59 protein-coding genes and 1 tRNA gene (1 of these 60 running past the window's edge) are annotated in these 54245 nt (G+C 73.7%); 27 read left to right on the top strand and 33 right to left on the bottom strand.

What is annotated here, in order from left to right:
- Window positions 1-38: 38 nt before the first annotated feature.
- From thpR to EDC57_RS12485, 5 genes are read right to left on the bottom strand one after another with little or no spacing between them, the layout of a single operon-like run.
- Entirely contained in the window at window positions 39-608 is a 570-nt protein-coding gene (thpR, locus tag EDC57_RS12505) for an RNA 2',3'-cyclic phosphodiesterase (RefSeq protein WP_123402221.1), read from the bottom strand.
- Window positions 586-1068 carry a CinA family protein gene (locus tag EDC57_RS12500; protein ID WP_123402220.1) on the bottom strand — a complete coding sequence of 161 codons (483 nt, stop codon included), beginning with the start codon at window positions 1066-1068 and terminating at the stop codon, window positions 586-588. Before EDC57_RS12500 ends, thpR begins: the two co-directional genes overlap by 23 nt.
- A 42-nt stretch (window positions 1069-1110) precedes the next feature.
- Window positions 1111-2538 carry a SpoVR family protein gene (locus EDC57_RS12495; RefSeq protein ID WP_123402219.1) on the bottom strand — a complete coding sequence of 476 codons (1428 nt, stop codon included), beginning with the start codon at window positions 2536-2538 and terminating at the stop codon, window positions 1111-1113.
- A 1-nt stretch (window position 2539) separates the two neighbouring features.
- Window positions 2540-3709, bottom strand: coding sequence for a sporulation protein YhbH (gene yhbH, locus EDC57_RS12490; protein WP_123402218.1), 1170 nt, complete (start codon window positions 3707-3709; stop codon window positions 2540-2542).
- A gap of 16 nt (window positions 3710-3725) precedes the next feature.
- Window positions 3726-5654: a PrkA family serine protein kinase gene (locus EDC57_RS12485; RefSeq protein ID WP_123402217.1), complete on the bottom strand. Its 1929-nt coding sequence runs from the start codon at window positions 5652-5654 to the stop codon at window positions 3726-3728.
- Window positions 5655-5914: 260 nt separating this feature from the next.
- Here EDC57_RS12485 and mutS point away from each other — a divergent pair, with 260 nt between their 5' ends.
- The 3 genes from mutS (at window position 5915) to EDC57_RS12470 (ending at window position 10170) form a co-directional block, all read left to right on the top strand.
- Window positions 5915-8497, top strand: coding sequence for a DNA mismatch repair protein MutS (gene mutS / locus EDC57_RS12480; RefSeq protein WP_245995296.1), 2583 nt, complete (start codon window positions 5915-5917; stop codon window positions 8495-8497).
- Between the two features lie 84 nt (window positions 8498-8581).
- Window positions 8582-9439, top strand: a complete 858-nt coding sequence (locus EDC57_RS12475; RefSeq protein ID WP_123402216.1) for a tetratricopeptide repeat protein — start codon at window positions 8582-8584, stop codon at window positions 9437-9439.
- Window positions 9440-9489: 50 nt separating this feature from the next.
- Window positions 9490-10170, top strand: a complete 681-nt coding sequence (locus tag EDC57_RS12470) for a flagellar brake protein (RefSeq protein ID WP_123402215.1) — start codon at window positions 9490-9492, stop codon at window positions 10168-10170.
- A 9-nt stretch (window positions 10171-10179) separates the two neighbouring features.
- On the opposite strand, the gene EDC57_RS12465 is transcribed toward EDC57_RS12470, so the two are convergent.
- The 11 genes from EDC57_RS12465 to dapA all read right to left on the bottom strand — a co-directional run bounded on the left by EDC57_RS12465 (window position 10180) and on the right by dapA (window position 18805).
- Window positions 10180-10905 carry a DsbC family protein gene (locus EDC57_RS12465; protein WP_123402214.1) on the bottom strand — a complete coding sequence of 242 codons (726 nt, stop codon included), beginning with the start codon at window positions 10903-10905 and terminating at the stop codon, window positions 10180-10182.
- An 83-nt stretch (window positions 10906-10988) separates the two neighbouring features.
- Window positions 10989-11882 (bottom strand): site-specific tyrosine recombinase XerD, encoded by an 894-nt coding sequence (gene xerD / locus EDC57_RS12460; protein WP_123402213.1) that lies wholly within the window; start codon window positions 11880-11882, stop codon window positions 10989-10991.
- On the bottom strand, window positions 11872-12357 hold the full coding sequence (locus tag EDC57_RS12455) for a methylated-DNA--[protein]-cysteine S-methyltransferase (protein ID WP_123402212.1): 486 nt from the start codon (window positions 12355-12357) through the stop codon (window positions 11872-11874). The genes xerD and EDC57_RS12455 overlap by 11 nt, the downstream gene beginning before the upstream one ends.
- 9 nt (window positions 12358-12366) lie before the next feature.
- Complete coding sequence (locus EDC57_RS13345; protein ID WP_123402211.1) at window positions 12367-14082, bottom strand: hypothetical protein; 1716 nt, start codon at window positions 14080-14082, stop codon at window positions 12367-12369.
- Window positions 14079-14423 (bottom strand): 50S ribosomal protein L19, encoded by a 345-nt coding sequence (gene rplS / locus EDC57_RS12445; protein WP_123402210.1) that lies wholly within the window; start codon window positions 14421-14423, stop codon window positions 14079-14081. Before rplS ends, EDC57_RS13345 begins: the two co-directional genes overlap by 4 nt.
- 43 nt (window positions 14424-14466) lie before the next feature.
- Window positions 14467-15219 carry a tRNA (guanosine(37)-N1)-methyltransferase TrmD gene (gene trmD, locus EDC57_RS12440; protein WP_123402209.1) on the bottom strand — a complete coding sequence of 251 codons (753 nt, stop codon included), beginning with the start codon at window positions 15217-15219 and terminating at the stop codon, window positions 14467-14469.
- A gap of 13 nt (window positions 15220-15232) precedes the next feature.
- Window positions 15233-15757 carry a ribosome maturation factor RimM gene (rimM, locus tag EDC57_RS12435; RefSeq protein WP_123402208.1) on the bottom strand — a complete coding sequence of 175 codons (525 nt, stop codon included), beginning with the start codon at window positions 15755-15757 and terminating at the stop codon, window positions 15233-15235.
- A gap of 15 nt (window positions 15758-15772) precedes the next feature.
- Window positions 15773-16033 (bottom strand): 30S ribosomal protein S16, encoded by a 261-nt coding sequence (gene rpsP / locus EDC57_RS12430; protein WP_123402207.1) that lies wholly within the window; start codon window positions 16031-16033, stop codon window positions 15773-15775.
- A gap of 101 nt (window positions 16034-16134) precedes the next feature.
- Window positions 16135-16896: an MBL fold metallo-hydrolase gene (locus EDC57_RS12425; protein ID WP_123402206.1), complete on the bottom strand. Its 762-nt coding sequence runs from the start codon at window positions 16894-16896 to the stop codon at window positions 16135-16137.
- Window positions 16897-16898: 2 nt separating this feature from the next.
- Complete coding sequence (gene bamC, locus EDC57_RS12420) at window positions 16899-17924, bottom strand: outer membrane protein assembly factor BamC (protein ID WP_148051463.1); 1026 nt, start codon at window positions 17922-17924, stop codon at window positions 16899-16901.
- A 5-nt stretch (window positions 17925-17929) separates the two neighbouring features.
- A complete protein-coding gene (gene dapA / locus EDC57_RS12415) occupies window positions 17930-18805 on the bottom strand; it encodes a 4-hydroxy-tetrahydrodipicolinate synthase (protein ID WP_123402204.1) in 876 nt (291 codons plus the stop codon).
- A 110-nt stretch (window positions 18806-18915) separates the two neighbouring features.
- Between dapA and EDC57_RS12410 the strand changes: the two genes are divergently transcribed.
- From EDC57_RS12410 to EDC57_RS12400, 3 genes are read left to right on the top strand one after another with little or no spacing between them, the layout of a single operon-like run.
- On the top strand, window positions 18916-19446 hold the full coding sequence (locus EDC57_RS12410) for a glycine cleavage system transcriptional repressor (protein WP_123402203.1): 531 nt from the start codon (window positions 18916-18918) through the stop codon (window positions 19444-19446).
- Window positions 19447-19458: 12 nt separating this feature from the next.
- Window positions 19459-19926, top strand: a complete 468-nt coding sequence (locus EDC57_RS12960) for a peroxiredoxin (RefSeq protein WP_123402202.1) — start codon at window positions 19459-19461, stop codon at window positions 19924-19926.
- Window positions 19927-19973: 47 nt separating this feature from the next.
- Window positions 19974-21326: a PhoH family protein gene (locus EDC57_RS12400; protein ID WP_123402272.1), complete on the top strand. Its 1353-nt coding sequence runs from the start codon at window positions 19974-19976 to the stop codon at window positions 21324-21326.
- 6 nt (window positions 21327-21332) lie between these two features.
- On the opposite strand, the gene EDC57_RS12395 is transcribed toward EDC57_RS12400, so the two are convergent.
- From EDC57_RS12395 to EDC57_RS12365, 7 genes are all read right to left on the bottom strand, one after another.
- A complete protein-coding gene (locus tag EDC57_RS12395; protein WP_123402271.1) occupies window positions 21333-22403 on the bottom strand; it encodes an AI-2E family transporter in 1071 nt (356 codons plus the stop codon).
- The gene (locus tag EDC57_RS12390; protein ID WP_123402201.1) at window positions 22403-22753 is read right to left on the bottom strand and encodes a Crp/Fnr family transcriptional regulator; all 351 of its coding nucleotides are present in this window, start codon (window positions 22751-22753) and stop codon (window positions 22403-22405) included. The genes EDC57_RS12395 and EDC57_RS12390 overlap by 1 nt, the downstream gene beginning before the upstream one ends.
- A complete protein-coding gene (locus EDC57_RS12385; protein ID WP_123402200.1) occupies window positions 22750-23652 on the bottom strand; it encodes a selenium metabolism-associated LysR family transcriptional regulator in 903 nt (300 codons plus the stop codon). Before EDC57_RS12385 ends, EDC57_RS12390 begins: the two co-directional genes overlap by 4 nt.
- Before the next feature lie 80 nt (window positions 23653-23732).
- A complete protein-coding gene (locus tag EDC57_RS12380; RefSeq protein ID WP_123402199.1) occupies window positions 23733-26966 on the bottom strand; it encodes an efflux RND transporter permease subunit in 3234 nt (1077 codons plus the stop codon).
- Window positions 26963-28000, bottom strand: coding sequence for an efflux RND transporter periplasmic adaptor subunit (locus EDC57_RS12375; protein ID WP_123402198.1), 1038 nt, complete (start codon window positions 27998-28000; stop codon window positions 26963-26965). Before EDC57_RS12375 ends, EDC57_RS12380 begins: the two co-directional genes overlap by 4 nt.
- Window positions 28001-28078: 78 nt before the next feature.
- On the bottom strand, window positions 28079-28585 hold the full coding sequence (locus tag EDC57_RS12370; RefSeq protein ID WP_123402197.1) for a TIGR00645 family protein: 507 nt from the start codon (window positions 28583-28585) through the stop codon (window positions 28079-28081).
- Entirely contained in the window at window positions 28582-30393 is a 1812-nt protein-coding gene (locus EDC57_RS12365) for an ABCB family ABC transporter ATP-binding protein/permease (RefSeq protein ID WP_123402196.1), read from the bottom strand. The genes EDC57_RS12370 and EDC57_RS12365 overlap by 4 nt, the downstream gene beginning before the upstream one ends.
- 136 nt (window positions 30394-30529) lie before the next feature.
- Here EDC57_RS12365 and EDC57_RS12360 point away from each other — a divergent pair, with 136 nt between their 5' ends.
- The 4 genes from EDC57_RS12360 (at window position 30530) to EDC57_RS13340 (ending at window position 33793) form a co-directional block, all read left to right on the top strand.
- Entirely contained in the window at window positions 30530-30814 is a 285-nt protein-coding gene (locus EDC57_RS12360) for an FmdB family zinc ribbon protein (RefSeq protein ID WP_123402195.1), read from the top strand.
- Window positions 30815-30922: 108 nt separating this feature from the next.
- The gene (gene aspS / locus EDC57_RS12355; protein WP_123402194.1) at window positions 30923-32695 is read left to right on the top strand and encodes an aspartate--tRNA ligase; all 1773 of its coding nucleotides are present in this window, start codon (window positions 30923-30925) and stop codon (window positions 32693-32695) included.
- A gap of 4 nt (window positions 32696-32699) precedes the next feature.
- Complete coding sequence (nudB, locus tag EDC57_RS12350; protein WP_123402193.1) at window positions 32700-33140, top strand: dihydroneopterin triphosphate diphosphatase; 441 nt, start codon at window positions 32700-32702, stop codon at window positions 33138-33140.
- A 5-nt stretch (window positions 33141-33145) separates the two neighbouring features.
- The gene (locus EDC57_RS13340; RefSeq protein ID WP_123402192.1) at window positions 33146-33793 is read left to right on the top strand and encodes an SHOCT domain-containing protein; all 648 of its coding nucleotides are present in this window, start codon (window positions 33146-33148) and stop codon (window positions 33791-33793) included.
- Window positions 33794-33800: 7 nt separating this feature from the next.
- Here EDC57_RS13340 and nadA read toward each other — a convergent pair whose 3' ends face one another.
- Together nadA and EDC57_RS12335 are read right to left on the bottom strand one after the other, a co-directional pair.
- Window positions 33801-34883: a quinolinate synthase NadA gene (gene nadA / locus EDC57_RS12340; RefSeq protein WP_123402191.1), complete on the bottom strand. Its 1083-nt coding sequence runs from the start codon at window positions 34881-34883 to the stop codon at window positions 33801-33803.
- 23 nt (window positions 34884-34906) lie between these two features.
- Window positions 34907-35557, bottom strand: a complete 651-nt coding sequence (locus tag EDC57_RS12335; RefSeq protein WP_123402190.1) for an NUDIX hydrolase — start codon at window positions 35555-35557, stop codon at window positions 34907-34909.
- A gap of 126 nt (window positions 35558-35683) precedes the next feature.
- On the opposite strand from EDC57_RS12335, the gene EDC57_RS12330 reads away from it, so the two are divergent.
- From EDC57_RS12330 to EDC57_RS12255, 16 genes are all read left to right on the top strand, one after another.
- Complete coding sequence (locus tag EDC57_RS12330) at window positions 35684-35974, top strand: hypothetical protein (protein WP_123402189.1); 291 nt, start codon at window positions 35684-35686, stop codon at window positions 35972-35974.
- A gap of 31 nt (window positions 35975-36005) precedes the next feature.
- Entirely contained in the window at window positions 36006-36752 is a 747-nt protein-coding gene (locus EDC57_RS12325; protein ID WP_123402188.1) for a YebC/PmpR family DNA-binding transcriptional regulator, read from the top strand.
- A gap of 4 nt (window positions 36753-36756) precedes the next feature.
- Entirely contained in the window at window positions 36757-37233 is a 477-nt protein-coding gene (ruvC, locus tag EDC57_RS12320) for a crossover junction endodeoxyribonuclease RuvC (RefSeq protein WP_123402187.1), read from the top strand.
- Window positions 37230-37817: a Holliday junction branch migration protein RuvA gene (gene ruvA / locus EDC57_RS12315; protein ID WP_123402186.1), complete on the top strand. Its 588-nt coding sequence runs from the start codon at window positions 37230-37232 to the stop codon at window positions 37815-37817. Before ruvC ends, ruvA begins: the two co-directional genes overlap by 4 nt.
- Before the next feature lie 63 nt (window positions 37818-37880).
- Window positions 37881-38927 carry a Holliday junction branch migration DNA helicase RuvB gene (gene ruvB / locus EDC57_RS12310; protein ID WP_123402185.1) on the top strand — a complete coding sequence of 349 codons (1047 nt, stop codon included), beginning with the start codon at window positions 37881-37883 and terminating at the stop codon, window positions 38925-38927.
- Between the two features lie 16 nt (window positions 38928-38943).
- Window positions 38944-39348, top strand: a complete 405-nt coding sequence (gene ybgC, locus EDC57_RS12305) for a tol-pal system-associated acyl-CoA thioesterase (protein WP_245995295.1) — start codon at window positions 38944-38946, stop codon at window positions 39346-39348.
- Complete coding sequence (gene tolQ, locus EDC57_RS12300; protein ID WP_123402183.1) at window positions 39345-40019, top strand: protein TolQ; 675 nt, start codon at window positions 39345-39347, stop codon at window positions 40017-40019. The genes ybgC and tolQ overlap by 4 nt, the downstream gene beginning before the upstream one ends.
- Window positions 40016-40453 (top strand): protein TolR, encoded by a 438-nt coding sequence (tolR, locus tag EDC57_RS12295; RefSeq protein WP_123402182.1) that lies wholly within the window; start codon window positions 40016-40018, stop codon window positions 40451-40453. Before tolQ ends, tolR begins: the two co-directional genes overlap by 4 nt.
- 1 nt (window position 40454) lies before the next feature.
- Window positions 40455-41360, top strand: coding sequence for a cell envelope integrity protein TolA (gene tolA, locus EDC57_RS12290; protein WP_123402181.1), 906 nt, complete (start codon window positions 40455-40457; stop codon window positions 41358-41360).
- 2 nt (window positions 41361-41362) lie between these two features.
- On the top strand, window positions 41363-42670 hold the full coding sequence (tolB, locus tag EDC57_RS12285; RefSeq protein WP_245995294.1) for a Tol-Pal system beta propeller repeat protein TolB: 1308 nt from the start codon (window positions 41363-41365) through the stop codon (window positions 42668-42670).
- Between the two features lie 4 nt (window positions 42671-42674).
- Window positions 42675-43244: a peptidoglycan-associated lipoprotein Pal gene (gene pal, locus EDC57_RS12280; RefSeq protein WP_123402180.1), complete on the top strand. Its 570-nt coding sequence runs from the start codon at window positions 42675-42677 to the stop codon at window positions 43242-43244.
- Window positions 43241-44128: a tol-pal system protein YbgF gene (ybgF, locus tag EDC57_RS12275; RefSeq protein ID WP_123402179.1), complete on the top strand. Its 888-nt coding sequence runs from the start codon at window positions 43241-43243 to the stop codon at window positions 44126-44128. The genes pal and ybgF overlap by 4 nt, the downstream gene beginning before the upstream one ends.
- Window positions 44129-44135: 7 nt before the next feature.
- Complete coding sequence (queE, locus tag EDC57_RS12270) at window positions 44136-44780, top strand: 7-carboxy-7-deazaguanine synthase QueE (protein ID WP_123402178.1); 645 nt, start codon at window positions 44136-44138, stop codon at window positions 44778-44780.
- Window positions 44777-45448: a 7-cyano-7-deazaguanine synthase QueC gene (queC, locus tag EDC57_RS12265; protein WP_123402177.1), complete on the top strand. Its 672-nt coding sequence runs from the start codon at window positions 44777-44779 to the stop codon at window positions 45446-45448. The genes queE and queC overlap by 4 nt, the downstream gene beginning before the upstream one ends.
- Before the next feature lie 123 nt (window positions 45449-45571).
- Window positions 45572-46771 carry a YeeE/YedE family protein gene (locus EDC57_RS12260; RefSeq protein ID WP_245995293.1) on the top strand — a complete coding sequence of 400 codons (1200 nt, stop codon included), beginning with the start codon at window positions 45572-45574 and terminating at the stop codon, window positions 46769-46771.
- A gap of 73 nt (window positions 46772-46844) precedes the next feature.
- Window positions 46845-46920: transfer RNA gene (locus EDC57_RS12255), tRNA-Lys, on the top strand.
- A gap of 28 nt (window positions 46921-46948) precedes the next feature.
- Here the strand turns inward: EDC57_RS12255 and EDC57_RS12250 are convergent.
- From EDC57_RS12250 to EDC57_RS12240, 3 genes are read right to left on the bottom strand one after another with little or no spacing between them, the layout of a single operon-like run.
- Entirely contained in the window at window positions 46949-47506 is a 558-nt protein-coding gene (locus EDC57_RS12250; protein WP_123402176.1) for a 3'-5' exonuclease, read from the bottom strand.
- Entirely contained in the window at window positions 47503-48357 is an 855-nt protein-coding gene (locus EDC57_RS12245) for a motility protein A (protein ID WP_123402175.1), read from the bottom strand. Before EDC57_RS12245 ends, EDC57_RS12250 begins: the two co-directional genes overlap by 4 nt.
- A complete protein-coding gene (locus EDC57_RS12240) occupies window positions 48354-49070 on the bottom strand; it encodes an OmpA/MotB family protein (RefSeq protein WP_170165147.1) in 717 nt (238 codons plus the stop codon). The genes EDC57_RS12245 and EDC57_RS12240 overlap by 4 nt, the downstream gene beginning before the upstream one ends.
- Before the next feature lie 77 nt (window positions 49071-49147).
- Between EDC57_RS12240 and EDC57_RS12235 the strand changes: the two genes are divergently transcribed.
- A complete protein-coding gene (locus EDC57_RS12235) occupies window positions 49148-50335 on the top strand; it encodes a MiaB/RimO family radical SAM methylthiotransferase (RefSeq protein WP_123402173.1) in 1188 nt (395 codons plus the stop codon).
- A gap of 5 nt (window positions 50336-50340) precedes the next feature.
- Here EDC57_RS12235 and soxB read toward each other — a convergent pair whose 3' ends face one another.
- From soxB to soxY, 5 genes are all read right to left on the bottom strand, one after another.
- Window positions 50341-52056 carry a thiosulfohydrolase SoxB gene (gene soxB / locus EDC57_RS12230; RefSeq protein WP_211332000.1) on the bottom strand — a complete coding sequence of 572 codons (1716 nt, stop codon included), beginning with the start codon at window positions 52054-52056 and terminating at the stop codon, window positions 50341-50343.
- A gap of 72 nt (window positions 52057-52128) precedes the next feature.
- Window positions 52129-52830 (bottom strand): sulfur oxidation c-type cytochrome SoxX, encoded by a 702-nt coding sequence (gene soxX / locus EDC57_RS12225; RefSeq protein ID WP_123402267.1) that lies wholly within the window; start codon window positions 52828-52830, stop codon window positions 52129-52131.
- Between the two features lie 19 nt (window positions 52831-52849).
- Window positions 52850-53704 carry a sulfur oxidation c-type cytochrome SoxA gene (gene soxA, locus EDC57_RS12220; protein ID WP_123402172.1) on the bottom strand — a complete coding sequence of 285 codons (855 nt, stop codon included), beginning with the start codon at window positions 53702-53704 and terminating at the stop codon, window positions 52850-52852.
- Between the two features lie 106 nt (window positions 53705-53810).
- Window positions 53811-54122 (bottom strand): thiosulfate oxidation carrier complex protein SoxZ, encoded by a 312-nt coding sequence (soxZ, locus tag EDC57_RS12215; RefSeq protein ID WP_170165146.1) that lies wholly within the window; start codon window positions 54120-54122, stop codon window positions 53811-53813.
- A 12-nt stretch (window positions 54123-54134) separates the two neighbouring features.
- Window positions 54135-54245 carry the 3' portion of a thiosulfate oxidation carrier protein SoxY gene (gene soxY / locus EDC57_RS12210; protein WP_123402170.1) on the bottom strand. 366 nt of this gene lie beyond the right edge of the window, so only the last 111 of its 477 coding nucleotides appear in the window; its start codon lies off the right edge, out of view; it ends in the stop codon at window positions 54135-54137.

Raw genomic sequence — 54245 nt, 5'->3', positions numbered from 1 at the left:
CCTCTCCCCCCGCCATGGGAGCGGAGTATAGCAGCGGCTCAGACGGGCGTTGGGTCCGGTGCCGCCCCCGCTTCCGCCGCCAGCGGCCAGGCGCGGAGGGGGGTGTAGCGCGCCCCGTCGGGCAGGGTCTGGGAGCGCACCAGCCAGAAGCGGCGCACACCCCAGCGCACGGGCCGCGCGAGCACCTGCGCGGGGACTGGGCGCGCCTTGCGCACCAGGGTCAGGTGGGGCGAGAAGGGGCGCCGCTCGGGGGCGAGCCCCGCCTCCTCCGCCGCCGCCCGCAGCTGCCCCACGAGCCGGTGCAGGGCCGCGGGCGGCCGCGAAGGGGCGATCCAGGCCACACGGCTGCGCGGAAAGCCGCCGATGCGGTCGAGGACGAGCTCGAAGGGCGCGCAGCGCACGGCGGCGAGGCGCGCCGCCAGCGCCTCGCGCACCGCGGGCGGCACCGCCCCCAGGAAGAGCAGCGTCAGGTGGAGGTTGTCCGGCGGCACCGGCCGACCCCGCGCGGCGCGCACCGCCTCCGCCGCCGCCCTGCGCACGGCCTCGCGCACCGCCCCGTCCGGCCACAGGGCGAGGAAGAGCCGCTCAGTCCCCGGCGAGGAGGGCACGCACCCCCTCCAGCGCCGTGCGCGCCGCCTGCTCGCGCACCGCGGCGCGGTCGCCGGCGAAGCGGGCCCGCTGCGTGCGCACCGCCCCCCCGCGCACCGCCCACGCCAGCCACACCGTGCCCACCGGCTTGTCCGGGCTGCCTCCGGCGGGCCCGGCGATGCCGCTCACCGCCACCACCACCTCCACCGGGGCGCGCGCGAGCAGCCCGGCGGCCATCTCGCGCACGGTCTCCTCGCTCACCGCCCCGTGGCGCGCCAGGGTCTCGCCGCGCACGCCGAGCAGGGCCTGCTTGGCCTCGTTGGAGTAGGTGACGAGGCCGCGGTCGAACCAGCCGGAGCTGCCCGGGACGTCGGTGAGCATCTTGGCCACCAGCCCCCCGGTGCAGCTCTCGGCGGTGGCGAGGCGCCAGCCGCGCGCAAGCAGCAGGCGCCCGACGTCGGCTGCAAGCTCCAGGGTCATGGGTGCATTCTGCCCCGCGGCGGCCCCGGCCGGAAGGGGCGCTCAGCGCCGCGGGCGCTTCTCCTCGCGGGTCTCGAAGCCGTCCTCGCCCCAGACCAGCAGGGTCGGGCGGCCGTTGACCTCGGTGCGCAGAACCACCTCCCGACCCCACAGGCGGTGGACGTGGGCGAGGGTCTTCTCGGCGTATTCCAGGTGGAGGTCGCGCCCGTCGTGCTCGTGCTCCAGCAGCAGCGTGCGCCGGCCCTCCCAGTCGGCGTCCACGACCCGGATCACGGGCACGGTGCCGAGGCCGACGTTGCGCAGCAGCTCCTCCTTGACCTCGCGCCAGCCCTCGCCGTGGGCGGTGCGGGTCACCACCCGCTCCTTGCCGCGGCGACGGTGCTCGAAGAGGTCGAGCTCGCGCATCAGCTCCGGAGTGAGGAAGCGGCGCAGGAAGGAGACGTCCCGGTCCACCTCCCGCACCTCGAAGATCTTCTCCATGCCGCTGCGGTCGGGCGGCCCGTAGCGCTCGATCTCCTCCGGCGTGGGCTCGTCGTGGCGGCGGCGGATGTCGTCCCAGATCCTGAGCCCGAGGTGGTAGGGGTTGATCTGGCCGGGGATGGGGCGCACCACCTGGTTGTGGCGGACCAGGAACTCCATGTGCAGGTCCGGCGGCAGCTCGAGGGCGTTGAGGATCTCGCGGTGCCAGAAGCTGGCCCAGCCCTCGTTCATGATCTTGGTCTCCATCTGCGGCAGGAAGTAGCGGGTCTCCTCGTGGACGATGGTGAGCAGATCCCGCTGCCACTCCGCGAGGTAGGGGTTGTGGTCGCGGAGGAAGAGGAGCAGGTCCTCCTCGGGCTCGGCCGGGATGCGCCGCGGCGGCGGCGCAGGCGCCGCCTGCCGCGGCGGGTGGATGGCGGCCCAGGGGTCGCGCGGGGCGGGCCGCTCGGCCTCGCCGGCACGCCGCTGCACGGCGAGGTTGCGCCGGCACTGCAGGGCGAGGGCGTGGGCGGCGTCGAGGACCTCCTCCACCGCGTCCTGGCCGATGGAGGGATCCTCGATGTAGTCGCGCACGCGCTCGGCGTGGAGCTTGAACATGGCCACGGCGAGCTCGGGGCGCGTGTGGCGGAAGGTGAAGTTGTTCTTGAAAAAGTCGTTGTGGCCGTAGACGTGGGCGATGGTGAGGATGTGCAGGGCCAGCGAGTTGTCCCGCATCAGGTAGGCGATGCTGGGGTTGGCGTTGATCACCATCTCGTAGGGCAGGCCGCTGACGCCGTGGTCATAGAGGGTCTTGAGCTTCTCGTAGGCCTTGCCGTAGGACCAGTGCGGGTAGTGGGCGGGCGCCCCCGAGTAGGCCATGTAGGAGAGCATCTGGAAGTGGTCGCAGAGCTCGAACTCCTGCGGGTAGCAGTCGAGCCCGAAGCGCTCGGCGAGCGCGCGGATGCGCTCGTCCCAGCGGCGCAGCTCGTCGATGCTGACCGCGCCCGCCATCTCAGGCCCCCGCGGCCGGCCGGCGCTCGCGCGCCAGCAGCGCCTTGAAGCTCGGCCAGACGTCTTCCTTGCGCTTGATGAGGACGGCGTGGAAGTTCTCCGCCTCGAGGCGCGAGAAGTGCTCGAGCATGGAGCTCTCGTAGTGCAGGGTGTAGGGCTTGATCTCGCCGTAGCCGAAGAGGTTGCAGACCTCGCAGAGCTCCCGCGCGGCCTTGAGCGCCTCGGCGTTGTCGCTGGCGAAGTTGTCGCCGTCGGAGCAGTGGAAGGCGTAGATGTTCCAGTGCGCCGGGTGGTAGCGGCTCTCGATCACCTCCAGGGCCTTGCGGTAGCCGGAGGAGATCATGGTCCCCCCCGACTCGCCCTTGTGGAAGAACTCCTCCTCGGTGACCTCGCGCGCGCGCGCGTGGTGGGCGATGAAGACCAGCTCCACGTGCTGGTAGCGGCTGGAGACGAAGCGGTGGAGCAGGAAGAAGAAGCTGCGCGCGAGGTACTTCTTCATGGTGTCCATGGACCCCGAGGTGTCCATGATGCAGATCACCACGGCGTTGGACGAGGGCTTCTCGTCGGGGACGCGGTGGCGGTAGCGCAGGTCGTCCTTGTGGAAGGGGAAGCGCTTGCCGATGCGGTGATGGTGGCCGGCGGCGACCCGGCGCTTGATCCGCGAGATGGCGGTGCGGCGCTTGTCCAGGTGCACCTGCACGCCCACCGGGCGGTAGCCGCGGCGTCTGCTCGCGCGCTCGGAGGGGACCTGCCGGAGCATCTTGCGCTCGAGATCCGGCAGTTCCAGGTCCTCGAACATGAGCTCGATGAGCTCATCCAGGGTGACGTCGGTCTCGTAGTAGTCGACCCCCGGCTGGTCGCCGGCAAGCCCCGGCCCCTCCTCGCCCTGGCCCGCGCGGCCGACCACCTGGCCCTCCCGGGTGTCGCCATCGCCCATGGCCACGCCCGGGGCGTTCTCGCCGTAGACGAAGCGGTACTCGCGGATGGAGCGGATCGGGACCTTGACGATGCGGTCCGCCGACTTGCCGATGATCGCCTCCTCGGCGATGAGGTCGGCGATGTTGTGGCGGATGGCCTCGAGCACCTTGCGGCGGTGGCGCTGGCGGTCGCCCGCGCTGCGGTCCGAGCGCAGCGAGTCGGATTCGGAGTAGGGCCGGAAGATGGTCTCCATGGCCGCGCCGCGACCCTCAGTCGCGCCAGAGGTTGTTGGCCGCGTACTTCAGGATCACGTCCACGCAGTGCGGGCAGTAGCCGTTCTCCAGCAGGTTCTCCACCATCTGGTCGTACTTGCGCCGCTGCTCCTCGTCGCGGGTGCGCGCCTTGGTGATGACGCGGCTGATCTCGCGCACCGAGTTCATCAGCTTCTTCTCGATCGCCTCCTTGAGCGGCTCGTAGCTGGTGTAGCTGATGCGCTCGCCGCGCCGCTGCGCCGACCAGAGGTAGGCGATGACCTCCTGGCGGAAGCCCTCGGCGGCGGTGCCGATGATGGCGATCTGCTCCTCGATGGACTTGAGGAAGTCCTCGTCGGGCTCGAGCTCCTCGCCGGTGTTGGCGTCCTTGACCGTGGTCTTGTTCACGAACGCCTCGGCGTGGTCCAGGTAGTTCTGGAACAGCGACTCGGCCTGCTCGTGGTAGGAGTAGACGAAGGCCTTGGTGATCTCGCGCTCGAGCATCTCGAGGTAGAGCTTGTGCACGGTGTCCTGGAGCAGCTCCAGGTAGTGCTTGCGCACGTCGTCGGGCAGGTCCGCCGCCTTGACCATCGCCACCAGCGCCTCGCGCACGTTGATGGGGTTGATGCACTCGGGGTTGGCGGTCAGCGCGTTGTCGATGGCCTTCATGATGAAGCGGGTCGAGATCCCGCTCATGCCCTCGCGCTTGGCGTCCTCCTGCAGCTCGCGCACGCTGATCTTCTTGTTGCGCCCCTTCTCCACCACCTCCTCGCCGTCGTAGAGGCGCATCTTGGTGACGAGGTCGCACTTGGGCGTCGGCTCCAGGCGCGAGAGCACCGCGAACATGGAGGCCACCTCGAGGGTGTTGGGCGCGATGTGGGCCTTGAAGTCGGAGCGGCCGAGGATCTTGCGGTAGATCTTGACCTCCTCGGACAGGCGCAGGTTGTAGGGCACCTTGACCACCACGATGCGGTCGAGGATGGCCTCGTTGGTGTTGTCGGCGCGGAAGCGCTGCCACTCGGCCTCGTTGGAGTGGGCGACGATCACGGTGTCGACGTAGATGGTGCCGTGCCGGCCCGGCGCCGGGATGAACTTCTCCTGCGTCGCCGTGATCATGGCGTGCAGGTACTCGGTCTCGTTCTTGAAGACCTCGATGAACTCCACCATGCCCCGGTTGCCGACGTTGAAGGCGCCGTTGAGGTCGAGCACCCGCGGGTCGCCCTCGGAGTACTTGTCGAGCTTGGAGATGTCCTCGGAGCCGATGAGGACGGAGGTGTCCTGGTTGTTGGGGTCCACCGGCGGGACGACGCCGATGCCGCGGCGGTCCCGCTTGGAGAACTCCACCGTCACCACCGGCATCTCCTCGTAGCGCCCGCCGAACTCGTTCTTGAGGCGGTAGCGGCACACCGGGCAGAGGTCGCCCTCGATGTGCACCCCGAGCATCTTCTCGAACTCCCGGCGCAGGTGCCGCGGGATCAGGTGCAGCGGCTCCTCGCGCATGGGGCAGCCCTCGATGGCGTAGATGGGGTCGGACTCCTCCAGCCCGCGCTCGAGCTTCTCCACCAGCGAGCTCTTGCCCGACCCCACGGGCCCCATCAGGTAGAGCACCTGGCGGCTCTCCTCGCCGTGCAGGGCCGCCGACTGGAAGTAGCGCACGATCTGGGCGATGGTGCGCTCGATGCCGAAGAACTCGTCCTTGAAGAAGTGGTAGATGCGCAGGGGCTCGTCGCCGAAGAGCCGCTTGGCCTTGGGGTCGTCGGTGTCGGCGAGGTCGGTCCAGCCCGCGGCCATGATCATGTCGTAGATGCGGGCGTGGGCCAGCTTGGCGATGGAGGGGTCCTCGCGGACCTTGTCCAGGTACTCCAGCAGGGTCCCGCGCCACTGCTTGCGCTGCCGTGCCGAGCGGTCCCGCTGGATCAGCTCCGCGAAGTCTTTCCCGTCGGCCATCTCCATCCTCCTCCGCTGCTCGGTGGGCCGGGGGCGCCCCGCCTGTCTCTTGTCTAGACCACGCGCGGCGGAGCCGAGTTCACCCCCCGCACCGCCACCCCGATCCCGGCCCCCGGGCCCCGCGGGAAGGTGCAACCGCCTGATTCGGCAAGGCCGCCGGTCGGCGGACGCGCCGCCCGCCGCTGCTATAATGCTAGTCCACGCGGATCGCGCCTGCCGCCGCGGGCGCCCGCCCCGATCCCGCCGAGGCCGAAAGCCCGATGTCCGAGGTCAAGGAGCCAGCCGCCGGCGACCCCTTCGCCGAGCACACCCCCATGATGCGCCAGTACCTGCGCATCAAGGCGGAGTTTCCGGACACCCTCGTCTTCTACCGCATGGGGGACTTCTACGAGCTCTTCTACGACGACGCCGAGAGGGCGGCGCGGCTGCTGGACATCACCCTGACCACGCGCGGACAGTCCGCCGGACGTCCGATCCCCATGGCCGGGGTCCCGGTCCACGCCGTGGAGAGCTATCTCGCGCGGCTGGTGCGGCTCGGCGAGTCGGTGGCCATCTGCGAGCAGATCGGCGATCCCGCCGCCTCCAAGGGGCCGGTGGACCGCCGGGTGGTGCGCATCGTCACCCCCGGGACCCTGAGCGAGGACGCCCTCCTCGAGGAGCGGCGCGACAACCTGCTCATGGCCCTGCACGGCCGCGACGGGCGCTGGGGCTGGGCGGTGCTGGAGGTGGCGAGCGGGCGCTTCGTCCTCGGCGAGTGCGCCGACGAGGCGGAGCTTGCGGCGGAGCTGGAGCGGCTGCACCCGGCCGAGATCCTCCTCGCCGAGGAGGCCGACCCCCCGGCGCCCCTCGCGGGCTTCGCCGCCCTCACCCGCCGCCCCGGCTGGCACTTCGACCGCGCCGTGGCCGAGCGGCTGCTGTGCGAGCAGCTGGGCGTGCAGCACCTGGAGGGCTACGGCTGCACCGAGGTGCCGCTGGCGGTGGCCGCCGCGGGCTGCCTCCTCGCCTACGCCCGCGACACCCAGCGCAGCAGCCTGCCGCATGTGCGCAGCCTGCGCGTGGAGCGGCGCGAGGAGGCCCTGGTCCTCGACGCCACCACGCGGCGCAACCTCGAGCTCGAGCGCAGCCTCGCCGGGGAGCGCGGCCAGAGCCTGCTCGGGGTCATGGACACCACCGTCACGCCCATGGGGGCCCGCTGCCTGCGCCGCTGGCTGCTCTCGCCGAGCCGCGACCGCGACCTCCTGCGGCTGCGCCACCACGCCGTCGGCACCCTCGTCGAGGACCTCGCCCACGAGGGGCTGCGGGCGGGCCTGCGCGGCCTCGGCGACCTCGAGCGCGTGCTCGCCCGCATCGCCCTCGGCACCGCCCGCCCCCGCGACCTGGTGGTGGTGCGCGAGGCGCTCGCCCGGCTGCCGGCGCTGCAGCGCCTGCTCGCGGTGCTGGACTCGCCGCTCCTTGCCGAGCTCTCCCGGCGCCTGGGCGAGCACCCGGAGCTGCTCGCGCTGCTGCGCCGGGCCCTGGTGGAGTCGCCCCCGGCGCTCGCCCGCGACGGCGGCGTCATCGCCCCCGGCTACGACGCCGAGCTCGACGAGCTGCGTGCGCTCGCCGAGGACGGCGACCGCTTCCTGGTGGAGCTCGAGGCGCGCGAGCGCGAACGCACCGGGATCGCGAACCTGCGCGTCGGTTACAACCGCGTCCACGGCTACTACATCGAGATCAGCCGCGCCCAGGCGTCCCGGGCGCCGGCGGACTACGTGCGCCGCCAGACCCTGAAGGGGGCCGAGCGCTTCGTCACCCCCGAGCTCAAGGCCTTCGAGGAGCGGGTGCTGAGCGCGCGCGAGCGGGCCCTGGCCCGCGAGCGGGCCCTCTACGAGGGGCTCGTGGAGCGCCTCGCGGGGGCGCTGCCGCCGCTGCAGGAGACCGCGGCGGCGCTCGCCGAGCTGGATGCCCTGGCCTGCCTCGCCGAGCGCGCCCTCGCCCTCGACCTCACCGCCCCGGAGCTCGTGGACGAGCCCGGGATCCACATCGAGGGCGGGCGGCATCCGGTGGTGGAACGGGGCCTCGACGAGCCCTTCACCCCCAACGACCTCCACCTCGACGAGGGCCGGCGGATGCTCGTCATCACCGGCCCCAACATGGGCGGCAAGTCCACCTACATGCGGCAGACCGCGCTCATCGTCATCCTCGCCCACGCCGGCAGCTTCGTCCCCGCGCGCCGTGCCGTGATCGGCCCCGTCGACCGCATCTTCACCCGCATCGGCGCCTCCGACGACCTCGCCGGGGGGCGCTCCACCTTCATGGTGGAGATGACGGAGACGGCGGTCATCCTCAACGCCGCCACCGCGCACAGCCTCGTCCTCATGGACGAGATCGGCCGCGGCACCAGCACCTACGACGGCCTCGCCCTGGCCTGGGCCTGCGCCCGCCACCTCGCGCGGCACATCCGCGCCTTCACCCTCTTCGCCACCCACTACTTCGAGCTCACGGCGCTCGCGGGGGAGATCGACACCGTCGCCAACGTCCACCTCGAGGCGGTCGAACACGGCGAGCGCATCGTCTTCCTGCACAGCGTGCGCGAGGGTCCGGCCGACCGCAGCTACGGCATCCACGTCGCGGCGCTGGCCGGGATCCCGCCCGCGGTGCTGGCCGAGGCGCGGGCGCGCCTGGCCGAGCTGGAGCGGCCGGCGGGCGACGACCGTCCCCGCAGCGAGCCGCAGCTGTCGCTGTTCGCGCCGGCCGCGAGCGCGGTGGAGGAGGCCCTGCGCGCGGTGGATCCCGACGGGCTCACGCCCCGCCAGGCCCTGGACCTCGTCTACCGCCTGCGCGCGCTCCTGCCGTCCCCTTGAGGCGGGCGGCGCCGCCCCCATATCGGGTCGCGGTGGCATTTCGGTATCATTGAAAATTCTGAAGTACCTGCGGGGAGGACGGCCGTGAGCGATGCTGCATGGATCCTCGACGTCGATGCCGCCGGCTTCGAGCGGGAGGTGGTGGAGCGCTCGCGCGAGCGCCCCGTGGTGGTGGACTTCTGGGCCGCCTGGTGCGGACCCTGCCGCGTCCTCAAGCCGGTGCTGCGCAAGCTCGCCGAGGAGTACGCGGGCCGCTTCGTGCTCGCCTTCGTGGACGTGGACCGCGAGCAGGCGCTGGCCGGCCGCTTCGGCATCCGCGGCGTGCCCACGGTGAAGATCTTCCGCGACGGCCGGGTGGTGGACGAGTTCTCGGGCGCGCTGCCCGAGTCGGCGGTCCGCGAGGTGCTCGACCGCCACGTCGCCTCCCCCCGCGCCGAGCTGCTGGCGCAGGTGGCCGAGGCGCGCCGCGCCGGCGAGCCCGCCCGCGCCCTGGCCCTGCTCGAGGGGGCGGCCGCCGAGGGCGACGACGAGCTCGCCCTGCTGCGGGCGGAGCTCCTCGTGGAGCTCGGCCGCCTCGACGAGGCCCGTGCGGCGCTGGAGGCGCTGCCGCGGACGGTGCGCGAGGGGGCGGAGGGGCGCGCCCTGGCGGCGCGCATTGAGTTCGCCTCGGCGGCCGCCGGGGCGCCACCGCTCGAGGCGCTGCAGGCCCGCGTCGCCGAGGCCCCCGACGACCTCGAGGCCCGCTACCTGCTGAGCGCCCGCCACCTGCAGGCCGGCCGCTACGAGGAGGCGCTGCAGGAGCTGCTGGAGATCACCCGCCGTGACCGCCGCTTCCGCGACGAGGCGGGGCCGCGGGGGATGCGCGCCGTCTTCGATCTCCTCGGCGGCGAGGGGGAGCTGGTCCAGCGCTACCGCCGCCTGCTCTCCACCGCCCTCTACTGAGCGGCGGCGCCGGCCCTGGCGGGGCCGGGGGCGCGGGTTACAATCGCTGCATGGGCGCCGATCTCGTGGACAGGCCGGATGTCGCCGTGCAGCTCAGCCCCGAGGCCGGGGAAACGCTGCCCATCGGCATCGGCACCCCCCTGCAGGTGGAGGTCAAGGGGCTCGCCGCGCACCTGCGCAGCCGCGCCGTGGGCATGGTCCCGGGCGAGTGCGTGATCCTCACCGAGCCCGTCCTGCCCGCCGGCCACGGGCCGCTGCGGGCGGGGCAGGAGCTCATCGTGCGCTATCTCTACGAGGGCACGGTCTTCGCCTTTCCCGGCACGATCCTGGCGGTGGTGCCGCGGCCCCTGCGGATGCTGGTGACCACCTACCCGAAGGTGGTGGCGAAGCATCGGCTGCGCGCCGACGACCGCGTCGGCTGCCGCCTCCCGGGCAGCCTCGTGCTCCCGGACGGGGCGCGCGTGGAGGTGATCGTGGTGGACCTCAGCCGCGGCGGCTGCCGCTGCCTGACGCGGGCCGAGGCGCCGGAGCTGGAGCCCGCACGGGGCGAGGATGCGCGGCTCGAGCTGGCGCTGCCCGGTGCCGCCGAGGCGCTCGCCGTGCGCTGCCGGCTCCGCAAGACCGAGCCCGTGGCCGACGGCCTCGCCCTGGGGCTGCGCTTCGACCCCGACGACGTCGATGCCCAGGGGCGGCTGGTGGACTTCCTTGAGGCCCTCGCCCCGCCCCGCTGAGGCGGTCGCTCAGCCCCGCTCGAGGATCTCCAGCAGGCGCTGCGGCGGCACGTAGCCGGGGATCATGCGCCCGTCCTCGCGCACCAGCGCGGGCGTCCCGGTGACCCCCACCTGGCGGCCGAGCCGGTAGTGGCGCGCCACGGGGTCGTCGCACGTGCGCTCCGGCACCGGCCGTCCCTGCTTGGCCTCGGTCATGGCCGCGCGCCGGTCCTGCGCACACCACACCGCCACCGCCTTGCGGTAGGACTCGGAGCCGATGCCGGCGCGCGGGAAGGCGAGATAGCGGATGCGGATGCCGAGGCGGTTGTATTCGGCCATCTGCGCGTGGAGTCGGCGGCAGTAGGGGCAGTCGATGTCGGTGAAGACGGTGACGGTGTGGCGGGCGTCGGCGGGCCCGTAGACGATCATCTCCGACTCCGGGACCTGCTCGATGAGGGCCCTGCGCTGCCCGGCCCGCGCCTGCTCGGTGAGGTTCGCCCGCGCCTCGAGGTCGATGAGGTCGCCCTGGAGCACATAGCGGCCGTCGGCGGTGATGTAGAAGACGTCGGTGCCGTAGACCGCCTCGTAGAGGCCCGGCACGGGGCTCGCCGCGACCCGGTCGGGGCTGCGGTCCGGGAGGATGCGGGCGAGATGCGCCCGCACCGCGGCGAGCGCCGCCTCCTCGGCGCGCACCGGCAGACCCGCCGCCAGCGCTAGCGCGGCGCCCGCGAACAGCATGCGAAGGCTTGCAGCCATGGATCCCGGCTCCTCTGAAGGTTGGGGGGGCATGTTAGCGCAGATCCCGCCCCTTGGACCGCGTCCGGCCGCCAAGATGCCCCTCAGCCGCGGGGATGGTGGCGGCGGTGCAGCTCGCGCAGGCGCGCCCGCGCCACGTGGGTGTAGATCTGGGTGGCGCTGAGGCTCGCATGCCCCAGCAGCATCTGCACCGAGCGGAGATCCGCGCCGTGGTCCAGCAGGTGGGTGGCGAAGGCGTGGCGCAGGGTGTGGGGCGAGAAGGGTCGCCGGATGCCGGCCTGCAGCCCGTAGCCGCGCAGGCGCTGCCAGAAGGCCTGGCGGCTGAGCGGGCGGCCGCTGCGCGAGAGGAAGACGAGGCTCGTGAGCCGGTCCGCCCTCACCAGCAGCGGCCGCGCCTCGCGCAGGTAGCGCTCGAGCCAGTCCACCGCGTGCTCGCCCAGCGGGACGAGGCGCTCCTTGGCCCCCTTGCCGACGATGCGCACCCAGCCCTCGCGCAGGGCCACCTGGTGGAGGGCGAGCCCCACCAGCTCGCTCACCCGCAGCCCCGTGGCGTAGAGCACCTCCAGCATGGCGCGGTCGCGAAGCCCCAGGGGGTCGGCGACGTCGGGCGCCTCCAGGAGCCTTTCCACCTCGGCCTCGCTGAGCAGGGCCGGCAGGGGGCGGCCGATGCGGGGGCCGTCGATGCGCGCCGTGGGGTCCTCGTCGAGGCGGCCCTCGCGCACCTGGTGGCGGTAGAAGCGGCGCAGGGCGCTCAGGAGCCGGGCCCCGGTGCGCGGGCGGGCCCCGGCGGCATGACGGTGGGCGAGGTAGCGCAGGACGTCCTCGCGCCGGGCGGCGAGCAGGCCGCGCCCGCCGAGCCAGCGGGCGAAGGCGGCGAGGTCGCTGCGGTAGGCGGCCAACGTGCGCTCGGACAGCCCCCGCTCGCTCCAGAGCGCGTCGAGGAAGCGGTCGAGCAGCTCGCCGTCCTCAGGGCGCAAGCGCCACCCCCTCGTGCGCCAGCAGCCAGCGCTTGACCGCGACCGCCGCGCCGCCGCGCGCGCCGGCAAAGCCCCCCGGCCCCCGCGCCGCCACCGCCCGATGGCAGGGCACCAGCAGCGGCACCGGATTGGCGCGGCAGGCCTGGCCCACGGCCCGCGGGGCGCTGCCCAGGGCGCGGGCGAGGGCGCCGTAGGTCACCGCCCGCCCCGGCGGGATCGCCACCAGCGCCGCCCAGACGCGGCGGCGGAACGGCGTCCCATCGACCCGCCACGGCACCTCCGGGCGGTGGCGGGGATCGGCGAGGTAGCGCCCGATCTCGTCCACCGCACGGGCCGCCATGGGGCTGCGCGGCGCGTGCGGCGGCACCTCCTCCGGCAGGAACACCACCTCACGCACCCCGAGCGCATCGACGCGGATCCCGATCCGCCCGAAGGGTGCCGCCATCACCGCGTCGAAGGGTCCCGCCGCCGCCATGGCGGCAGGCTACGACCCCGCCGCGCCCGCGGCAAGCGCCTTGAGGCGCAGCTCGTGCCGGCGCCGCTGCAGCAGGGCCCGCCGCTGGGGGTCGCCCTCCGCCGCCAGCAGGGCGTCGTAGAGCCGGGCCGCATCGCCGTAGAGCCCCGCCGCGGCGAGGGCGTCGGCGGCGCGCAGCCGCGCGGTCACCGCCCAGGGATCCATCGCCCCGGGATCGAGGAGCGTGGCCGAGCGCAGGTAGCGGGCGGCGGCCTCCTCGTGGCGGCCGAGCGCCTCCAGGGACTCCGCCGACCAGAAGAGCAGCTCGCGCTCGCGCCCGATGTCGACACCGCGCCGACGCAGGGCGTCGAACAGCGCCAGCGCCGCCTCGTGCCGGCCCAGGGTCTGGAGGTCGAAGACCACCTGCAGCAGCCGGTCGATGGCCGGGCCGTCGAGCGGCTGGGGCGAGGCGAGCACCCGGGCCAGGGCCTGCGCCCCCTCCTCGGCGCGCCCGCCGAGGATGAGCACCCGCGCCCGCCGCAGCCGCCACGCGAGGCCGTCGCCCCCGCCCCCCGGGGGCGCCTCGACCCCGGCAAGCAGCCGCGAGGCCTCGGCGAAGGCGCCCCGGCGCAGGGCGAGCTCGGCCAGCTCCGCGCGCAGCGCCGCCGGCAGAAGCTCGTGCGGCGGGTGCCCGGCGCCGAGGAAGAGGGCGTCGAGGAGGCGGTCGCCGTCCGGCAGTCCCCGCAGCGCCGCGGCGAGCCGGGCCGCGGCCTCGCCGCGCGCCGCCGGGTCCCGCCCGTGCGCCGCCACCACGGCGAGCAGCCCCCGCGCCGGCACCGGCCGCGCGGCGGCCTCGCCCGCCGCCGCCTCGATCCAGGCGGCGTCGTCGCCCCACAGCAGCCGCAGCCGGTTGCCCTCACGCCGTCCGAGGGCGGCGTACAGCGCCCACAGAGCCTGCGGGCCCTGCGGCACCAGCCCCTCGAGCACGCGCACGGGAGCCGCGGCGGCGAGGAGGCGCTCGCGCGCGGCGGCCGCGGCCTCGAGGTCGCCCGCGGCCTCGGCCACCGCGGCCTCGAGCAGCAGCAGGTCCCCGGCCTCATCCGGGCCGGCCTCGGCGCGAAGCTCCTCGAGGGCGCCGGCCACCGCCACCGGCGCGGCGCCGCCCGCGAGCAGCGCGTGCAGGCGCAGGATCCGCAGCCCGGGCTCGCGCCGCCCCTCCAGCAGTCGCGCCGCCTCCGAGGGGCGCCCGGCGCGGATCAGCACGCGCCCCTGCAGGGCCAGCCACTCGGGGCCGGCCTCGCCGTAGTCCTGGGCGAAGCGGAGCATGGCGGTGTGGGCATCGGCGGGGCGGTCGGCGGCGAGGTAGGCGCGGATGAGGAGCCGCCGCCACGCCCGCAGCGCCTCGGCGGCGGGCGCGGGCTCGCTCCAGATGCCCTCACGCAGGGCCGCGACGGCCTCCTGCGGCCGCCCGAGGGCAAGCAGCGCCTCGGTCCGCGCCGACAGCGCCGGATCCGCCGCGGCGCCCTCGGTGCGCCGCACGATCTCGTCCCAGCGGCGCAGGCGGGCCAGCAGCCCGAGCCGCAGCGCCTCCGCCTCGGCGCCGTCGGCCTGCTCGAGCAGGCGCAGGGCGAGGGCGGGGGCGCCGGCCTCGGCCAGCCGCCGCGCCTCCTCCACGGGCGCCGCGGCGGCCGCGGAGGCGGCCAGCAGGAGCGCGACGAGCAGCCCCGCGCGGGGCCGCCGGGTCACCGCTTCTCCTTGATCCTCGCCGCCCGCCCGGTGCGGCCGCGCAGGTAGTAGAGCTTGGCCCGGCGGACGTCGCCGCGGCGCTTGACCTTGATGGCGTGGATGTTGGGGCTGTAGGTGGGGAAGACGCGCTCGACGCCCTCGCCGTGGGAGATCTTGCGCACGGTGAAGGCGGAGTTGAGGCCGCGGTTGCGCTTGGCGATGACCACACCCTCGAAGGCCTGGATGCGCTCGTTGCGCCCCTCCTTGACCTTGACCTCCACCACCACGGTGTCGCCGGGCCCGAACTCCGGGATCTCCCGCTGCATCTGCTCGCGCTCGAGCTCCTCGATGATGTTCGCCATCGCTCTACCCTCTGTGCCTTGATCGCCGGGGCCTCGGCCCCGCTCACTCCTCGCCGTGCCCTGCCCGATGCTCGGCGATGAACTCCTCGAGCAGCGCCCGGGCCTCCTCGTCCAGCGCCCGCCCCGCCAGGAGGTCCGGACGCCTGAGCCAGGTCCGCCCCAGGGCCTGCTTGCGCCGCCAGCGCCGGATCGCCCCGTGGTCGCCCGAGAGCAGCACCGGCGGCACCCGCCGCCCGTCGATCTCCTCCGGGCGCGTGTAGTGCGGGCAGTCCAGCAGCCCCTCCATGTAGGAGTCCTGGGCCGCCGACTCGGCATCGCCCAGCACCCCCGGGACCAGCCGCGCCACGGCGTCCACCACCACCAGCGCCGCGAGCTCGCCGCCGCTCAGCACGTAGTCGCCGATGGACCACTCCTGGTCCACCTCGGCCTCCACCAGCCGCTCGTCGATCCCTTCGTAGCGGCCGCAGACCAGGATCAGCCCCGGCTGCGCGGCCAGCTCCCGCACCCCGGCCTGGTCGAGCCGGCGCCCCTGCGGGCTCAGCAGCACCACGGGGCTCGCCGGCGCCGCCCGCCGCGCCGCCCGGATGGCGTCGCGCAGCGGCTCCACCTTCATCACCATCCCCGGCCCGCCGCCGTACGGCCGGTCGTCCACCGTGCGGTGGCGGTCGCGGGCGTAGTCGCGCGGATTCCAGGTCTCGAGCCGGACCAGACCCCGCTCCACGGCGCGCCCGGTGACCCCATACCCCGCCGCCGCCCGGATCATCTCCGGGAACAGCGTCACGACGTCGAAGCGCATGGCCCCGGCGCCCCTAGAAGCCGGGATCCCAGTCCACCTCCAGCAGCCCGCCGGCGACGTCCACCCGCCGCACCACCTGCCCCGGCAGGAACGGGATCAGCCGCTCGCGCTCGCCCCGCACCACCAGCACGTCGTTGGCGCCGGTCTCCATGAGGTCGGCCACCTTCCCCAGGGGCGTCCCCTCCACCGTGCGCACCTCCAGGCCGATGAGATCGGCCCAGTAGTACTCGCCCTCGGCCGGCGGCGGAAGCTGCGAGCGCCGCACCGCGATCTGCGCCCCCATGAGGGCGGCCGCCGCATCGCGGTCCGCCACCCCCGCCAGCGCCGCCACCACGCCCTTGCCGTGGCGCCGCCCGCCGACGAGGTCCATCCGCCGCCACCGCCCGCCGTGCCCCAGATACCAGGGGTCGTAGCGGAGGATGCCCTCGCGCGGCTCGGTGTAGGAATAGACCCGCACCCAGCCGCGCACCCCGTAGAGGCCGCTCACGCGGCCCAGCACCACCAGCCGCTCGCCCTCCGCCTCCGGCGCCGCCGCCACGGCGCTGCCGGCTCCTCAGGCGGCCTGCTCCTGCGCCTTCCGCGCCCGCCGCAGCAGCTGCGCCACGCGCTCGCTGACCTGGGCGCCGCGGCCGAGCCAGTGCTCCACCCGCGCCTGATCCACCCGCAGCGGCTCCTCGCCCTCCGCGGCGATGGGGTTGTAGAACCCCAGGCGCTCGATGAAGCGGCCGTCGCGCGGATTCCGGCTGTCGGTGACCACGATGTGGTAGAAGGGCCGCTTCTTGGCCCCCGCGCGCGCAAGACGAATCGTCACCATCGCGTCCCAAACCCCCTGTGCGCGGCAGGCCCCGATGGGCCCGCCATCGAAAACCGCGTATTGTACGCCTCCGCGGCGAAAAGAAAAGGCGCGCCGGGGCGTCAGGGCGCGAGGGCGCGCCAGCCGAGGCCCCGCGCCTGCTCGGCCACATCCACCTCCTCGGGCCGGCAGCCCAGGACCGCGGCCAGCGCCGCGCGGGCGTGCCCCGGCGTGTTGTTGGTCTCGCTGAGGTGCGCCGCCACCACGTGCCGGAGCCGGTGGTGGTCGAGGCGCGCCAGCAGCGCCGCCGCCTGGCGGTTGCTGAGGTGCCCCCAGTCGCTGCGGATGCGCCGCTTGAGCGGCGGCGGATAGGGGCCCTCGGCGAGCAGCCGCTCGTCGTGGTTGCACTCGAGGACGAGCCCGTCACAGCCGTCGAGGACCGCCTCCATGTGCGGGGTGACGCTGCCGGCGTCGGTGACGATCCCCAGCGTCGCCGCGCCGTCGCCGAGGAGGTACTGGACGGTCTCCCGCCCGTCGTGGGGGACGACGTAGCTTCGCACCTGCAGCGCCCCCACGGCGAAGGTCTCCTCGGGGACCACGGTGCACACCTCGACGCCCTCGAGCCCCGCCCCCAGGCGGGTGCCGGGCGTGCACCAGACCGGCAGGCCGTGGCGCCGCGCCAGCGGCCCCGCCCCGGCGACGTGGTCGCCGTGCTCGTGGGTGAGGAGGATGGCGTCGAGCCCCTCCGCGGCGAGACCCAGCCGCGCCAGGCGCCGCTCGGTCTCGGCGGCGGTGAAGCCGCAGTCGATCAGCACCCGGGTGCCGCCCGCCTCCACGACGACGGCGTTGCCGCGGCTGCCGCTGCCGAGGATGGCGAAGCGCACGGTCAGCGCAGGGCGCCGGCGATGCGCCGGGCGAGGGCGGCCGCCTCCTCGTCCGGGGCGGGGCCGCCGTCGGCGGCCGTGATCACCACCCGCGATCCGCCCTCGGCGCTCAGCACCGCGAGCCGATAGGGCCCCTGCGCGCGCTCGCCGCGGCCGAGACCGAGGCGCGCGAGGAGACCGCCCCCGCCCGGCAGCACCGGCGCCGCGGGCCGCACCAGGTACGTGCGGGCCTCGGCATCGCGCGCCTCCACCACGAAGCCGCCGCGGTCGAGGGCCAGGCCCAGGAGCCGCCAGGCGCGGTCGGGCTCGGCCCCGAGGCGCAGCGACCCGCCCTCGACCTCGACCGCCACGGCCTCGTCGCCGGCGGCGGCCAGGGCGGCCTCGGCCGCCTGCCGCGGCTGCCCGAGGGCGGCCATGAGCCGCACCAGCATCTCCGCCTCGAGCTCGGGGTCGCGCGGGCGCATCACCCAGCGGCCGGTGCCGATGTCGCGGTTGCCGCGCGCCCCCTCGATGACCTCCTCCGCACCGTAGTGGGTCAGGAACACCAGCGTGGTGCCGGGACGCTCGCCGGGCTCGAGGCGGACCCGGTAGCGGTCGCGCGTGTTGGTGGAATAGAGCTTGGGCAGGATGCGGTAGAGGAAGCCGCCGCGGATCGAGGCGCGGTTCTCGGCCCACTCGGTCTCGAGGATCCCGAGCGCCGGCTCCTCGTGCGCGATGGCGAGCCCCTGCTCGGTGAGGAAGGCGCGCACCCGGCCCCAGACCTCCGCGGGCGGGGCCTCCACCTCCAGCCAGCGGTAGGTCCCGGCGCGGCGGACACGCACGCCGGCGAGCTCGTAGGCGGCGGCGACCCCGGCATCGGGCGGCAGCGCCGCGGCCTGGGAGGCGTCGGGCGCGGCGAGCGGCGGCGGCACCTCCAGCTCGGGCATGGCCCGCGCCTGGCCGTAGTCCACGCGCCGCTCGTTGACGTAGCCGGAGCCGCCGCAGGCGGCCACCGCCAGCGCCAGCGCCGGCGCGAGAAGCGGCCGCACCCGCCTCACAGGACGCCGGCCTCGCGCATGGCCTCGCGCACGGTCTCGTGATGCGCCTCGGACAGCCAGGTGAGCGGCAGCCGGATCCCGGGCGGGATGAGGCCGAGCTCGTGCACGGCCCATTTCACGGGGATGGGGTTGGATTCGACGAAGAGCGCCTTGTGCAGGGGCGCGAGGCGGGCGTCGAGCTCCCGCGCCCGCTCGGCGTCCCCGGCGAGCGCCGCCTCGCAGAGCGCGTGCATGGCCGCGGGGGCGACGTTGGCGGTGACCGAGATGTCGCCCTTGGCGCCCGCGAGCATGAGCTCGGCCGCGGTGGCGTCGTCGCCGCTGTAGACGTCGAGGCGGTCGCCGCAGCGGGCCATGATCTCGCGCCCGCGCTCGATGCTGCCCGTGGCCTCCTTGATGCCGACGATGTTGGAGATGTGGGACAGCCGCTCCACGGTCTCGGGCAGCAGGTCGCAGGCGGTGCGCCCGGGCACGTTGTAGAGGATCTGCGGGATGGGTACCGCCTCGGCGACGGCGCGGAAGTGGCGGTAGAGCCCCTCCTGGGTGGGCTTGTTGTAATAGGGCGTGACCAGCAGGCAGGCATCGGCCCCCGCCTCCATCGCCTCGCGCGTGAGCTCGATGGCCTCGGCGGTGGAATTGGAGCCGGTGCCGGCGATGACCGGGATCCGCCCCCGCACGAGGTCCACGGTGCGGCGGATCACCTCCACGTGCTCCTCCATGGAGAGGGTCGCCGACTCCCCGGTGGTGCCCACCGAGACGATGGCGTCCGTGCCCTGCTCGATGTGGAACTCCACCAGCCGGCGCAGGGCGTCGTAATCGACGCTGCCGTCCTCCCGCATGGGCGTGACCAGAGCGACCATGCTGCCGCGAAACATCTGCTCGCCTCCCCGGGTGCGGAATGGCGGGGATGGTACTTGCGCCCCCCGGGGGTGACAAGGCGGCCGCCGGTGTACACTTGCGCCGTGGACGAGGGAAGGGTGCCGACATGAAGCAGCAGCTCGTCATCTCCGCGCTCGGCGAGGACCGCCCGGGCATCGTCGAGGAGCTCTCGCACACCGTCCTCGAGGCCGGCTGCAACGTCGAGGACAGCCGCATGACCGTGCTCGGGGGCGAGTTCGCGGTGCTGCTGCTGGTCTCGGGCAACTGGGCCGGCATCGCCAAGCTGGAGGACGCCCTCGACCGCCTCGCCGCCGAGGCGGGGCTGACCCTGGTGCACAAGCGCACGGCCCCCCGCCCGCCCGCCGCCGACCGTCTTCCCTATGCGGTGGACGTGGTCGCCCTCGACCATCCGGGCATCGTCTACCAGCTCGCGCACTTCTTCTCGGAGCGCAACATCAACATCGAGGACATGGTGACCAGCAGCTACGCCGCGGCCCACACCGGCGCGCCCATGTTCTCGGTGCACATGGTGGTGGAGATCCCGGCGGACACCCACATCGCGGCGCTGCGCGAGGAGTTCCTCGACTTCTGCGACGAGCTCAACCTCGACGCCGTCATGGAGCCGGTCAAGGGCTGAGGAGACGCCACCATGGCACGACCGCAGGCGGGCGACCCCGCCCCCGACTTCGAGCTCGAGGCCACCGGCGGCGGCCGCGTGCGGCTCTCGGCCCTGCGGGGCCGCCCGGTGGTGCTCTACTTCTATCCCCGCGACCACACCCCCGGCTGCACCAGCGAGGCCGAGCAGTTCCGCGACCTCCACCCGGAGTTCGAGCGCGCCGGCGCGGTCATCCTCGGCGTCTCCCGCGACGGCATCCGCAGCCACGAGCGCTTCCGCGCGAAGCTCGGGCTGCCCTTCCCGCTGCTCTCGGACCCGGACGAGGCCGCCTGCACCGCCTACGACGTCATCCGCGACAAGACCCTGTACGGCCGGAAGGTGCGGGGCATCGAGCGCAGCACCTTCCTCATCGACGCCGCGGGCACGATCCGCCGCGTCTGGCGCAGGGTCCGGGTGGCGGGCCACGCCGCCGAGGTCCTCGAGGCGGTCCGCGCCCTGTGACGGCCGTGGGCGGGCGGCGCCTCTACGTCCTCGACACCAACGTGCTCATGCACGACCCGACGGCGCTGTTCCGCTTCCAGGAGCACGACGTCTTCCTGCCCATGGTGGTCCTCGAGGAGCTGGACGACCACAAGCGGGGGCTGTCGGAGGTGGCGCGCAACGTCCGCCAGGTGAGCCGCTTCCTCGACGAGCTCATGGCCGGGCGCGACCCCCGGGAGATCGAGCAGGGCCTGCCCCTGCCCGCGCCGGGCAACGGCGGCGACGGCCCCGCGCCGCGCGGGCGGCTCTTCTTCCAGACCCGGGTCCTGGACGCCGCCCTGCCGCGCGCCCTGCCCGGCCACAAGGCCGACCACGACATCCTCGCGGTCGCCCTCGCCCTGCGCGACCGGCTCCCCGAGACCACCGTCGTCATCGTCTCCAAGGACATCAACCTGCGCATCAAGGCCGCGGTGCTGGGCCTCAACGCCGAGGACTACCGCGGCGACAAGGTCCTCGACGACGTCAGCCTCCTCTACCGCGGCTACCGTCCCCTGCCGCCGGGCTTCTGGCAGCGCCAGGGGAGCGGGCTCGAGTCCTGGAGCGAGGGCGGGCGCGCCTGGTACCGCGTGCGCGACCCCGAGGCGGCGGCGTGGTATCCGGGCGAGTTCGTCTACGACGAGGGCGACGGCCTCGAGCTGGTGGTGCGGGGCCACGAGGACGGGGCCACCCTGCTCGAGCTCGCCACCGACTACCGCGAGGGGGGGCGCGCGGTGTGGGGGATCCACGCCCGCAACCGCGAGCAGGGCTTCGCCCTCAACCTGCTGATGGACCCCGAGATCGACTTCGTCACCCTCCTCGGCGCCGCCGGCACCGGCAAGACCCTCCTCGCCCTTGCGGCGGCGCTCGCCCAGACCCTGGACGAGAACCGCTACCGCGAGATCGTCATGACCCGGGTCACCGTCCCCCTCGGCGAGGACATCGGCTTCCTGCCCGGCACCGAGGAGGAGAAGATGACGCCCTGGATGGGGGCGCTCATGGACAACCTCGAGGTCCTGGCGGGCGGCGCCGGGGGCGGCAGCTGGGGGCGCGGCGCCACCCAGGACCTCATGCGCAGCCGCATCAAGGTGCGCTCGCTCAACTTCATGCGCGGCCGCACCTTCCTCGGCACCTTCCTCATCCTCGACGAGGCCCAGAACATGACCCCGAAGCAGATCAAGGCCCTGGTCACGCGGGCCGGCCCCGGCACCAAGGTGGTCTGCCTCGGCAACGTGGCCCAGATCGACACCCCCTATCTCACCGAGACCACGTCGGGGATCACCTACGCCGTGGACCGCTTCAAGGACTGGCCCCACAGCGGCCACGTGACGCTGCAGCGGGTGGAGCGCTCGCGCCTCGCCGACCACGCCTCCGAGGTGCTCTGAGGTCCCTCAGGCCGGGGCCGCCGCGCCCGCGTCCTCGCGCCGCGGCCAGGCCCGCAGCACCGCCGCCACCAGGGTCGCCAGCGGGATGGCGAAGAACACGCCCCAGAACCCCCACAGCCCGCCGAAGAAGAGCACCGCCACGATGATGGCGATGGGGTGGAGGTTGACCGCCTCGGAGAAGAGCAGCGGCACCAGGAGGTTGCCGTCGAGGGCCTGGATCACGCCGTAGGCCGCGAGCACGTAGGCGAACTCGGCGCTCCAGCCGAACTGCGACCAGGCCACCAGGGCCACCGGCAGGGTCGCCACCACCGCCCCCACGTAGGGCACCAGCACCGACAGGCCCACCATCAGCCCCAGCAGCATGGCGAAGCGCAGGTCCATGAGGGTGAAGGTGAGGTAGGTCGCGAACCAGACGATGAGGATCTCCCAGAACTTGCCGCGCACGTAGTTGCCGATCTGCACGTCCACGTCGCGCCAGACCCGGTGCGCAAGCCCGCGGTCGCGCGGCAGGTAGCCCCGCACCCAGGCGAGGATGCGGTGCTTGTCCTTGAGGAAGAAGAAGACCATCAGCGGCACCAGGATCAGGTACACGCCCACGGTGATGATCCCCACCAGCGAGGCCACCGAGTAGGAGAGGAGCCGCTGGCCGAAGCCCACGAGCTCGCCGCGCACCTGGGCGATGAGCTCGCGCATCTGCTCCTCGGTGACCACCTGCGGGTAGTGCTGGGGCAGCTGCAGCAGCGCCTGCTGGCCGCGGTTGATCATCTGCGGCAGGTCCTGCACCAGCTCCGTCACCTGGCGAGAAAGCAGCGGCAGCAGCCCGAAGAGGACCAGCGCCACGAGGGCCAGGAAGGCGAGGTAGACCACGATCACCGCCGGCAGCCGCCGGCGCAGGATGCGCTCGAGGGGCGAGACCAAGCCCTCGAGGAGATAGGCGATGACGAGGGCCGCGATCACCGGCGCCAGCATCCGCCCGAAGGCCGCCACCAGGCCGAAGCCGGCCACCAGGAGGAAGGCGAGGATGAAGGCCTCGGGATCGGAGAAGTGGCGCCGGTACCAGCGGCGCAGGTACTCGATCACCCCGCTTCCTCCTCGCGCAGCCGGCGGTAGTGGCGCTCGAACAGCGCCTCCAGCGCATCGATCACCTCGGCCGCCTCGCGCCCGCCGAGGACGTGCTCCGACAGGAGCGCGGCGGCCTCGTGCAGCACCCGCTCGGGGTCCACCATGGGGTAGGTCCGGCGCAGCCGCCGCATCGCCGCCACCACCGTCTCCTCGGCCGGGCGCGGGATCGGCCGCGGCGCATCCACCGGCGGGCGCGGGCTGCGCGCGGCGAGGAACTCGGCATAGTCCAGGAGGCTCCGCCGGCCGGCCTCGTCGAGCCTGCGCCAGAGCTGCAGCAGCCGCCGCTCCCGCCCGCCTCCGTTCATGCCGCGTGCGTCTCGCAGTACTGGCGCGCGAACTCCAGCAGCTCCTCGATGGTGCGGTGGCGGAACTTCTGCTTCTGGTGGACGAAGGAGAAGGGGCGCTCGATGGGGGGGTCGAGGGGGATCGCGGCGAGGGTGCCGAGGGCGAGCTCCTTCTGCAGGGTGGCGCGGGAGATGATGGCGACACCCATGCCCGCCTCCACCGCGCCCTTGATGGCCTCGGGGTTGCCGAGCTCGAGCACGGCGCGCACCCCCGACGGGTCGATGCCCTGCTCGCGCAGGTACTGCTCCACCACCTCGCGCGTCCCCGAGCCCTCCTCGCGGTCCACGTAGGGGTACTCCAGCAGCCGCGCCGGCGTCACCGAGGCCTCGCCCGCGAGGGGGTGGTGCGGGGGCACGATGGCCACCAGCTGGTCCATGCGGCAGATCTCCACCGCCAGGTTGCGGTTGCCCACCGGCCCCTCCACCACGCCGAGATCCACGGTGTTCTGCTCCACCATGGAGACGATGCCCTCGGTGTTGCTCACCTTGAGCTGGATGTGCACGTCCGGATGGTGGTGCTTGAAGTCGCCGAGCAGCGCCGGGAGCATGTACTCGGCGATGGTGGTGCTGGCGCCGATGGCGAGGCTGCCCGCGATCTCGCCGGTGATCTCGCGCACCGCGTTCTCCATCTCGCGGTAGAGGACGAAGATCTGGTCGGCGTAGCGGTAGACCGCCCGGCCGGCCTCGGTCAGGCTGATGCGGTTGTGGGTGCGGTCGAACAGCCGCGTGTTGAACTGCTCCTCGAGCTGGCGGATCTGGAAGGTCACCGCCGGCTGCGTCATGTGCAGCGCCTCGGCCGCCTTGGTGAAGCTCAGCAGCCGCGCGACGGTGTGGAAGACCTGGAGCCTGCGATCGGCCATGACGGCAATCCCCTCCCGCGGGCCGGCACCCGCGGGGGAAATATATCAGCTTTGGCGACGGCCCCGGCAGGCCGCCGCGCTCAGCCCATGCGCCGGTGTCGCACGGCGTAGTAGAGCACCGGGATCACCACCAGGGTGAGCACGGTGGAGACGAAGATGCCGAAGATCAGCGACACCGCGAGGCCGCTGAAGATGGGGTCGTCGAGGATGAAGAAGGCCCCCAGCATCGCCGCCAGCGCGGTGAGCGCGATGGGCCGCGCGCGCACCGCCGCCGCGCGGATCACCGCCTCGTCGAAGGGCACCCCGCGCGCCGCCTCGTCGTTGACGAAGTCCACGAGCAGGATGGAGTTGCGCACGATGATGCCCGCCAGCGCGATCATGCCGATCATGGAGGTGGCGGTGAACTCGCGCCCGAGCAGCGCGTGCCCCGGCATGACGCCGACGATGGTCAGCGGGATCGGGGCCATGATCACCAGCGGCACGAGATAGGAGCGGAACTGCCCCACCACCAGCAGGTAGATCAGCACCAGCCCCACCGAGTAGGCGATGCCCATGTCGCGGAAGGTCTCGTAGGTGACCTGCCACTCGCCGTCCCACTTGACGCTGTAGCGGTAGGGGTCGTCGGGCTGGCCGACGAAGAACTGCGGAAGCTCGCGAAAGCCGCCCAGCCCCTCGCGGGCGAGGCGCAGGACCATGCGGAACATGCCGTAGAGGGGGCTGTCGATCGCGCCGGCGACGTCGCCCACCACGTAGACCACGGGCAGCAGGTCCTTGTGGTAGATGGGCTGCTCGCGGCGCACCTCGGCCACCTCCACCACCTCGGACAGCGGCACCAGCGCCCCGCCCCGCGCCCGCAGCCGCATCGCCAGCACCCCCTGGAGATCCGCCTTGTCCTTCACCGGCAGCTCCATGCGCACCGGGATCGGGTACTTGGCGGTCTCGTCGTGGAGGTAGGCGGCGTCCTCGCCGCCCAGCGCGGCCCGCACCGCGGCCACCACGTCGGCCTGCGCCAGCCCCAGCAGCGCCGCCTTCTGGCGGTCGACGCGCAGCACCAGCTTCGGCGCCGGCGCCTCGGTGCTGTCGTCGACGTCCACCACGTCGGGGGTCTGCTCGAAGACCTCGCGCAGGCGGCGGGCGACCTCGATCTGGCCCTCGTAGTCGAGGCCGTAGACCTCGGCCACCAGGGGCGAGAGCACGGGCGGGCCCGGCGGCACCTCCACCACCTTGACCGCGCCGCCGTGGCGGCGCGCGATCTCGACCAGCCTCGGCCGCACGGCGCGCGCGATCTCGTGGCTCTTGCGGCTGCGCCGGTGCTTGTCCACGAGGTTGACCTGGATGTCGCCCAGGTGCGGCGCCTGCCGCAGGTAGTACTGGCGCACCAGGCCGTTGAAGTTGATGGGCGCGGCGGTGCCGGCGTAGATCTGGTAGTCGGTGACCTCGGGCACCGTGGCCAGGTAGCGCGCCATCTCGCCGAGCACCGCCGCCGTGCGCTCCACCGGCGTGCCCTCGGGCATGTCCAGCACCACCTGGAACTCGGACTTGTTGTCGAAGGGGAGCATCTTGAGGATCACGTGCCCGGTCGCCGGCAGCGCGGCGGCGGCGGCGATGAGCACCACGACGGCCGCGGACAGGGCGCGCCGCGCCCAGCGCCCCTCGCGCCCACGCAGGAACGGGCCCATGAGGCGCGCGAAGAGGCGCTGCAGCCGCGGCGGCACCGCCTCCCCGGCGTGCCCGGCCCCGCCCGCGGCCCCGGCGCGGCGCTGCCTGCGCCGCAGCACCTCGTGCATGAGCCAGGGCGTGACCACGAAGGCCACCGCCAGGGAGATGAGCATGCCGGTGCTGGCGTTGATGGGGATCGGGCTCATGTAGGGGCCCATGAGGCCGGTGACGAAGGCCATGGGCAGCAGCGCCGCCACCACCGTGAGGGTGGCGAGGATGGTGGGGCCGCCCACCTCGTCCACGGCACGGGGGATGGCCTCCAGGAGCGAGCCCTCGCCCATGGCCACGTGGCGGTGGATGTTCTCCACCACGACGATGGCGTCGTCGACGAGGATGCCGATGGAGAAGATGAGGGCGAAGAGGGAGACGCGGTTGAGGGTGAAGCCCCAGGCCCAGGAGGCGAAGAGCGTCACGGCCAGCGTCACCACCACCGCGGTCCCCACCACCAGGGCCTCGCGCCAGCCCAGCGTGAACAGCACCAGCAGCACCACCGTGACCGTGGCGAAGACGAGCTTCTTGATCAGCGTCATCGCCTTGTCCTCGGCGGTGGCGCCGTAGTTGCGGGTCACGGTGGCGTGCACCCCCTCGGGCACGAAGGTGCCCTTGAGCTGCTCGAAGCGCTCGATGAGCCGTTCGGCGATGTCCACCGCGTTGGTGCCGGGCTTCTTGGCCACGGCGATGGTCACGGCGGGGTATTCCCGCCCCGGCGCAAGCCCCCGCTGCGCCGCCGCCGCGCCGGTGCCGAAGCGGACGTAGCGCTCGGGCTGGTCCGGCCCGTAGCGGATCTCGGCCACGTCGCGCAGGTACACGGGACGGCCCTCGTGCACCCCCACCACCAGCTCGCCCACCTCCTCGGGCTGCGACAGGAACAGGCCCGCCTGGACCGCGACCTCGGCGTTGTCGCGCACCAGGCCGCCCGCCTCCGCCGAGGTGTTGGCGAGGGCGAGGGCGGCGCGCAGGTCGCTCAGGGCGATGCCGTAGCCGGCCATGCGCTGCGGGTCGAGGAGGACGTGGACGACGCGGTCCGGGGCGCCGATGGTGTAGATGTCCCGCGTGCCCGGGACGCGCTTGAGCTCGGCCTCGATGGCGTGGGCGATGCGCGCAAGCTCGTGGGCGCCGATGCGCGGATCCTCCGACCACAGCGTGCCGGCCACGATGGGCACGTCGTCGATGCCCTTGGGCTTGATGATGGGCCGGCCCACGCCGACGCCCTGGGGCAGCCAGTCCTCGTGGGAGAAGACCGCGTTGTAGAGGCGCACGATGGCCTTCTCCCGCGCCTCGCCCACCTTGAAGCGCACGGTCAGGATCGCCATCCCCGGGCGGGAGACCGAGTAGACGTGCTTGACGCCGGCGATCTCGGACATCACCTGCTCGGCCGGCGTCGTCACCAGATGCTCCACCTCCCGGGCGCTGGCGCCCGGAAAGGGGATGAAGACGTTGGCGAAGGTGACGTCGATCTGGGGCTCCTCCTCGCGCGGCGTCACCAGTACCGCAAAGAGCCCCATGAGCAGCCCCACGAGGGCGAGCAGCGGCGTGATCTCCGAGTCCTGGAAGCGGCGCGCGATGGCGCCGGAGATGCCGAGGCGCGTGCTCACCGCCGCCCCTCCGCGGCCCGCTCCTTGAGGGCGATGCCGGCGCGGATGGGATCGAGGGCCACGCGCTCGCCCTCGGCCAGCCCGGCGAGGACCTCCAGCCGCCCGTCGTCGAGGCGCCGCCCCACCCGCACCAGGCGCAGGTGGATCCCGCCCGCCTCGTCCACGACGTAGACGGCCTGCACCTCGCTGCGCCGCACCAGGGCCTGCGCCGGGATCAGGAGGCGCGGCACCCGCCCCAGGGTGAAGGCGGCCTTGACCAGCATCCCCGGGTAGAGGTCCTTCACCCCGGGGTCCAGCGCGAGGCGCACGCGCACGGTGTGGGTGACGGGATCGGCGTAGGGGAAGACGGTGACGCGCTCGCGCGGGATGGCCAGGGTGCGCCCGTCGGGCAGCCGCACCCGCACCGCCGCGCCCGCGCGCACGCGCTCGGCGAGGCTCTGCGGCACCGCCGCCGTGACCCGGAGCCGCTCCAGCGACAGCCCCGCCATGAGCGGCGTGCCCGGCTGCACGCTCTCGCCCACCTCCACCATGCGGCGGGTGACGATGCCGGCGTAGGGGGCGCGGATGCGGGTGCGCTCCAGGGCCTCCTCGGCCGCCGCCACCTGCGCCTCGGCCGCCATCACGCGCGCCCGCGCGGCGTCCAGGGCGGCCCGGGCGCGGTCGAGCTCGGCCCGCGCCACGAGCCCCCGCCGGTGGAGCCGCTCGACGCGCCCGAACTCGGTCTCGGCCTCGCGCACCCGGGCCCTCGCCTCGGCGAGCTGGGCCTGCGCCGCCTCGAGCCCGGCGCGATGCGCGGTGTCGTCGAGGCGGACGATGAGCGCCCCGGCGGGGACGTAGTCGTCCACGTCGAAGAGCACCTCCACCACCCGGCCGGCGGTGCGGGCGGCGACGGTGGCCTGGTTGACCGCCTCCACCACCGCGTCCATCACCCGTTCCTCGGCCACGGGCTCGCGCACCACGGTGGCCGTCTCCAGCGCCGCGGCCGCGGGACCGGCAAGCGCCATCAGCAGGATCAGAGACTTCCACGCCCGCATGGATGGTCCCTCCGCATGGGGTGGGCACCAAATGTATTTTAGAATATTCTAATAGTCAAGATAGGCAGGCGCCCCGCCTCAGTGGCCGCCCTTGCCCTCCGCGATGCGGTCGGTGACCGCGAAGAGCACCCCCGAGACCACGAAGGTGAGGTGGATGCCGACACGCCAGGCGAGCTGGGCGTGGGACAGCGCGTCGGCGTTGATGAAGGCCTTGAGGAGCTCGATCGCGGAGATGGCCACGATGGAGCCCATGACCTTGATCTTGAGGTCGGAGAAGCCGACCTTGCCCATCCAGGCGGGGCGGTCGGCGTGCTCGCCGATGTCGAACTTGGAGACGAAGTTCTCGTAGCCGCTGAAGACGATGATGAGCAGCAGCCCGGCGAGCAGGGTGACGTCGACGAGGTCGAGCACGGCGAGGATCAGGGCGGCGCCGTCGCCGCCGGCGAGCACCGGCGCAAGCCCCACCAGCCCCTTGAGGAACTTCGCCAGCAGGGCGAGGATCGCGAGCACGAGCCCGACGAAGAAGGGCGCAAGCAGCCAGCGGGTGCGGAAGAGCCACTGCTCGAGGACGCGCTCGGCGCTCATTCGCTGCTCCCTCCTGCGCGCACGGCCACGGGTGCCTCCTCCTGCTGCTGCAGGGCCCACATCTTCGCATAGAGCGCGCCGCGCGCAAGCAGGGCGGCGTGATCGCCCCGCTCGACGATGCGCCCGCCCTCCAGGACCAGGATCTGGTCGGCGTCGGCGACGGTGGAGAGCCGGTGCGCGATGACCAGGGTGGTGCGCGCGGCCGCCACCTCCGCCAGGGCCTCGAGGATGATGCGCTCGGAGGCGCTGTCGAGGCTCGAGGTGGCCTCGTCGAAGATCAGGATCCGGGGCCGCTTGAGGATCGCGCGGGCGATGGCCACGCGCTGCTTCTCGCCCCCGGAGAGCTTGAGCCCGCGCTCGCCCACCACCGTGTCCCAGCCCGCCGGCAGGGAGGCGATGAAGTCGGCCAGATGCGCCAGCCGCGCCGCCTCCTCCACCTCCGCCCGGGTGGCGTCGGGGCGGCCGTAGGCGATGTTGTAGTAGATCGTCTCGTTGAAGAGGACCGTGTCCTGGGGCACGATGCCGATGGCCGCGCGCAGGCTCGCCTGGGTCACGGCGCGGATGTCCTGGCCGTCGATCAGGATGCGCCCGCGCTGCACGTCGTAGAAGCGGAAGAGCAGCCGCGCGAGCGTCGACTTGCCGGCCCCGCTCGGCCCCACCACCGCCACCCGCGCCCCCGGCGGGATCTCGAAGTCGACGTCGTGGAGGATGGGCCGCTCGGGCTGGTAGCCGAAGTGGACGTGCTCGAAGCGCACCGCGCCGCGCCGCAGCACCAGCGCCGGCGCCCCCGGACGGTCGCGGATCTCCGGCTCCTCCTCGAGGAGCCGGAACATCATCTCCATGTCCGAGAGGGCGTGCTTGACCTGGCTGTAGACCATGCCGAGGAAGCCCAGCGGGATGAAGAGCTGGAGCATGAAGGCGTTGACCATCACCAGGTCGCCGAGCGAGAGGGTGCCGGCCACCACCCCCTGGGCGGCCATGACCATGATCGCGGTCACCGCCGCGGCGATGATCGCCCCCTGGCCGAAGTTGAGGGCGGAAAGCGAGGTCTGGGTGCGGACCGCCGCCCGCTCCCACTCGGCGAGGGTGCGGTCGTAGCGGGCGAGCTCGTAGGCCTCGTTGTTGAAGCACTTGACCGTCTCGTAGTTGATGAGCCCGTCCACGGCGAGGGTGTTGGCCTTGGAGTCCATGGCGTTCATGCGGTGGCGGAAGCGCATCCGCCACTCGGTGACGAGCACCGTATAGCCGACGTAGAGCACCACCGCCACCACGGTGACGGCGAGGTAGCGCAGGTCGTAGCGCACCACCAGGATCGCCCCCACCAGCGCCAGCTCCACCGCCGTGGGGATGATGCTGAAGACGGCGTAGTTGAGCAGCGAGCTCAGGCTGCGGGTGCCGCGCTCGATGTCGCGCGAGATCGCCCCCGTCTTGCGCTCCAGGTGGTAGCGCAGCGAGAGGTCGTAGAGGTGGCGCAGGACCCGGCGCGAGACCTCGCGCACCGCGCCGTGGCGCACGCGGGCGAAGACGGCGTCGCGCAGCTCGTTGAACATGCCCTGCGCCGCGCGCAGGGCGCCGTAGCCGAGGAGCAGCCCCAGCGGCAGCACCGCCTCGCCCGGCGCGGCATCCAGGGCGTCGACGATGCCCTTGAGGGCGACCGGCACCGACACCGTCGCCAGCTTCGCCGCCACGAGGCAGGCGAGGGCGAGCCCCGCCCGGCCGCGGTAGCGCCAGACGAAGGGCAGGATCGCGCGCAGCGTGCGCAGGTCGTCGCGGTCGCGCAGGGCCTCCTGGGTGCGGCGCCGGTGCATGCTCCTCCTCCGGGGCGCCGAGTCTAGCGCAGACTTGGGCGAGCGTGGTGCTCGGGTATAATCCGGCGCCGGTCTTGAAAGGGGCGGGGTGCGCCCCGACATCGCGCGCGGACGATCAACCAGCGAGGTTGCGACCATGCCCATCTACGAGTACGCCTGCACCGCCTGCGGCCATGAGCTGGAGGCGCTTCAGAAGATGAGCGACGAGCCCCTGACCGACTGCCCGGAGTGCGGCGGATCGACCCTCAAGCGGCTGATCTCGGCGGCCGGCTTCCGCCTCAAGGGGAGCGGCTGGTACGAGACCGACTTCAAGAAGGGCAACCGCCGCAACATCGCCGAGTCCTCGGACGGCAAGGGCGAGAGCAAGAAGGGCGGCGAGGGGGCCGCCTGCGGCGCCGGCGCCTGCGACGCCTGCGCCTGAGCCGCGGGCCTTCGCCCCTCCCCGCGGGCCCCGGCGCGCCTTGCGCGCGCCGGGGCCCGTGCGTACCATGGGTCGCCTTTTTCCGGGGGACCTGCGGGGATGCTCTCGATGCGTAGCCACTACTGCGGCCACCTCCACCTCGCCCACCTGGACCAGGAGGTCGAGCTCTGCGGCTGGGTCCACCGCCGCCGCGACCACGGCGGGATCATCTTCGTCGACCTGCGCGATCGCGAAGGCGTCGTCCAGGTGGTCTTCGACCCGGAGCGGCCGCAGTGCTTCGCCGAGGCCGAGCGGCTGCGCAGCGAGTACGTGGTGCGCGTGCGCGGGCGGGTGCGCCGCCGCCCCGCCGGCACCGAGAACCCCGATCTCGCCACCGGCGAGGTGGAGGTGGTGGCGCACGGGCTGGAGATCCTCAACCGCGCCGAGACGCCCCCCTTCCCCCTCGACGAGTACACCGAGGTCGGCGAGGAGGTGCGCCTGCGCTACCGCTACCTCGACCTGCGCCGGCCGCAGATGCTGGAGCGGCTGCGCCTGCGCAGCCGCATCGTCTCCACCCTGCGGGCGTTCCTCGACGGGCACGGCTTCATCGAGGTGGAGACGCCGTGCCTGACCAAGGCCACCCCCGAGGGCGCGCGCGACTACCTGGTGCCGAGCCGGGTCCACCCCGGCGCCTTCTACGCCCTGCCTCAGTCGCCGCAGATCTTCAAGCAGCTGCTGATGATGTCGGGCTTCGACCGCTACTATCAGGTGGCGCGCTGCTTCCGCGACGAGGACCTGCGCGCCGACCGCCAGCCGGAGTTCACCCAGCTCGACATCGAGGTCTCGTTCATGGACGAGCGCGAGATCACGCTCCTCATGGAGGAGATGATCCGCGACCTCTTCGCCCGCGTCCTCGAGGTGCCCCTGCCGCGCGCCTTCCCGCGCATGAGCTACGCCGAGGCGGTGCGCCGCTTCGGCACCGACCGCCCCGACCTGCGCATCCCGCTGGAGCTGGTGGACGTGGCGGACCTGGTGCGCGAGGCCGAGTTCAAGGTCTTCGCCGGCCCCGCCAACGACCCCGCGGGCCGGGTGGCGGCGCTGCGGGTGCCCGGCGGCGGGCGCCTCAGCCGCAAGGAGATCGACGACTACACCGCCTTCGTGGGCCGCTACGGGGCGCGGGGGCTCGCCTACGTCAAGGTCAACGAGGCCGCGCGCGGGCGCGAGGGCCTGCAGTCGCCGATCCTCAAGTTCCTGCCCGACGAGGCGGTGCAGGGGATTCTCGAGCGCACCGGCGCCGTCGACGGCGACCTCGTCTTCTTCGGCGCCGACAAGGCGGCGGTGGTGAACGAGTCGCTGGGGGCGCTGCGGGTGCGCCTCGGCCACGACCTCGGCCTCGTCGAGCACGGCTGGCGTCCGCTGTGGGTGGTGGACTTCCCGATGTTCGAGTGGAACGCGGACGAGGGCCGCTGGGAGGCCCTGCACCACCCGTTCACGGCGCCGCGCTGCGACGACCCCGAGGCCCTGGCCGCAGACCCCGGCGCCGTCCTCTCGCGCGCCTACGACCTCGTCCTCAACGGCCACGAGATCGGCGGCGGCTCGGTCCGCATCCACCGCCCCGAGATGCAGCAGGCCGTCTTCCGCCTCCTCGGCCTCTCCGAGGCGGAGGCGGAGGAGAAGTTCGGCTTCCTCGTGCGCGCGCTGCGCTACGGCTGCCCGCCCCACGGCGGCATCGCCTTCGGCCTCGACCGCCTGGCCATGCTCATGACCGGGGCCCCCTCCATCCGCGACGTCATCGCCTTCCCCAAGACCCAGACCGCGAGCTGCCCGCTCACGGGGGCGCCGGCGGCGGTGAGCGAGGCGCAGCTGCGCGAGCTCAACCTCAGGGTGCGCCACAGCGGCTAGCCCCGTGGCGGGCTTCCGCCGCCCCGAGTCGGTCCTGGTGGTGGTGCACACCGCGCTGGGGCACGTGCTGCTGCTCGAACGCGTCCACCCGCCGGGCTTCTGGCAGTCGGTGACGGGATCCCTCGGCTGGGACGAGACCCCGCAGGAGGCGGCGGTGCGCGAGCTCGCCGAGGAGACCGGGATCGAGGGCGTGCCCGTGATCGACTGCCGGCGCACCAACCGCTTCCCGATCCTGCCGCCCTGGCGCCACCGCTTCGCCCCCGGGGTGACCGAGAACGTGGAGCACGTCTTCCGCGTCGAGCTGCCGCAGCCGGTGGTGGTGCGCCTCGCGCCGGGCGAGCACCGGGCCTGGCGCTGGCTGCCGCGGGAGGCGGCGGCGCGGCTCGCGAGCTCCTGGACCGACCGGGACGCGATCCGCAACTTCGTCCCCGCCGCGGCGTGCTAGATTCGATGGCGCATCCCCGGCACGGAGAATCCCGCCTGCCCCGCCGCCCCGCCGCCCTCGTCCTCGCCGCCGCCCTGCTTGCGGGCTGCGCCGCCGCGCGCCCGCAGCCGGAGCCCGCCCCCGTGCGCATCTACCCGCTGCCCCGGGCCGAGGTGGAGGCGGCGGTGCGCGACGTGCTCGCGCGCGAGTTCCCCGGCCGGCGCATCTTCCGCCTCCAGGGGGATGCGCCGGGGCTCTACGTCGAGGTGACGCCCCCGCCCTCGCCCGATGCCGACCCCCGCGCCCGCTTCGTCGAGGCGCGCTACGTCCATCGCGTGCTGATCCTGCCCGTGGCGGGCCGCACCGCCATGGGCGAGGCGGTGCAGGGCTACCGGGTCGAGGTGCGCGGCGGCGGCAACGTCGAGGACCAGGCGGCGCTCAACGCCCGCCTGCGCGAGCGCATCCATGCGCGCCTTGCGGCCCTGGCCGCCCCGGTGGCGGCCACCGCCGCCCGGCCGCGGGCCGAAGAACCCCCGGCCGCGGTCCCGGCGGCCCCGGCCGCCGCCTCCGACCCGGTGGAGCTGCTGCGCCGCCTCAAGCGGCTGCGCGACGAGGGCGTCATCACCGACGAGGAGTTCCGGCGCAAGAAGGCCGAGATCCTCGAGCGGCTGTGAGCCGCGCTCAGGCGTCGTTGTTGCCGTAGATCTCCTGGCGGCGCGCGCGGGCGAAGTCCAGCAGGCGGCGGATCGGGACCAGGGCGCGCTCGGCGACGGCGGGGTCGACGTGGACCTCGTTCGCCCCCGTCTCCAGCACCTGCGCCAGGCGCCTGAGGCCGTTCATAGCCATCCACGGGCAGCGCTCGCAGCTGGTGCAGGTGGCGCCGCGCCCGCCCGTGGGGGCCTCGATGAAGGTCTTGCCCGGGGCCGCCTCGCGCATCTTGTGGAAGATGCCGGGCTCGGTGGCGACGATGAAGACCTCGGCGTCCATGCGCCGCGCCGCCTCGATGATGCCCGAGGTGGAGCCCACGTAGTCGGCCTGGGCCACCACCTCCGCCGGCGACTCCGGATGGACCAGCACCTTGGCCTGCGGATGCTCGGCCCGCAGCCGCGCGAGGGCCTCGGCCTGGAAGGACTCGTGGACCACGCAGGCGCCGTCCCACAGCAGCATGTCGGCCCCGGTCTGCTCGCGCACCCAGCGGCCGAGATGGCGGTCGGGCGCCCACAGGATCCGCTCGCCGCGCGCCTTGAGGTGGCGCACCACGTCGAGGGCGCTGCCCGAGGTCACCATCCAGTCGGCGCGCGCCTTCACCGCCGCGCTGGTGTTGGCGTATACCACCACCGTGCGGTCGGGGTGCCGGTCGCAGAAGGCGGCGAACGCCTCCGCCGGGCAGGCGAGGTCGAGGGAGCACTCGGCGCCGAGGTCGGGCATGAGGACCCGCTTCTCGGGGTTGAGGATCTTGGCGGTCTCGCCCATGAAGCGCACGCCGCAGACCACCAGCGTCGAGGCCGGATGCTCGTGGCCGAAGCGCGCCATGTCGAGGGAGTCCGAGACATGCCCCCCGGTCTCGTCGGCCAGGCGCTGCAGCTCCGGATCCGTGTAGTAGTGGGCCACCAGCACCGCGTCCTGCTCCTCGAGCAGGCGCTTGATGCGCGCCCGCAGCGCCTCGCGCTCCGCCGGCTCGAGCACCTCCGGCTGCACCGCCGGGATCTCCTCCGGGCGCAGGATGCGCGCCGGCCCCGGCTGCGGCTCCACCTTGGCATGCATGATCCGCCTCCTCCCCGCTGCCCTCAGCGAACGATCTCCACCCGGTCGCCGTGCCGCGCCCGGTAGAGGCGCGCCGGCCGGTGGTTGCCCTGCCGCACCCTGCGGCCCGTGTCCTCGATGCAGCCGATGGCGAGCATGCGCTTGCGGAAGTTGCGCTTGTCCAGGGGCTCGCCCAGCACCGCCTCGAAGACCTCCTGCAGCTCCCGGAGCGTGAACGGCCGCGGCAGGAAGCGCAGCCCCAGGGTCGAGTAGTGGATCTTGGCCCGCAGCCGCTCCACCGCCAGCGCCACCACCTCGGCATGATCCCCGGCAAGCGGCGGCAGCCCGTCCACGGCGAAGCGCCTGCCGGGCCGCGCCGGGGCGCTGCCCACCGGGGCGAGCGCGAAGTAGGCCACCGCCACCTCCCGCACGCCGTCGCCGCGCCCGGCGGCACCGAAGGTGTAGAGCTGCTCGAGGTGCGTGGCCTCGGCGCCGAAGACCTCCGCCAGCACCTCCGCCGCGGCCTCCTCGAGATCCTCCTCGGCGGCGAGCCGCCGCCCGGGAAGGCGCCACCTGCCGGCGCCGGCCGGCAGCAGGTGCACCCCCAGGGCGCCGTCCTCGACGCTGAAGAGCACCACCAGCACCGCCACCGCGATGGGGGCGGCGGCCGTCCCGCCTGCGATCCCGTCCGTCAACGGCTTCGTGTACGGTCTACACCCGCGGACCAGTGTACTTGCTACACCAAGCGGCCACAACCCGTCCCCCTTCCCTCCCCCGGCGCCCCGTGGCAAGGTGATCGTTCTTCACCCGCCGCCTGGCCCATGCCCCCCACCGACGCCGACCGCGCCCGCCCCGGCGACCCCGTGCTCCTCGTGCACGGGCTGTGGCTCGCCTGCCCCAGCCTCGCCCTCCTCGCCCGCCTGCCCGCCCCCCACGACGGCGTCGTCGCCGTGGCCGAGACCCGCCACCCGGCGGCCTGGCGCCACGAAACCGTGGCCGCGAGCCACCTCGGGCTCGTGCTCTCGGCGCGGGCCGCAGCCGCCGCGGTGGCCGCCCTCACCGCCCGCGCTGGCACCGCGACGACCCCCCGGGTATCATTCCGCCACCCCTGAACCCCTCAAGAAAACGAGGACTTGCGTTCCCATGGCCGGACACAGCAAGTGGGCCAACATCCAGCACCGCAAGAAGGCCCAGGACGCCAAGCGCGGCAAGATCTTCACCAAGCTCATCCGCGAGATCACGGTGGCGGCGCGCCTCGGCGGCGGCGACCCGGCGGGCAACCCGCGCCTGCGCGCCGCCATCGACAAGGCCCTCGACGCCAACATGCCCAAGGACACCATCGAGCGGGCGGTGCGCCGCGGCGCCGGGCTCGAGGAGGGCACCGCCTACGAGGAGGTGCGCTACGAGGGCTACGGCCCCGGCGGGGTCGCCGTGATGGTGGACTGCATGACCGACAACCGCAACCGCACCGTGGCCGAGGTCCGTCACGCCTTCAGCAAGTGCGGCGGCAACCTCGGCACCGACGGCTCGGTGGCCTACCTGTTCGAGCACCGCGGCGTGCTGAGCTTCCCTGCCGGCAGCGACGAGGACCGCATCATGGAGGTGGCCATCGAGGCCGGCGCCGACGACGTGGTCACCAACGAGGACGGCTCGGTGGACGTGCTCACCAGCCCCGAGGCCTTCGGCGCGGTGCGCGACGCCATGCGCGGGGCGGGCCTCGAGCCGGAGCTGGCGGAGGTGACCATGCGCGCCACCACCAGCGTCTCCCTGGGCCCCGAGGAGGCGCAGCGCATGGTGCGGCTGCTGGAGATGCTCGAGGACCTCGACGACGTGCAGAACGTCTACTCCAACGCCGACATCTCCGAGGAGGTGATGGCGCAGCTGGGCTGACGGCGTGGTGCGCATCCTGGGCATCGACCCCGGCTCCCGCGTCACCGGCTACGGCGTCGTGGAGCTGGACGGTGGGCGCGCCCGCGCCGTCGCCTGGGGCTGCATCGCGCCGCCGCCCGGGCCCTTCACCGGCCGCCTGCACGCCATCTTCGAGGGCGTGCGCGACGTGGTGAGCACCCACCAACCGGCCGAGGCGGCGGTGGAGGAGGTGTTCGTGCACCGCAACGTCGCCGCCGCCCTCAAGCTCGGCCAGGCCCGCGGCGCCGCGCTGTGCGCCGCCACCGCCGCGGGCCTGCCGGTGGCCGAGTACGCGCCGGGCGTGGTCAAGCAGGCCGTGACCGGCACCGGGCGCGCCTCCAAGGCGCAGGTGGCCTACATGGTGCGGGCCCTGCTCGCCATCCGCGAGCCCCTCGCCGCGGACGCCGCCGACGCCCTCGCCGTGGCCCTCTGCCACGGCCAGCACCGGGGGCGGCCGCGGTGATCTCGCGCCTGCGGGGACGGCTGCTCGCGCGCCGCCCGCCCCACCTGCTGGTGGAGGTGGGCGGCGTCGGGATCGAGGTCGAGGCCCCCATGTCCACCTTCTACGCCCTGCCCGAGGACGCCGCCGAGGTGGTGCTGCACACCCATCTCGCGGTACGTGAGGACACGCTCACCGTCTACGGCTTCCACAGCGAGGCCGAGCGGGCCCTCTTCCGGACCCTGATCCGGGTCAGCGGGGTGGGACCGCGGCTGGCGCTGGCGATCCTGTCCGGGATGTCGGCGGAGCAGTTCGCGCGCTGCGTCGAGGCGGGCGACGCCGCCGCCCTGACGCGCCTCCCCGGGGTCGGGCGCAAGACCGCCGAGCGGCTCCTGGTGGAGATGCGCGACCGCCTGCCGGAGGCGGCGGGGACGGGCGGTGCCGTGACCGGGGGCGGGTCTGGGGACGCCGCCGCCGAGGCGGTGGAGGCGCTGGTCGCCCTCGGCTACCGCACCGCCGAGGCGGAGCGGCTGGTGCGCGCCGCCGCCGAGCCCGGCCTCGGCGCCGAGGCGCTCATCCGCCGCGCCCTCCAGCGGGCGGTGCGCTGAGCCCGGCGCGACCGGCGCCGCCGCTGCCTGTAGAATGGGCCGCGGCCAGCAGGGGGAGCGCGGATGCAGCCAGAGCAGCGGCTCGTGAGCCCGGCGGCGAGGGGCGAGGACGAGGCCCTCGACCGCGCCCTGCGCCCGCGCCGCCTGGCCGAGTACATCGGGCAGGGGCCGGTGCGCGAGCAGCTCGAGATCTTCATCGGTGCCGCGCGCATGCGCGGCGAGGCCCTCGACCACGTCCTCATCTTCGGCCCACCGGGCCTCGGCAAGACCACCCTCGCCCGCGTCATCGCCAACGAGCTCGGCGTCGGCCTGCGCCAGACCGCGGGGCCGGTGCTGGAGCGCCCGGGGGACCTGGCGGCGCTGCTGACCAACCTCGAGCCCCGCGACGTCCTCTTCGTCGACGAGATCCACCGCCTGAGCCCCCAGGTGGAGGAGGTCCTCTACCCGGCGATGGAGGACTACCAGCTCGACATCGTCATCGGCGAGGGGCCGGCGGCGCGCTCCATCAAGCTCGACCTGCCGCCCTTCACCCTGGTGGGGGCGACCACGCGCGCGGGGCTCCTGACCTCGCCCCTGCGCGACCGCTTCGGCATCGTCCAGCGCCTCGAGTTCTACGACGTGGAGGAGCTGGCCGCCATCGTCGCGCGCTCGGCGCGCATCCTCGGCGTCGAGCTCAGCACCGAGGGGGCGCGCGAGATCGCCGCCCGCGCCCGCGGCACGCCGCGCATCGCCAACCGGCTCCTGCGCCGGGTGCGCGACTACGCCCAGGTGCGCGGCGACGGGCGCATCGACGCCGCCACCGCCGCCGCCGCCCTGGACCTCCTCAAGGTGGACCGCAGCGGCTTCGACGGCATGGACCGGCGCCTGCTGCGCACCATCATCGACAAGTTCGACGGCGGCCCGGTGGGCATCGACAGCCTCGCCGCCGCCCTCGGCGAGGAGCGCGGCACCCTCGAGGACGTGATCGAGCCCTATCTGATCCAGCAGGGCTACCTGGTGCGCACCGCGCGCGGGCGCATGGCGACGCGGCTCGCCTATGCCCACTTCGGCCTCGCGCCGCCGCGGCCGGATCCGCCGCAGGAGGCCCTCGACCTCTTCGACGAACCGTGAACGCGGACGTGAGAACGTGAACCCGTTCCTTTGGCGCGTGCGCGTCTACTACGAGGATACCGACGCCGCCGGCGTGGTCTACTACGCCAACTACCTGCGCTACCTGGAGCGGGCGCGCACGGAGTGGCTGCGCGCCCTCGGCCTCGGCCAGGAGCGGCTGCGGCGCGAGGCCGGCGTGCTCTTCGCCGTGCGCAGCGCCGAGCTGCACTTCGACGCCCCGGCGCGGCTCGACGACGAGCTGGCGGTGAGCGTCGCGGTGGCCGAGCGCGGCGGTGCGAGCCTGACCTTCGCCCAGGCCATCGAGCGCGTCTCGCCGCCGGGCCGGGTCGTGCGGGCGCGGGTGCGGGTGGCGTGCCTCGACGCCGAGCGGCTGCGCCCGCGGCGCCTGCCGCCGGCCCTGATCCGGGAGCTCATGAAGTGAACGCCGATCTCTCCATCCTCCACCTCGTCACCGGGGCGAGCCCTTTGGTCCAGGCGGTGATGCTGATGCTGCTCGCCGCCTCCGTCGCCTCCTGGACCATCATCTTCCACAAGGCCGCGGTGCTGCGGGCGGCGCGCGCCGAGGCCGACGCCTTCGAGGACCGCTTCTGGTCCGGCGGCAGCCTCGGCGAGATGTACAAGGAGATCGCCGACGGCGGCGCGGCCCGCGGGCTCGCCGAGATCTTCCGCGCCGGCATGAGCGAGTTCCTGCGCCTGCGGCGCCAGGGCGGCATGGACCCCAAGGTGGTGCTGGAGGGGGCGCAGCGGCAGATGCGCGTGGCGCTCACGCGCGAGACCGACCGCCTCGAGCACCACCTCTCCTTCCTCGCCACCGTGGGCTCCACCAGCCCCTACGTCGGCCTCTTCGGCACCGTGTGGGGGATCATGAACGCCTTCCGCTCCCTCGCCCACGTCCAGCAGGCGACGCTGGCCCAGGTCGCCCCCGGCATCGCCGAGGCGCTGGTGGCCACCGCCATGGGCCTGTTCGCGGCGATCCCGGCGGTGATCGCCTACAACCGCTACGCCAACGACCTCGAGCGGCTCGTGACCCGCTACGAGACCTTCGCCGAGGAGTTCGCCAGCATCCTCCAGCGCCAGGTGCACGCGGCATGAGCACGCCCCCGCGCCGGACCCGCCGCCGCCCCATGGCCGAGATCAACGTCGTGCCCTACATCGACGTGATGCTGGTGCTGCTGGTGATCTTCATCATCACCGCGCCGCTGCTGACCCAGGGGGTGCAGGTGGAGCTTCCGGCGGCGGCGAGCGAGCCCCTGCCGCGGCGCGAGGCCGAACCCCTCATCCTCACCGTGGACGCCGAGGGGCGCATGTACCTCAACGTCGGCGACGGCGCCGAGCGCCCGCTGGAGGCGCAGACCCTCATGGCCCGCGCCGCCGCGGTGCTGCGCCGCCGCCCGCAGACGCCCGTGCTGGTGCGCGCCGACCGCCGCGTGCCCTACGGCGCGGTGGTCCGGGCGATGGTCCTGCTCCAGCGCGCCGGCGCGCCCAGCGTGGGCCTCATGACCGAGCCGCCGGAGACGGGCTCCTGAGATGTGGCGCGAGATCCGCGAACGCCCCCGCGCGCTGCTCTATTCGCTCCTCCTGCACGCCGGGCTGCTGGGCCTGCTGGCGGCGAGCCTCTCCTTCTCGCCGCGCCTGCCGCAGCCCGAGCGCGTGGAGATCGTGCAGGCGGTGGCCCTCGACGAGCAGCGCGTGCAGCGGGAGCTTGCCGCCCTGGAGCGCGCCGAGGCCGAGCGGCGCAAGGCCGAGGAGGAGGCGGCGAGGAAGGCGCGGCTTGCGCGCGAGCAGGAGGAGCGGCGCCTCGCCGAGCTGCGCCGCCGGCGGGCCGCGGAGGAGCGCCGGCTCGAGGCCCTCGTCGAGCAGAAGGCGAAGGCGGCGCAGGAGGCGAAGCGGCTCGCCGCGCTGCGCCGCGAGCAGGAGGCGGAGGCCCGGCGCCTGGCCGAACTCGAGCGCAGGAAGAAGGCCGAGGCCGAGCGTTTGGCCGCCCTCGAGCGCGAGCGTAAAATCGCCGAGGCCGAGCGGCGCAAGGCCGAGGAGGAGGCCCGCCGCAAGGCGGAGGAGGAGGCCCGCCGCAAGGCCGAGGAGGAGGCGCGGCGGCGTGCCCTGGAGGAGGAGCAGCGCCGGCTCGCACAAGAGCGTGCGCGGCTTGCGCTGCAGGAGGTCGCGCGCTACACGGACGCCATCCGTCAGCGCGTCGAGCGCGCGTGGGTGCGCCCGACGGGGCTGCCCAAGGGGTTATCAGCCATCGTGCGCGTGCGGCTGATCCCCGGGGGGGACGTGGCGGGGGTGCAGATCGCCCGCAGCAGCGGCAACGCCGCCTTCGACAAGTCGGCCGAGGAGGCCGTCTACCGCGCCGCACCGCTGCCGGTGCCCTCCGACCCGGAGGTCTTCGACCGCATGCGCGAGATCCAGTTCGTCTTCAAGCCGGAGGAGTGAACGTGCGCCGCATCCTGCCGCTGGTCGCCCTGCTGCTCGCCGCCGCGGCACCGTCCGCACGCGCCGTGCTTACCATCGAGATCACCCGCGGCATCGAGGGGGCGCTGCCCATCGCCGTCGTCCCCTTCGGCTGGCAGGGGCCCGCCGCCGCGCCGCCCCTGGACATCGCCGCCGTGGTGGCCGCGGACCTGCGCCGCAGCGGCCGCTTCGCGCCCCTCGCCGAGCGCGACCTCATCGCGCGGCCGACGCGGGCGGAGGAGATCCGCTTCCCCGACTGGCGCGCCCTCGACGCCGGCAGCCTCCTCATCGGGCGGCTGCGCGCCATGGGCCCGGATGCCTACACGGTCCAGTTCCAGCTCTTCGACGTCTTCCGCGGCGAGCAGCTGCTCGGCTTCAGCATCCCGGCCCGCGGCGACACCCTGCGCCGGACCGCGCACCGCATCGCCGACCTCGTCTACGAGCGGCTCACCGGCGAGCGCGGCGCCTTCGACACGCGCATCGCCTACGTGGTCGCCCTGCCGGAGGCCGCCGGCCCCCTGCGCTACGAGCTCAAGGTGGCCGACTCCGACGGCTTCGACGCCCGCACCGTGCTGCGCTCGCCCGAGCCGCTGCTCTCCCCGGCCTGGTCGCCGGACGGCGAGCGCCTCGCCTACGTCTCCTTCGAGGGCGGACGGCCGGCCATCTACGTCCAGGAGATCGCCACCGGGGAGCGGGCGCGCCTGGCCTCGTTCGCGGGCATCAACGGCGCCCCGGCGTGGTCGCCGGATGGGCGGCGGATGGCGATGGCGCTGTCCAAGGACGGCAATCTCGAGATCTACGTCATGGACCTCGTGGACCGCAGCCTGCGCCGCATCACCCGCAGCCTCGCCATCGACACCGAGCCCGTCTGGGCGCCGGACGGCAGGACCCTCTACTTCACCTCCGACCGCAGCGGCCGGCCCCAGATCTACCGCGTCCCCGCCGCCGGCGGGCGGCCCGAGCGCGTCACCTTCGAGGGCGAGTACAACGCCCGCGCCTCGGTCTCCCCCGACGGCAAGCGGCTGGCCCTGGTCAACGGCGACGGGGGCCGCTACCGCGTCGCGGTGCTGGAGCTCGACACCGGCCTGATGCGGGTGCTCACCGACGGCACCCTGGACGAGTCGCCGAGCTTCGCCCCCAACGGCAGCATGATCCTCTACGCCACGCGCGACCGCGGCCGCGGCGTCCTCGCAGCGGTCTCGGTGGACGGACGCGTCCAGCAGCGCCTGGTCCCGGAGGCGGGCGACGTGCGCGAGCCCGCCTGGTCCCCCTTCAACCAGCCCACGGAGTGACGCCATGAGCCATCGCACCCTGCTCACGCTGCTTGCCGGCGCCGTCCTGCTCGCCGCCTGCGCCACGCCCGCCCCCCAGGAGCCGGCGTCCGCGCCGCCGGTGGAGGAGAAGGGCGTGCCCGCCGGCGGTGCCGCGGAGGCCGGCGCCGCCCGACCCGGGGCCGAGGCCGCCGCGGTGCAGCCCGAGGCGGTGCCGCCCATGGACCCCCTCGACGACCCGGCGAGCCCCCTGCGCGAGCGGGTCCTCTACTTCGACTTCGACAGCACCGAGATCAAGCCGCGCGAGCGCGAGCTCATCGCCGCCCACGCCCAGTACCTGGCCTCGCGGCCGCAGGTGAAGGTGCGCCTCGAGGGCCATGCCGACGAGCGCGGCACGCGGGAGTACAACCTCGGCCTCGGCGAGCGGCGGGCGATGGCGGTGCGCCAGCTCATGCTCTTCCTCGGGGTGCAGCCCGGCCAGATCGAGGTGGTGAGCTACGGCGAGGAGCGCCCGGCCGCGCTCGGCCACGACGAGTCGGCTTGGCGCCTCAACCGCCGCGTCGAGATCCGCTACCCGGGGCACGACGCGCCATGAGGCGGCTGCTGCTTCCCGCGCTGCTGGTGCCGCTGGGCGCGCCGGCCCAGCCGGCGCCTGCGCCCGCCCCGGGCACGGCGGCGGCACCGGCACAGACGGCACCGGCGCAGGCCGTGCCGGCCCCCGCCGCGCCCGCCGTCAGCGCCGCGGTGCTGGAGCTGCTGGGCCGCCTCGAGGCGCTGCAGCGCGAGGTGCAGGCCCTGCGCGACGAGGTCGAGACTCAGGGCCACGAGCTTGCGGGGATCGGCAGGCGCCAGCGCGAGCTCTACCTCGACCTGGACCGGCGCCTGCGGCGGCTGGAGGCGGCCGGCACCCCCGCGGCCCCCGCGCCCTCCGTCGCGGCGCCCGCTGTCTCCGCACTGTCCGCGCCGGCCCCCTCCGCCCCCGCGCCGGGCGCCCCGGGGAACGCGGCCGCGCCACCTGCGGCGCCGGCCGCGACCCCGCCCGCGGGTGCCGCGCCGGCCCCTGCGCCCGCGCCGGCCGCCGCGACCGACCCCCTCCAGGAGCAGGCCGCCTACCAGCTCGCCTTCGACCTCCTCAAGGAGGGCCGCTACGACCGCGCCATCGCCGAGTTCCAGGCCTTCCTCGGCCGCTATCCCAAGGGGGGCTACGCCGACAACGCCCAGTACTGGCTCGGCGAGGCCTACTACGTGACCCGGCAGTTCGAGCAGGCCCTGGCTGAGTTCCGCAAGGTGGTGGGGGGCTTCCCAGACAGCCCCAAGGTGCCGGACGCCCTGCTCAAGATCGGCTTCTGCCAGTACGAGCTGCGGCGCTGGGACGAGGCCCGGGCCACCCTCAACGAGGTGCTGCAGCGCTTCCCGCAGAGCACCGCCGCCCGCCTCGCCTCCCAGCGGCTTCAGCGGATGAAGCGGGAGGGGCGCTGAGGCACGGATGGCGCAGCTTCGCGTCACCGAGATCTTCCGCTCGCTGCAGGGCGAGGGCCTCGCCGCGGGCCTGCCGACGGTGTTCGTGCGCCTGACCGGCTGCCCGCTGCGCTGCCGCTACTGCGACACCGCCTATGCCTTCAGCGGCGGCGAGACGATGTCGGTGGCGGCGGTGGTGGAGGCGGTGCGCGCCCTGCCCCCGGCCCCCGCGGCCTGCGTCACCGGCGGCGAGCCGCTGGCCCAGGCCGGCTGCCGCGAGCTCCTCTCGCGCCTGTGCGACGCCGGCTACGCGGTCAGCCTCGAGACCTCGGGAGCGCTGGACATCGGCGGGATCGACCCGCGTGTGACCGTGGTCATGGATCTCAAGACGCCGGGCTCGGGGGAGAGCGGGCGCAACCGCTGGGCCAACCTCGGGCGGCTGCGCCCCCAGGATCAGGTCAAGCTGGTGCTCACCGACCGCGCGGACTACGAGTGGGCCCGCGAGGTGGTCGTGCGGCACCGCCTCGACGCGCGCTGCACCGTGCTCCTCGCCCCCGCCTGGGGCGAGCTGGAGGCGGCCACGCTGGCCGAGTGGATCCTCGCCGACGCCCTGCCGGTGCGGCTCCAGCTCCAGCTGCACAAGCTGCTCTGGGGCGAGGTGCGCGGCCGATGAGCACCCCCGCGGTGGTGCTGCTCTCGGGAGGCCTCGACTCGGCCACCACCCTCGCCATCGCGCGGGCGCGCGGCTTCGCCTGCCACGCCCTCAGCGTCCGCTACGGCCAGCGCCACGACGCCGAGCTCGCCGCCGCCGCCCGCATCGCCGCCGCCCTCGGCGCCGTCGCGCACAAGGTGGTGGCCATCGACCTCGGCGCCATCGGCGGCTCCGCCCTCACCGACCCGGCCATCGCCGTCCCCACCGCGCCCACCGAGGGCATCCCGGTCACCTACGTCCCGGCGCGCAACACCGTGCTGCTGGCCCTGGCCCTGGGCTGGGCGGAGGTGCTCGGCGCGGCGGACATCTTCGTCGGCGTCAACGCCGTCGACTACTCGGGCTACCCTGACTGCCGCCCCGCCTTCGTCGAGGCCTTCGAACGCCTCGCCAACCTCGCCACCCGCGCCGGTGTCGAGGGCCGGCGCTTCCGCATCCACGCCCCCCTGCTCCGCTTGCGCAAGGCCGAGATCATCCGCGAGGGCGTCCGCCTCGGGGTCGACTACGCCCTCACCGTCTCCTGCTACCAGGCGGACGCCGAGGGACGCGCCTGCGGCCGCTGCGACGCCTGCCGCCTGCGCGCCCAAGGCTTCGCCGAGGCGGGACTGCCGGACCCGACGCGCTACCGCTGACCGGCCATCAGGGGTGCTTGGGATTCCATAGATATTTTCTGGGATCCGCCCGGGCCCGGTGCCCGCGGGGCGCGGGTAGAATCCGGCCCAGAGCCTCGAAGGCCGGATTCGGAGGAGACCGCGGTGGAGCTCGAGATCACCCAGAAGGTGCTCGGCGCCGTCTTCGTGCTGTCGCTGGTGCTGGGCGCGGTGGCCAACAAGACCAACTTCTGCACCATGGGTGCAGTCTCGGACCTGGTCAACATGGGCCACACCGGCCGCATCCGCGCCTGGCTCTTCGCCATCGCCGTCGCCACCGCCGGCACGCTGGCGCTCGAGGCCGCGGGCATCCTCGACCTCAGCGGCACCCGCCCGCCCTATCGCAGCGCCCTCTTCATGTGGCCCCGCTTCCTCCTCGGCGGCCTGCTCTTCGGCATCGGCATGACCCTCGCCTCGGGCTGCGGCAACAAGACGCTGGTGCGCATCGGCGGCGGCAACCTCAAGTCGCTGGTGGTGTTCCTGGTCATGGGGCTGTTCGCCTTCCTCATGACCCGCACGGACTTCTACGGGGTCGTGTTCCACTCCTGGATGCTGCCCCTGAGCATCGACCTCGCGGCGCTGGGGATCCCGAGCCAGGAGCTCGGCACCCTCCTGGGCGCGGGGGGGCCCTGGTCCGGCGCCCTGCACTACGCCCTCGGCGCCGCCCTGGTGGCGGGGCTGGTCTGGTTCGCCTTCCGCTCGGAGCACTTCCGCACCGCCGACAACATCGTCGGCGGCCTCGTGGTGGGGGCGGTGGTGGTCGGCGCCTGGTACGTCACCGGCGGACCCTGGGGCGCCGACTGGAAGGAGTTCGCGGACTTCGCCGAGCAGCCGCCGGCGGGGGTCGGGGTGCAGTCCTTCACCTTCGTCAATCCCTCGGGTGAGACCCTCTATCTCGCGATGCAGGGCTTCCCGCCGGGACTCGTCACCTTCGGCGTGGTCTCCGTGGCCGGGGTGATCCTGGGCTCGCTGCTGTGGGCGCTGGCGAGCGGCGGCTTCCGCGTCGAGTGGTTCCGCGACCTGCGCGACGCCCTCGCCCACGTGGCGGGCGGGGCGCTCATGGGCATCGGCGGGGTGCTGGGCCTCGGCTGCACCATCGGCCAGGGCGTCACCGGCGTCTCCACCCTCGCCCTCGGCTCCTTCCTCGCCCTGGGGGCCATCATCCTCGGCGCCGCCCTGACCATGAAGGTGCAGTACTACCGCATGGTCTACGAGGGCGAGGCCACGTGGGGGGCGGCGCTGCTGACGGCGCTGGCGGACCTGCGCCTGCTCCCCGCGAGGATGCGGCGCCTGGAGGCGGTGTAGGCGCGGCCTTTTGCGGCGCCGCCCGGGGACGGCTATCATCCGCCGGCACCGCGCCCCTGCAAGGCGCGCGGCCGGGCCGTTAGCTCAGCCGGTAGAGCAGCGGACTTTTAATCCGTAGGTCGCAGGTTCGACTCCTGCACGGCCCACCACCACGCTCGGCGGCACCCCCGGCCCCGGCTAGACGCCGATGCCCCAGAGGATCCGCGCCAGCACCCGCGCCACATTGCGGGCGTCGTCGATGCCCCGGTGGGGGCGCCCCTCGAAGCGCATCCCGAGCCGCTCCAGCGCCTCCCCGAGGCCGCACGGGGCGTCCCAGCCCCAGGCCAGCGCCGCCAGCGCCTTGACGTTGAGATGGCTCGGGCCGAAGGGATAGGCGACCCCGGCCTCGGCGCACTGGCGCTGGAACTGGAGGCGGTCGTAGTCGCCCCAGGAGGCCCAGACCCGGCGCTTAGCGGCCCAGGCCCGGCGCAGCCGCGTGCAGGCCTCGGCGAAGGACATCCCCCCGGCCACCGCCTCCGGGGTCAGCCCCGTGAGCTCGGTGCAGAAGGCGCTCACGCGGGAGCGCTCGGGCCGCACGAGGATGGAGGCGGTCTCGCCGAGGGCCCGCGCCCGCGCGTCCAGCACGCAGACCCCGATCTCGACGATCTCGGGGCGCTCCCCGGGGGGCGGCGGGCCGCGCCAGCAGGTGGCCTCCACGTCCACCACCACCACGGCGTCCGCCGCCAACCGGCTCATCCCTGTGCCTCGGCCTCCTGCCGGCCCTGCGTGCGCGCCTCCTCCTGCTCGCGCAGGCGGCGGTAGCGCTCGCGCAGCTCCTCGAGGCTCGCCACCGGCCGCGGCCGCTCGGCCGGGGTAAGGAAGGACTCGAGCTTCTTCTGCAGACGCAGGGTGTTGTGCTCGGAGGCGATGGCGAGCACACCGTCGCTGATGAGCTTCTGGGCGAGCAGCTCGCGGCGGGTCTTGGCGTGGATGCACTCGGCCAGGGGCACGAAGAGGAAGTTGGCGGCGAGGATGCCGTAGAGGGTCGAGGTGAGGGCGATGGGGATCATGCGCACGATGACCTCGGGATCGCCGATGCCCCCGAGCATGCCGATGAGGCCGACCACGCTGCCGGCGACACCGAAGGCCGGGGCCAGCCGCGCGAGGTGGCGGAAGATGCGCTCGTGATGGGTGCGCCGCAGGCGGAAGTATTCCATCTCGGTGTAGAGGATCTCGCGCAGCTCGGCGCCGCGGTAGCCGTCCACCAGCAGGTCCAGGGCGCGCTTGAGGAAGCTCACCGTGCTCTGGTCGCCCGCGGCCTCCAGCGCGAGGATGCCGTCGCGGCGGGACCGCACCGAAAGGTCCATGAGGGTCTCCACGATGGCGTCTCCGCCGGGCGGCTCCACCGTGAGGGCGTTGCGCGCCACCCGCCAGGCCGCCCGCAGGTCCCCCAGCGGGTAGCTGAGGAGCGCCGCCCCCGCGGTGCCGGCGGCGACGATGGCGAAGCCCGCGAGGTTGAGGTAGAGGCCCGGATGGCCGCCGGCGGCGAAGGCGGCCGCCAGGGCCAGGAGGGCGAGCCCCGCGCCGATCCAGTTCCAGCGGCTCACGTCCCCGCCTCCGGCACGAAGCGCTCCCGCGTGATGAGGATGTCGACGCGGCGGTTGAGGGCGCGGTGCCGGTCGCTGAGGTTCGGCACCACCGGATCGTAGGAGGCGCGGCCCATGACCGTGAAACGGGCGGGCTCGACCCCGCCTTCCTCGATGAGGAAACGCGCGACGCGGGTGGCACGCAGCACCGACAGCTCCCAGTTGGTGGGGAAGCGTCCGCCGCGCGTCGGGTAGTCGTCGGTGTGGCCGATCACCTGCACGCGGTAGGGCGTGGCGCGGATGATCTCGGCCAGCCGCCGCAGGAAGGCCTGCGCCTCGGGGCGCAGGGCGTCGCTGCCGAGGTCGAAGAAGAGCGGGCCGCGCACGCTGACGCGCACGGCATTGTCCCGGGTGAGGACCACGTCCACCTCTTCCATGCGCGCCTCGCGCACGGCCTCGCGGCTGCGCTCGAGCACGTCGATGCGCGTCAGCGGCTCGAGGCTGGGGGTCGGCCGAGGCTGCGCGACCTGCTCCACCGCGCCCGGCGATCGCGGCCCCTCGCCGCGGGTGAGGCCGGCGGCGAAGAGGGCGGCGAAGAGGACGAACATGGTCATCATGAGGTCGGACCAGGGCACCGCCCAGTCCGTGGCCCAGTCGTCGGCGCGCACGCCCGGCTCGACCGCCCGCGCCGGCGGATCCGGGAATACGGGGGCCGCCCCCGCGGCGCTGTCCATCTCTTCCCTCATGCCGACCCTATCGGCAGCCTGCCCGGCCCCCTTGAGGGCGCAGGCGGTGCTATGATCGCGCCCCCATGAAGGTCCACATCCGCACCCTCGGCTGCCGCATGAACCAGCTCGACGCCGCACGGCTGCGGGCGTCGCTGGTGGCGGCCGGCCACGAGCCGGTGGATCACCCCGCGGAGGCCGAGGCGGTGATCGTCAACACCTGCACCGTCACCGCGGAGGCCGAGCGCAAGTCGCGCCAGCAGGCGCGGGCCGCCGCCCGCGCCGGCAAGCGGGTGCTGGTGTGCGGCTGCGGGCCGCGCGTGGATGGGGCAGGCTGGCGCAGGGTGGCGCCCGGGGCGGAGGTGCACCTGGATCCGGCCAGCCTGCTCGCGGGCCTCGACGCCGCGCCCACCGAGGCCCTGCCGCTGCCGGGGCGCACGCGCATGACGGTGGCGATCCAGCACGGCTGCGACGACGTCTGCAGCTTCTGCATCACCCGCATCGCCCGCGGGCGCCACCGCTCGGTGCCGGAAGGCGAGGTGCTGCGGCAGATCCGCGCGGCCGAGGCGGCGGGCTACCGGGAGGTGGTGCTCACCGGGATCAACCTCGCCGCGTGGGGCGCGCAGGACACCCGCCGGCCGCAGGAGGCGCGCCTCGGCCGTCTGCTCGCCCGCATCCTCGAGGCGACCGCGATCCCGCGCCTGCGCCTCTCCTCCCTCGGCCCGCAGTACCTGGATGCGGCCTTCTTCGAGGCGTTCGCCGATCCCCGCGTCTGCGACCACCTGCATCTGTCGGTGCAGAGCGGATCCGACCGGGTGCTGAGGCGGATGCGGCGGGGTCACGACGCCGAGACCGTGCTGCGCGTCGCCGAGCGGGCGCGGGCGGTGCGCCCCGACGTCTCGCTTGCCGCGGACCTCATCGCAGGCTTTCCCGGCGAGACCGAGGCCGAGTTCGACGAGACCCTGGCCCTGGTGCGCACCGCGGGCCTCAGCCACCTGCACGTCTTCCCCTTCTCGGCCCGCGCCGGGACCGAGGCGGCGGCCCTGCCAGGACAGATCCCCGCCGAGGAGCGGCGCCGGCGCGCCGCCGCCCTGCGCGCCTTGGGCCGCGCGCAGCGCGCCGCCTTCGTCCAGGCCCGCCTGGGGCGGCGCTACCCCGTGCTGGTGGAGGACGACGGCACCGGGCTCACCCCCAACTTCATCCGGCTGCGCGCCCCCGGCGCGGCGGAGGGGGAGATCGCCGAGGTCGAGGTCTCGCCCGGGACCCTGGCCTGACCCCTTCAGACGGCCCCGAGCCCGGGGTTGCCCTCCATGCCGAGGATGCGCGGGACGTTGGGCCGGCCCACACGCACCGTCTCCTGCCCGCGCAGGTACTCGGCCACCACGTCCCACACCGGCCGCCCCTCGAGGCGCTGGGCGACGCTGGCCCAGCTCGCCACGACGTAGGTCTTGTTCGGGTCCAGGGGCCTGCCGCCGAGCTCCATGCCGCGGATGCGGTGGCCGATCTCGGCCTCGGGATCAATGGCGTAGCGCAGGCCGCCGACGCGCACCATGTCGCCGCCCTGCTGGTAGTAGGGATCCTTGTTGAACAGGTTGTCCGCCACGTCCTCGAGGATGAGCTTGATCTGCTCGCCCGTGAGCTCGTTGCGCGTCACCACCGGGTAGGTGATGGCGGTCTGGTTCATGACGTCCTCGAAGGTGATGGGGTCCCCGGGCAGCACCGTGGTGCCCCAGCGGAAGCCGGGCGAGAAGGCGATCTCGGCGTCGAGCACCGCCATGAGGGCGTCGCAGATGAGCTGGTCGAAGGTGCCGTTGAAGTTGCCGCGGCGGTAGAGCAGGTCGCCGGCGACGGCGAGGCGCTCGCCGAGCCGCTCCGCGTAGGGCGCGCGCACCTCGCGGATGTGCCGCGCCATGGCCGGATCCGGCGGCAGCAGGTCGGCGAAGACGGGCACCAGGCGGTAGCGGAAGTCGCGCACCCGCCCGCCGCGCACGTCGAGATCCAGCACCCCCAGGAACTTGCCGTTGGAGCCCGCGTTGGTGACCAGGGTGCGGCCGCCGGGGTTCGCCACCACCACGGGCTCGGGGACGGCGTCGTGGGTGTGGCCGCCGAGGATGGCGTCGAGACCGCGCACCCGCGAGGCGAGCTTCAGGTCCACGTCCATCCCGTTGTGCGAGAGCAGCACCACCACCTGCGCCCCCTTGCCGCGGACCTCCTCCACCAGCCCCTGCAGCCGCTCCTCGCGGATGCCCATACTCCACTGGGGGATGAGGTAGCGCGGGTTGGCCACCGGCGTGTAGGGGAAGGCCTGGCCGATCACCGCCACCGGCACCCCGCCCACCTCGCGGATCACGTAGGGCTCGAAGACGGGCTCCTCCCACTCGTTGTCCACCACGTTCTGGGCGACGAAAGCGAGGCGGTCCTCGAAGTCCTGCTCGAGGATCTCCATCACCCGCGAGGCGCCGAAGGTGAACTCCCAGTGCGGCGTCATGACGTCGACGCCGAGGAGGAGCTGCGCATCCACCATGTCCTGGGCGTTGCTCCACAGGGAGGTCGCCGAGCCCTGCCAGGTGTCCCCGCCGTCGAGGAGGAGCGCCCCCGGGCGGCTCTCGCGCAGGCGCCGCACCAGGGTGGCGAGGTGGGCGTAGCCGCCCACCCGCCCGTAGCGCCGGGCCGCCTCCACGTAGTCGAGGTAGGTGAAGGCGTAGGCCTCGCGGCCGCCGCGGGGGATCCCGTAGCGGCGCAGGAAGGCCTCGCCCACGAGGTGCGGCGGCTGGCCGCGCATCCCCGCCACCCCCAGATTGAGGTGGGGCTCGCGGTAGTAGACCGGCAGGAGCTGGGCGTGGCTGTCGGTGAGGTGCAGCAGGGAGACGTTGCCGAAGCGCGGCAGGTCGTAGGGATCGCCCGCCTCCGCCGCCCCGGCGATGCCGGGCAGCGCCATCCCGGCCGCCCCCGCCGCCGCCAGCACCTGGAGGAACTCGCGCCGCGTCATGCTCATGGGATCCTCCTCCGGAGCCGAACGGGCCCGGCCTGCGGCACAGGCCGGGCCCGCGTCGCTGCTGCGCGACGGCTACTGATTGACCGGCGAGGCCGGGTCGAGCAGGAACGCCATCACGTGGGCGATCTGCTCCTGCGTGAGCAGCCCCTTGGCCCCGAACCGCGGCATGCGGGTGCAGGGGAAGTGCAGGTTCGGGTTGTAGATCATCTCGTAGGTGTAGCGCAGCGTCGCCTCGCTCATGCCCCGCCGCTTGCCGTAGCCGCGCAGGGAAGGACCGATGGTGCCGCCGTCGCGATCGGCGGTGAGGTCGTGGCAGTTGTAGCAGTTGGCGCCGGGGCCGTTCTTGAGCTTGCTGTGGTCATCCACCCTGTGGCCGATGCGCCAGCCCTCGCCCGACCAGGCGAGGTCGAAGCCGATGCGCCAGTCGCCGAGGCGGATCCCGCCCTCGGGGTAGCGCAGGCTCGCCTGCGCCACCGCCTTGACCCGCTGCGCGGTCTGCGGGTCCGCCGGGCGGTTGCGCAGGGCCGAGCAGAGCTTCTGGGTCTCGTCCTGGACGAGGCGGTCGCGGGCGACTCCGCCCTCCTGGGTCGGCTCCTCCAGCTTGAAGCTGTTGCTGTTGAAGAGCAGGTGCTCGGCGAGCGCCTCCGGGCTCATGCGGCTGTAGCCCGTGGGATCCTTCTGGGCCGCGCCGGTGCCGGCGCAGCCTGCGAGCGCCATCCCCCCGGCGAGCACGAGGGCCGCCGGCGCGAGCTTGTGGTTGTGCTTCTTGGGCATCACAGCGACTCCTCCCTCCTTACCGCTTCAGATCCGGCAGGATCGCCGGCTGGCCCCGCGCACGGTCGGTCCAGAACGAGAGCAGGGCGATGGAGGCGTCGGAGCCCTCGATGATGCGGGGCAGGCGCATCTGCCACAGGCAGCCCCGCAGCCGGTGCTGGCTGCTGCGGACGTTGCCCTGCCCCACCCGCTCGGCCGGCCAGGAGATGGCCTTGGTCCACTCCTCGGGGACGTAGACGCTCGGCAGCACCGAGGCGCGGATGCGCCGGCCCTGCTGGCCGTGACAGGTGTTGCAGCTGAAGTCCATCGGCCCCATGCGGCGGTAGAAGAGCACCTCGCCGGCATCCCGCATGGCGCGCTCGAGCGGGTGCCCGAGGGGCGGGTTCCACGGCATGCCGTTGGACTGCATGGCGATGTAGGTCATCAGCTTCATGATGTCCGTGTTGCTGCCGTGGAGCTTCTTCACCGCCGGATCGTCCTTGGAGAAGCCCTGCAGGGTGATCATGCAGTAGACGAGCCGGCTCTCCAGGTCCATCACCCGCCCGGCGTCCGGGAAGTAGCGGGGCAGCTCCACGTAGGCCCCCTTGAGCACGCCCGGACCCTTGCCGAAGTCGCAGCCCTCCAGCGAGACCTGCTTGGGCCCGCGCTTGGCGTGGAAGAGCGCCTTGCCCTCCTCGGCCACCCAGTAGGCCGGGTTGTCGGGCATCATCATGCGGTTCTGCGGACTCTGGCTCAGGTAGGCCGAGCCCGTCTTCTCGATCAAGGCGTCGAGGATCTCCTCCGGCGCCATCCCCTCGTAGCCGCCGCCCGCCAGCGCCGCCGGCGCCGACAGCACGGCGGCGAGGGCGGCCACGCCCACGGCCTTTCTCAGCATCACGACTCCTCCCTCCTTCGAAGCCCGGGCCCGCGCCGGCGCAGCACGATGCCGGCCTTCACGCGGGCCGCTCATGGGGTCTTCGCGCGCGCACGGCGGCGGCCCGTCATCCGATCTGCGCCGTCGCCTCCTCGCTCTGCCCCTTGTTGTCCACCCAGCGGATGCGCACCGTCTCGCCCTTCTTCCCGCCCTTGAAGGCGAAGGCCAGGAAGGGGTCCTTGGACACCGCGGTGCCCCAGTGGCAGGTGAGCACCGTGCGCCCCTCGTGCTCGCACACCAGCTCGGTGATGTGGTGCGCCGGGATCTTCGCTCCGGTCTTGGGGTCCTTGCGCAGCCCGGTCTCCATGGGGTGCTTGATGAGGGCCTTGACCGTGGTGACCCCGTCCTCCGTCCTCGCCCGGATCCGCATGCCAGCCATCGCTCCCCCTCCTCAGCCGCAGCCGCCGATGGTCACCTTGACCTCCTTCTTCGCCACGTAGACGCCGTCGGCGGTCTCCGCCACGGCGTAGACGCCGGAGGTCTTGCCCATCTTGATCCGCGT

The organism is Inmirania thermothiophila (assembly GCF_003751635.1).
Classification (GTDB): domain Bacteria; phylum Pseudomonadota; class Gammaproteobacteria; order DSM-100275; family DSM-100275; genus Inmirania; species Inmirania thermothiophila.
The sequence above is the reverse complement of the archived record's forward strand: the minus strand, read 5'-3'. Positions and strand labels throughout refer to the sequence as shown.

Excerpts from the sequence above, each read along its gene's own strand:
- EDC57_RS12500 (WP_123402220.1), bottom strand. The coding sequence starts at position 1,068 with ATGACCCTGGAGCTTGCAGCCGACGTCGGGCGCCTGCTGCTTGCGCGC.
- EDC57_RS12495 (WP_123402219.1), bottom strand. The coding sequence starts at position 2,538 with ATGGCGGGCGCGGTCAGCATCGACGAGCTGCGCCGCTGGGACGAGCGC.
- yhbH (WP_123402218.1), bottom strand. The coding sequence starts at position 3,709 with ATGGAGACCATCTTCCGGCCCTACTCCGAATCCGACTCGCTGCGCTCG.
- EDC57_RS12485 (WP_123402217.1), bottom strand. The coding sequence starts at position 5,654 with ATGGCCGACGGGAAAGACTTCGCGGAGCTGATCCAGCGGGACCGCTCG.
- mutS (WP_245995296.1), top strand. The coding sequence starts at position 5,915 with ATGTCCGAGGTCAAGGAGCCAGCCGCCGGCGACCCCTTCGCCGAGCAC.
- EDC57_RS12470 (WP_123402215.1), top strand. The coding sequence starts at position 9,490 with ATGGGCGCCGATCTCGTGGACAGGCCGGATGTCGCCGTGCAGCTCAGC.
- EDC57_RS12465 (WP_123402214.1), bottom strand. The coding sequence starts at position 10,905 with ATGGCTGCAAGCCTTCGCATGCTGTTCGCGGGCGCCGCGCTAGCGCTG.
- EDC57_RS12455 (WP_123402212.1), bottom strand. The coding sequence starts at position 12,357 with ATGGCGGCGGCGGGACCCTTCGACGCGGTGATGGCGGCACCCTTCGGG.
- rplS (WP_123402210.1), bottom strand. The coding sequence starts at position 14,423 with ATGGCGAACATCATCGAGGAGCTCGAGCGCGAGCAGATGCAGCGGGAG.
- trmD (WP_123402209.1), bottom strand. The coding sequence starts at position 15,219 with ATGCGCTTCGACGTCGTGACGCTGTTCCCGGAGATGATCCGGGCGGCG.
- rpsP (WP_123402207.1), bottom strand. The coding sequence starts at position 16,033 with ATGGTGACGATTCGTCTTGCGCGCGCGGGGGCCAAGAAGCGGCCCTTC.
- dapA (WP_123402204.1), bottom strand. The coding sequence starts at position 18,805 with ATGTTTCGCGGCAGCATGGTCGCTCTGGTCACGCCCATGCGGGAGGAC.
- EDC57_RS12410 (WP_123402203.1), top strand. The coding sequence starts at position 18,916 with ATGAAGCAGCAGCTCGTCATCTCCGCGCTCGGCGAGGACCGCCCGGGC.
- EDC57_RS12960 (WP_123402202.1), top strand. The coding sequence starts at position 19,459 with ATGGCACGACCGCAGGCGGGCGACCCCGCCCCCGACTTCGAGCTCGAG.
- EDC57_RS12400 (WP_123402272.1), top strand. The coding sequence starts at position 19,974 with ATGCACGACCCGACGGCGCTGTTCCGCTTCCAGGAGCACGACGTCTTC.
- EDC57_RS12390 (WP_123402201.1), bottom strand. The coding sequence starts at position 22,753 with ATGAACGGAGGCGGGCGGGAGCGGCGGCTGCTGCAGCTCTGGCGCAGG.
- EDC57_RS12385 (WP_123402200.1), bottom strand. The coding sequence starts at position 23,652 with ATGGCCGATCGCAGGCTCCAGGTCTTCCACACCGTCGCGCGGCTGCTG.
- EDC57_RS12375 (WP_123402198.1), bottom strand. The coding sequence starts at position 28,000 with ATGCGGGCGTGGAAGTCTCTGATCCTGCTGATGGCGCTTGCCGGTCCC.
- EDC57_RS12370 (WP_123402197.1), bottom strand. The coding sequence starts at position 28,585 with ATGAGCGCCGAGCGCGTCCTCGAGCAGTGGCTCTTCCGCACCCGCTGG.
- EDC57_RS12365 (WP_123402196.1), bottom strand. The coding sequence starts at position 30,393 with ATGCACCGGCGCCGCACCCAGGAGGCCCTGCGCGACCGCGACGACCTG.
- EDC57_RS12360 (WP_123402195.1), top strand. The coding sequence starts at position 30,530 with ATGCCCATCTACGAGTACGCCTGCACCGCCTGCGGCCATGAGCTGGAG.
- aspS (WP_123402194.1), top strand. The coding sequence starts at position 30,923 with ATGCGTAGCCACTACTGCGGCCACCTCCACCTCGCCCACCTGGACCAG.
- EDC57_RS13340 (WP_123402192.1), top strand. The coding sequence starts at position 33,146 with ATGGCGCATCCCCGGCACGGAGAATCCCGCCTGCCCCGCCGCCCCGCC.
- nadA (WP_123402191.1), bottom strand. The coding sequence starts at position 34,883 with ATGCATGCCAAGGTGGAGCCGCAGCCGGGGCCGGCGCGCATCCTGCGC.
- EDC57_RS12330 (WP_123402189.1), top strand. The coding sequence starts at position 35,684 with ATGCCCCCCACCGACGCCGACCGCGCCCGCCCCGGCGACCCCGTGCTC.
- EDC57_RS12325 (WP_123402188.1), top strand. The coding sequence starts at position 36,006 with ATGGCCGGACACAGCAAGTGGGCCAACATCCAGCACCGCAAGAAGGCC.
- ruvB (WP_123402185.1), top strand. The coding sequence starts at position 37,881 with ATGCAGCCAGAGCAGCGGCTCGTGAGCCCGGCGGCGAGGGGCGAGGAC.
- tolR (WP_123402182.1), top strand. The coding sequence starts at position 40,016 with ATGAGCACGCCCCCGCGCCGGACCCGCCGCCGCCCCATGGCCGAGATC.
- tolA (WP_123402181.1), top strand. The coding sequence starts at position 40,455 with ATGTGGCGCGAGATCCGCGAACGCCCCCGCGCGCTGCTCTATTCGCTC.
- pal (WP_123402180.1), top strand. The coding sequence starts at position 42,675 with ATGAGCCATCGCACCCTGCTCACGCTGCTTGCCGGCGCCGTCCTGCTC.
- ybgF (WP_123402179.1), top strand. The coding sequence starts at position 43,241 with ATGAGGCGGCTGCTGCTTCCCGCGCTGCTGGTGCCGCTGGGCGCGCCG.
- queE (WP_123402178.1), top strand. The coding sequence starts at position 44,136 with ATGGCGCAGCTTCGCGTCACCGAGATCTTCCGCTCGCTGCAGGGCGAG.
- queC (WP_123402177.1), top strand. The coding sequence starts at position 44,777 with ATGAGCACCCCCGCGGTGGTGCTGCTCTCGGGAGGCCTCGACTCGGCC.
- EDC57_RS12250 (WP_123402176.1), bottom strand. The coding sequence starts at position 47,506 with ATGAGCCGGTTGGCGGCGGACGCCGTGGTGGTGGTGGACGTGGAGGCC.
- EDC57_RS12240 (WP_170165147.1), bottom strand. The coding sequence starts at position 49,070 with ATGGACAGCGCCGCGGGGGCGGCCCCCGTATTCCCGGATCCGCCGGCG.
- EDC57_RS12235 (WP_123402173.1), top strand. The coding sequence starts at position 49,148 with ATGAAGGTCCACATCCGCACCCTCGGCTGCCGCATGAACCAGCTCGAC.
- soxB (WP_211332000.1), bottom strand. The coding sequence starts at position 52,056 with ATGAGCATGACGCGGCGCGAGTTCCTCCAGGTGCTGGCGGCGGCGGGG.
- soxX (WP_123402267.1), bottom strand. The coding sequence starts at position 52,830 with ATGCCCAAGAAGCACAACCACAAGCTCGCGCCGGCGGCCCTCGTGCTC.
- soxA (WP_123402172.1), bottom strand. The coding sequence starts at position 53,704 with ATGCTGAGAAAGGCCGTGGGCGTGGCCGCCCTCGCCGCCGTGCTGTCG.
- soxZ (WP_170165146.1), bottom strand. The coding sequence starts at position 54,122 with ATGGCTGGCATGCGGATCCGGGCGAGGACGGAGGACGGGGTCACCACG.